This is a genomic window from Shewanella donghaensis, from assembly GCF_007567505.1.
GTDB lineage: Bacteria > Pseudomonadota > Gammaproteobacteria > Enterobacterales > Shewanellaceae > Shewanella > Shewanella donghaensis.
Genome location: NZ_CP041783.1, coordinates 2,249,187 through 2,306,857, shown reverse-complemented (window position 1 = coordinate 2,306,857; position 57,671 = coordinate 2,249,187). Strand labels below are relative to the sequence as shown.

General features: G+C 40.2%; 49 protein-coding genes and 1 tRNA gene (2 of these 50 cut by a window edge). 31 read left to right on the top strand and 19 right to left on the bottom strand.

What is annotated here, in order from left to right; all coding sequences use genetic code 11:
- The 5 genes from FPK91_RS09800 to nqrF all read left to right on the top strand — a co-directional run.
- Positions 1–931, top strand: the 3' portion of a protein-coding gene (locus FPK91_RS09800; RefSeq protein WP_144210905.1) for an NADH:ubiquinone reductase (Na(+)-transporting) subunit B. It extends 287 nt beyond the left edge of the window; the window shows 931 of its 1,218 coding nt (coding positions 288–1,218); the start codon falls outside the window, past its left edge; the stop codon is at positions 929–931.
- Complete coding sequence (locus tag FPK91_RS09795) at positions 921–1,691, top strand: Na(+)-translocating NADH-quinone reductase subunit C (RefSeq protein ID WP_144210903.1); 771 nt, start codon at positions 921–923, stop codon at positions 1,689–1,691. Before FPK91_RS09800 ends, FPK91_RS09795 begins: the two co-directional genes overlap by 11 nt.
- A complete protein-coding gene (locus tag FPK91_RS09790; RefSeq protein ID WP_144210901.1) occupies positions 1,691–2,311 on the top strand; it encodes an NADH:ubiquinone reductase (Na(+)-transporting) subunit D in 621 nt (206 codons plus the stop codon). Before FPK91_RS09795 ends, FPK91_RS09790 begins: the two co-directional genes overlap by 1 nt.
- Positions 2,312–2,316: 5 nt before the next feature.
- Positions 2,317–2,925 (top strand): NADH:ubiquinone reductase (Na(+)-transporting) subunit E, encoded by a 609-nt coding sequence (gene nqrE / locus FPK91_RS09785; protein ID WP_144210899.1) that lies wholly within the window; start codon positions 2,317–2,319, stop codon positions 2,923–2,925.
- A gap of 125 nt (positions 2,926–3,050) precedes the next feature.
- Entirely contained in the window at positions 3,051–4,268 is a 1,218-nt protein-coding gene (nqrF, locus tag FPK91_RS09780) for an NADH:ubiquinone reductase (Na(+)-transporting) subunit F (RefSeq protein ID WP_144210897.1), read from the top strand.
- Between the two features lie 460 nt (positions 4,269–4,728).
- On the opposite strand, the gene FPK91_RS09775 is transcribed toward nqrF, so the two are convergent.
- The 7 genes from FPK91_RS09775 to yjjX form a co-directional block, all read right to left on the bottom strand.
- Complete coding sequence (locus tag FPK91_RS09775; protein WP_144210895.1) at positions 4,729–5,919, bottom strand: hypothetical protein; 1,191 nt, start codon at positions 5,917–5,919, stop codon at positions 4,729–4,731.
- A 32-nt stretch (positions 5,920–5,951) separates the two neighbouring features.
- Positions 5,952–6,866, bottom strand: a complete 915-nt coding sequence (locus FPK91_RS09770) for an FAD:protein FMN transferase (RefSeq protein WP_158638077.1) — start codon at positions 6,864–6,866, stop codon at positions 5,952–5,954.
- 590 nt (positions 6,867–7,456) lie between these two features.
- Positions 7,457–8,638, bottom strand: a complete 1,182-nt coding sequence (locus tag FPK91_RS09765; protein WP_144210891.1) for a membrane dipeptidase — start codon at positions 8,636–8,638, stop codon at positions 7,457–7,459.
- 34 nt (positions 8,639–8,672) lie between these two features.
- On the bottom strand, positions 8,673–9,143 hold the full coding sequence (locus FPK91_RS09760; protein ID WP_144210889.1) for a SufE family protein: 471 nt from the start codon (positions 9,141–9,143) through the stop codon (positions 8,673–8,675).
- A 79-nt stretch (positions 9,144–9,222) separates the two neighbouring features.
- Positions 9,223–10,473 (bottom strand): cysteine desulfurase, encoded by a 1,251-nt coding sequence (locus FPK91_RS09755; RefSeq protein ID WP_144210887.1) that lies wholly within the window; start codon positions 10,471–10,473, stop codon positions 9,223–9,225.
- Positions 10,474–10,696: 223 nt separating this feature from the next.
- Positions 10,697–11,737: an NADP(H)-dependent aldo-keto reductase gene (locus FPK91_RS09750; protein ID WP_144210885.1), complete on the bottom strand. Its 1,041-nt coding sequence runs from the start codon at positions 11,735–11,737 to the stop codon at positions 10,697–10,699.
- An 81-nt stretch (positions 11,738–11,818) separates the two neighbouring features.
- On the bottom strand, positions 11,819–12,376 hold the full coding sequence (gene yjjX / locus FPK91_RS09745; RefSeq protein WP_144210883.1) for an inosine/xanthosine triphosphatase: 558 nt from the start codon (positions 12,374–12,376) through the stop codon (positions 11,819–11,821).
- Positions 12,377–12,477: 101 nt separating this feature from the next.
- On the opposite strand from yjjX, the gene FPK91_RS09740 reads away from it, so the two are divergent.
- The 4 genes from FPK91_RS09740 to FPK91_RS09725 all read left to right on the top strand — a co-directional run bounded on the left by FPK91_RS09740 (position 12,478) and on the right by FPK91_RS09725 (position 17,347).
- Positions 12,478–13,254, top strand: a complete 777-nt coding sequence (locus FPK91_RS09740) for a ribonuclease H family protein (RefSeq protein ID WP_144210881.1) — start codon at positions 12,478–12,480, stop codon at positions 13,252–13,254.
- 208 nt (positions 13,255–13,462) lie between these two features.
- The gene (locus FPK91_RS09735; protein WP_144210879.1) at positions 13,463–14,197 is read left to right on the top strand and encodes an energy transducer TonB; all 735 of its coding nucleotides are present in this window, start codon (positions 13,463–13,465) and stop codon (positions 14,195–14,197) included.
- Between the two features lie 337 nt (positions 14,198–14,534).
- Entirely contained in the window at positions 14,535–15,827 is a 1,293-nt protein-coding gene (locus FPK91_RS09730) for a serine/threonine transporter (protein ID WP_144210877.1), read from the top strand.
- A 152-nt stretch (positions 15,828–15,979) separates the two neighbouring features.
- Positions 15,980–17,347, top strand: coding sequence for an L-serine ammonia-lyase (locus tag FPK91_RS09725; protein ID WP_144210875.1), 1,368 nt, complete (start codon positions 15,980–15,982; stop codon positions 17,345–17,347).
- A 109-nt stretch (positions 17,348–17,456) separates the two neighbouring features.
- Here FPK91_RS09725 and FPK91_RS09720 read toward each other — a convergent pair whose 3' ends face one another.
- Positions 17,457–17,924 (bottom strand): GNAT family N-acetyltransferase, encoded by a 468-nt coding sequence (locus tag FPK91_RS09720; protein WP_144210873.1) that lies wholly within the window; start codon positions 17,922–17,924, stop codon positions 17,457–17,459.
- Positions 17,925–18,033: 109 nt separating this feature from the next.
- Between FPK91_RS09720 and FPK91_RS21265 the strand changes: the two genes are divergently transcribed.
- On the top strand, positions 18,034–18,429 hold the full coding sequence (locus tag FPK91_RS21265) for a hypothetical protein (RefSeq protein WP_405127348.1): 396 nt from the start codon (positions 18,034–18,036) through the stop codon (positions 18,427–18,429).
- A gap of 292 nt (positions 18,430–18,721) precedes the next feature.
- On the top strand, positions 18,722–20,062 hold the full coding sequence (locus FPK91_RS09710) for a dicarboxylate/amino acid:cation symporter (RefSeq protein WP_144210871.1): 1,341 nt from the start codon (positions 18,722–18,724) through the stop codon (positions 20,060–20,062).
- Positions 20,063–20,158: 96 nt separating this feature from the next.
- Here FPK91_RS09710 and FPK91_RS09705 read toward each other — a convergent pair whose 3' ends face one another.
- Positions 20,159–20,572, bottom strand: a complete 414-nt coding sequence (locus FPK91_RS09705; protein WP_144210869.1) for an META domain-containing protein — start codon at positions 20,570–20,572, stop codon at positions 20,159–20,161.
- A 195-nt stretch (positions 20,573–20,767) separates the two neighbouring features.
- On the opposite strand from FPK91_RS09705, the gene FPK91_RS09700 reads away from it, so the two are divergent.
- From FPK91_RS09700 to FPK91_RS09690, 3 genes are all read left to right on the top strand, one after another.
- Complete coding sequence (locus FPK91_RS09700) at positions 20,768–20,995, top strand: hypothetical protein (protein ID WP_144210867.1); 228 nt, start codon at positions 20,768–20,770, stop codon at positions 20,993–20,995.
- Positions 20,992–21,534: a GNAT family N-acetyltransferase gene (locus FPK91_RS09695; protein WP_144210865.1), complete on the top strand. Its 543-nt coding sequence runs from the start codon at positions 20,992–20,994 to the stop codon at positions 21,532–21,534. The genes FPK91_RS09700 and FPK91_RS09695 overlap by 4 nt, the downstream gene beginning before the upstream one ends.
- Positions 21,535–21,617: 83 nt before the next feature.
- Positions 21,618–21,983 (top strand): hypothetical protein, encoded by a 366-nt coding sequence (locus tag FPK91_RS09690; protein ID WP_144210863.1) that lies wholly within the window; start codon positions 21,618–21,620, stop codon positions 21,981–21,983.
- Positions 21,984–22,037: 54 nt separating this feature from the next.
- On the opposite strand, the gene FPK91_RS09685 is transcribed toward FPK91_RS09690, so the two are convergent.
- Positions 22,038–22,634, bottom strand: a complete 597-nt coding sequence (locus FPK91_RS09685) for a GNAT family N-acetyltransferase (RefSeq protein WP_144210861.1) — start codon at positions 22,632–22,634, stop codon at positions 22,038–22,040.
- Between the two features lie 317 nt (positions 22,635–22,951).
- On the opposite strand from FPK91_RS09685, the gene FPK91_RS09680 reads away from it, so the two are divergent.
- Positions 22,952–23,554, top strand: coding sequence for a flavin reductase family protein (locus tag FPK91_RS09680; protein WP_144210859.1), 603 nt, complete (start codon positions 22,952–22,954; stop codon positions 23,552–23,554).
- A 157-nt stretch (positions 23,555–23,711) separates the two neighbouring features.
- Here FPK91_RS09680 and metK read toward each other — a convergent pair whose 3' ends face one another.
- Complete coding sequence (gene metK, locus FPK91_RS09675; protein WP_144214300.1) at positions 23,712–24,863, bottom strand: methionine adenosyltransferase; 1,152 nt, start codon at positions 24,861–24,863, stop codon at positions 23,712–23,714.
- A gap of 577 nt (positions 24,864–25,440) precedes the next feature.
- Between metK and tkt the strand changes: the two genes are divergently transcribed.
- The 9 genes from tkt to FPK91_RS09630 all read left to right on the top strand — a co-directional run bounded on the left by tkt (position 25,441) and on the right by FPK91_RS09630 (position 37,023).
- Positions 25,441–27,435, top strand: coding sequence for a transketolase (tkt, locus tag FPK91_RS09670; RefSeq protein WP_144214298.1), 1,995 nt, complete (start codon positions 25,441–25,443; stop codon positions 27,433–27,435).
- Between the two features lie 175 nt (positions 27,436–27,610).
- Positions 27,611–28,633 (top strand): erythrose-4-phosphate dehydrogenase, encoded by a 1,023-nt coding sequence (gene epd, locus FPK91_RS09665; protein WP_144210857.1) that lies wholly within the window; start codon positions 27,611–27,613, stop codon positions 28,631–28,633.
- A gap of 86 nt (positions 28,634–28,719) precedes the next feature.
- Complete coding sequence (locus tag FPK91_RS09660; RefSeq protein WP_144210855.1) at positions 28,720–29,895, top strand: phosphoglycerate kinase; 1,176 nt, start codon at positions 28,720–28,722, stop codon at positions 29,893–29,895.
- A 246-nt stretch (positions 29,896–30,141) separates the two neighbouring features.
- Complete coding sequence (gene fba, locus FPK91_RS09655; RefSeq protein ID WP_102531936.1) at positions 30,142–31,206, top strand: class II fructose-bisphosphate aldolase; 1,065 nt, start codon at positions 30,142–30,144, stop codon at positions 31,204–31,206.
- 328 nt (positions 31,207–31,534) lie between these two features.
- Positions 31,535–32,878, top strand: coding sequence for an MATE family efflux transporter (locus FPK91_RS09650; RefSeq protein WP_144210853.1), 1,344 nt, complete (start codon positions 31,535–31,537; stop codon positions 32,876–32,878).
- A 288-nt stretch (positions 32,879–33,166) separates the two neighbouring features.
- Positions 33,167–33,907: a DUF481 domain-containing protein gene (locus FPK91_RS09645; RefSeq protein ID WP_144214296.1), complete on the top strand. Its 741-nt coding sequence runs from the start codon at positions 33,167–33,169 to the stop codon at positions 33,905–33,907.
- A 344-nt stretch (positions 33,908–34,251) separates the two neighbouring features.
- Positions 34,252–34,998 carry a helix-turn-helix domain-containing protein gene (locus tag FPK91_RS09640; RefSeq protein ID WP_144210851.1) on the top strand — a complete coding sequence of 249 codons (747 nt, stop codon included), beginning with the start codon at positions 34,252–34,254 and terminating at the stop codon, positions 34,996–34,998.
- The gene (locus FPK91_RS09635) at positions 34,991–35,545 is read left to right on the top strand and encodes a hypothetical protein (protein WP_144210849.1); all 555 of its coding nucleotides are present in this window, start codon (positions 34,991–34,993) and stop codon (positions 35,543–35,545) included. The genes FPK91_RS09640 and FPK91_RS09635 overlap by 8 nt, the downstream gene beginning before the upstream one ends.
- 86 nt (positions 35,546–35,631) lie before the next feature.
- Positions 35,632–37,023, top strand: a complete 1,392-nt coding sequence (locus FPK91_RS09630) for a hypothetical protein (protein ID WP_144210847.1) — start codon at positions 35,632–35,634, stop codon at positions 37,021–37,023.
- Positions 37,024–37,063: 40 nt separating this feature from the next.
- Here FPK91_RS09630 and FPK91_RS09625 read toward each other — a convergent pair whose 3' ends face one another.
- The 6 genes from FPK91_RS09625 to FPK91_RS09600 all read right to left on the bottom strand — a co-directional run bounded on the left by FPK91_RS09625 (position 37,064) and on the right by FPK91_RS09600 (position 47,158).
- Positions 37,064–39,301: a PAS domain-containing protein gene (locus FPK91_RS09625; RefSeq protein ID WP_144210845.1), complete on the bottom strand. Its 2,238-nt coding sequence runs from the start codon at positions 39,299–39,301 to the stop codon at positions 37,064–37,066.
- A 192-nt stretch (positions 39,302–39,493) separates the two neighbouring features.
- Positions 39,494–40,195, bottom strand: a complete 702-nt coding sequence (locus FPK91_RS09620) for a TatD family nuclease-associated radical SAM protein (protein ID WP_144210843.1) — start codon at positions 40,193–40,195, stop codon at positions 39,494–39,496.
- A 184-nt stretch (positions 40,196–40,379) separates the two neighbouring features.
- Positions 40,380–43,589 (bottom strand): efflux RND transporter permease subunit, encoded by a 3,210-nt coding sequence (locus tag FPK91_RS09615; RefSeq protein ID WP_144210841.1) that lies wholly within the window; start codon positions 43,587–43,589, stop codon positions 40,380–40,382.
- A complete protein-coding gene (locus tag FPK91_RS09610) occupies positions 43,589–44,803 on the bottom strand; it encodes an efflux RND transporter periplasmic adaptor subunit (RefSeq protein WP_144210839.1) in 1,215 nt (404 codons plus the stop codon). The genes FPK91_RS09615 and FPK91_RS09610 overlap by 1 nt, the downstream gene beginning before the upstream one ends.
- Before the next feature lie 256 nt (positions 44,804–45,059).
- Positions 45,060–46,286, bottom strand: coding sequence for an ATP-dependent RNA helicase SrmB (gene srmB, locus FPK91_RS09605; protein WP_144210837.1), 1,227 nt, complete (start codon positions 46,284–46,286; stop codon positions 45,060–45,062).
- Between the two features lie 92 nt (positions 46,287–46,378).
- Complete coding sequence (locus tag FPK91_RS09600; RefSeq protein ID WP_144210835.1) at positions 46,379–47,158, bottom strand: tRNA1(Val) (adenine(37)-N6)-methyltransferase; 780 nt, start codon at positions 47,156–47,158, stop codon at positions 46,379–46,381.
- A 448-nt stretch (positions 47,159–47,606) separates the two neighbouring features.
- Here FPK91_RS09600 and brnQ point away from each other — a divergent pair, with 448 nt between their 5' ends.
- From brnQ to recJ, 4 genes are all read left to right on the top strand, one after another.
- Entirely contained in the window at positions 47,607–48,950 is a 1,344-nt protein-coding gene (gene brnQ / locus FPK91_RS09595) for a branched-chain amino acid transport system II carrier protein (RefSeq protein WP_168926917.1), read from the top strand.
- Between the two features lie 85 nt (positions 48,951–49,035).
- Positions 49,036–49,938: a site-specific tyrosine recombinase XerD gene (gene xerD, locus FPK91_RS09590; protein ID WP_144210831.1), complete on the top strand. Its 903-nt coding sequence runs from the start codon at positions 49,036–49,038 to the stop codon at positions 49,936–49,938.
- Positions 49,939–50,080: 142 nt separating this feature from the next.
- The gene (dsbC, locus tag FPK91_RS09585; protein ID WP_144210829.1) at positions 50,081–50,809 is read left to right on the top strand and encodes a bifunctional protein-disulfide isomerase/oxidoreductase DsbC; all 729 of its coding nucleotides are present in this window, start codon (positions 50,081–50,083) and stop codon (positions 50,807–50,809) included.
- Between the two features lie 216 nt (positions 50,810–51,025).
- Positions 51,026–52,750 carry a single-stranded-DNA-specific exonuclease RecJ gene (gene recJ / locus FPK91_RS09580; protein ID WP_144210827.1) on the top strand — a complete coding sequence of 575 codons (1,725 nt, stop codon included), beginning with the start codon at positions 51,026–51,028 and terminating at the stop codon, positions 52,748–52,750.
- A gap of 216 nt (positions 52,751–52,966) precedes the next feature.
- On the opposite strand, the gene FPK91_RS09575 is transcribed toward recJ, so the two are convergent.
- A tRNA-Phe gene (locus FPK91_RS09575) sits at positions 52,967–53,042 on the bottom strand.
- Positions 53,043–53,302: 260 nt separating this feature from the next.
- On the opposite strand from FPK91_RS09575, the gene FPK91_RS09570 reads away from it, so the two are divergent.
- From FPK91_RS09570 to FPK91_RS09560, 3 genes are read left to right on the top strand one after another with little or no spacing between them, the layout of a single operon-like run.
- A complete protein-coding gene (locus FPK91_RS09570) occupies positions 53,303–55,564 on the top strand; it encodes an efflux RND transporter permease subunit (protein WP_144210825.1) in 2,262 nt (753 codons plus the stop codon).
- Entirely contained in the window at positions 55,564–56,283 is a 720-nt protein-coding gene (locus tag FPK91_RS09565) for a hypothetical protein (protein ID WP_144210823.1), read from the top strand. The genes FPK91_RS09570 and FPK91_RS09565 overlap by 1 nt, the downstream gene beginning before the upstream one ends.
- A complete protein-coding gene (locus tag FPK91_RS09560; protein WP_144210821.1) occupies positions 56,274–57,335 on the top strand; it encodes a 3-oxoacyl-ACP synthase III family protein in 1,062 nt (353 codons plus the stop codon). The genes FPK91_RS09565 and FPK91_RS09560 overlap by 10 nt, the downstream gene beginning before the upstream one ends.
- A 68-nt stretch (positions 57,336–57,403) precedes the next feature.
- On the opposite strand, the gene FPK91_RS09555 is transcribed toward FPK91_RS09560, so the two are convergent.
- Positions 57,404–57,671 carry the final stretch of an outer membrane protein assembly factor BamD gene (locus tag FPK91_RS09555; RefSeq protein ID WP_144210820.1) on the bottom strand. 497 nt of this gene lie beyond the right edge of the window, so the window shows 268 of its 765 coding nt (coding positions 498–765); its start codon lies off the right edge, out of view; the stop codon is at positions 57,404–57,406.

Genomic DNA, 57,671 nt, shown 5'->3' with positions numbered 1-57,671 from the left:
ATTTGGTCAGCTAACTGAGCAGTCAGGCTTTTTCAGCTTATTTGCTTATGGCGCCAGCTATTACGTGCCTATATATCTTGCTACTTTGTTTGTGTGTCTGCTGTGGGAAGTGGTATTTGCCAAAGTTCGCAAGCAAGAATTACACGAAGGTTTCTTTATCACCGCATTACTGTTCTCTATTATCGTGCCTGTTTCTACGCCGTTATGGATTATCGCTGTAGGGGTGAGTTTTGGCGTCATTGTTGCCAAAGAGATGTTTGGTGGCATGGGATATAACTTCTTAAATCCAGCGTTAGCGGGTTATGCCTTTATCTACTTTGCTTATCCAACAGAAGTTGCCGCATTAAGTCAGTTTGTTGCTGCGGATGGCTTCTCTGGTGCAACGACATTGACGCAAGCTGCTGCAAGTCGAGCGAATATGTTTGCTGATGTGAGCTGGATTAGCGCGTTATCAGATCCTGCATGGATGAACGCCTTTTTGGGCTTCACTCCAGGTTCAATTGGTGAAACTAGCACAGTCGCTATCTTGATTGGTGGTGGCGTAATGTTGCTAACCAGAGTGGCTGATTGGCGAGTGGTTGCTGGTGTCATGCTTGGTATGGTGGCTACCGCTATCTTGTTTAATCTGGTTGGCCCGGAAAAAAGCTCTATGGCCTCTATGCCGTGGACATGGCATTTAGTCACCGGTGGTTTTGCTCTGGGTATGATGTTTATGGCAACCGATCCTGTGACCGCTTCATACACCCGTAACGCTAAGTATGCCTACGGTGCATTAATTGGCTTTATGACCATACTCATTCGAGTGTTGAATGTGAAGTTGCCTGAAGGGATCATGTTGGCGATTTTATTCGCTAATTTATGGGCGCCATTATTCGATTATTTGGTGGCTCAAGCCAACATAAAACGGAGACTAAAACGTCATGGCCTTTAAAAAAGATACCGTTGCAGGCACGATGATATTTATCATCAGCCTGAGTTTAGTCTGTTCATTTATGATCACCGGTACCGCTGAAATTCTTAAAGAACGTAAGCTGGTTAAAAAGCGTGATGAAGTGCAGCAGTTTGTTTTACGTGCTGCCAACGTTGATATTAGTGGTGGTGATTTCAGAGAGTTATTTGAGCAAAGAGTGACGCCTAAATTGGTAAATCTTGATTCAGGTGAATTTGTTGAACAAGACAACTTGCTCGATTTTGATGAACGTATGGCTGCCATTAATCCTGATACCTCATCTAAACCTAAGAAAGATACTGCCAAAATCAGAAGCCGTGCTGATAATATTCGCGTGTTTGAAGTACGTAATGCTGATGGTCAGTTATCGAGTCTGGTTATGCCTATTTATGGTAAAGGACTATGGTCGATGATTTACGGTTATTTAGCCGTTAAGCCTGACATGAATACCATCGAGAACATTATTTTCTATGAACATGGTGAAACGCCAGGTATTGCCGATTTTGTGACTGATTCCGAGTGGACTAACTTATGGAAAGGGAAACAGCTATTTGATGAAAATGGCAAAATCTCTATTAAGGTTATCAAAGGCGGCGCTAAAGAAGGTGATGTTCATGGTGTTGATGGCGTCAGTGGTGCAACCCGAACCGGTGTAGGTATTCAGCGCGCTGTTGAGTTTTGGTTTGGTGTTGAAGGTTATCAAAATTTCCTTAACAGCTTTTCTGCTGCGGAGGCTAAATAATGAGTAGTACAATCTCTACAAAGCAAATTCTGACCTCACCTATTTTTGCCAACAACCCTGTTGCCATGCAAGTTTTAGGTGTGTGTTCAGCGTTGGCCGTTAGTAACTCAATGCAAACCGCATTGGTTATGACACTGGCGGTGACGTTTGTATTAGTGTGTTCTAACGTCATCATTTCCAGTATTCGTAGCTTTATTCCAAATAGTGTACGAATTATTGCGCAAATGACCGTGATTGCTTCTTTGGTCATCATCGTTGATATGGTGCTGCAGGATGTCGCTTATGAATTATCAAAGCAGCTGTCTGTATTTGTGAGCTTGATTATCACCAACTGTATCATCATGGGTCGAGCGGAAGCATTTGCTATGAAACACCCACCGCATCTAGCCTTGGTTGATGCGTTAGGTAATGCCATGGGTTATGGCGTCATCTTATTAGGTGTGGCATTTGTGCGTGAGCTGTTAGGACGCGGAACCTTGTTTGGTCAAGAAATCTTCACTACCATCGAGAATGGCGGTTGGTACTTGGCTAATGAAATGTTCACCTTGCCACCCAGCGCATTCTTCTTGATCGGTGTGATGATTTGGGCGATCAATGTTGTGCAGCGTAAGAGAGGATAATGGCGATGGAACATTATATAAATTTATTTATTCAAGCAGCTTTCATCGACAATATGGCGCTGTCATTTTTCCTCGGCATGTGTACGTTTTTAGCTGTATCTAAAAAGGTATCAACATCATTTGGTCTCGGTATTGCCGTGATTGTGGTAATGGTTTTAGCGGTGCCCTTAAATCAGCTTATTTATGTCAATGTACTGGCTCCTGGTGCACTTGCATGGGCGGGTTTACCTGAACTCAACTTAAGTTACTTACAGCTCATTACCTTTATTGGTGTGATTGCCGCTTTAGTGCAAATTCTGGAAATGTTTTTAGAAAGATATATTCCAACCTTGTACCAATCGTTGGGTATTTTCTTACCACTGCTAACCGTTAACTGCGCCATTTTTGCAGGGGTTATCTTTATGGCTAACCGCGATTACAATCTTGGCGAGTCAGTGGTGTTTGCTGCAGGCAGCGCCGTAGGTTGGGCAATGGCGATTGTGCTATTAGCCGGGCTTCGTGAACGAATGAAATTCCATGCCATCCCACAAGGGTTACAAGGCATTGGCATTACCTTTATTACCACTGGTTTAATGGCGTTAGGTTTTATGTCATTTGCTGGCATTAGTTTGTAAGGGGTGAAAATGCTAACTAATTTGAACTCGCTTATAGATGGCTCGCTTATGTTTGAAACACAGATTCTAGCAATAGTGAGTCATGACACTGTTTGTCATCAGCAACTGTTGAGAAGGTGCATTTAATGGAAATGGCAATTGGCATAGGCATGTTTACCATAGTGGTAAGTTTGCTGGTATTGGTAATTTTATTCGCCAAAAGTAAATTGGTGAATACCGGTGATGTGACTATTGGTATCAATGGTGACGCTGAGAAGAACGTACGCACACCTGCTGGTGATAAGCTATTAGGTGCGCTTGCTGGGAATAGCATTTTTATTCCTTCAGCATGTGGTGGTGGTGGAACCTGTGGCCAATGCCGCGTTACCGTGAAATCCGGTGGCGGCGATATTTTGGCAACAGAACTTGATCACATCACTAAGAAAGAAGCGAAAGAAGGTTGTCGATTAGCCTGTCAGGTTGCTGTGCGAACTGACATGGAATTAGAAGTTGATGAAGAAATCTTCGGGGTAAAGAAGTGGCAGTGTGAGGTTATTTCTAATAATAACCAAGCAACGTTTATTAAAGAGTTGCTACTTAAAGTACCTGAAGGTGAAGAAGTTCATTTCAAAGCCGGTGGTTATATTCAAATTGAAGCCCCTGCCCATGTGGTTAAGTATGCTGATTTTGATATTCCGACTCAATACCGTGACGACTGGGATAAATATGATTTATTCAGTTTAGTATCAACTGTTGATGAAGATGTATTACGTGCTTATTCAATGGCAAATTACCCTGATGAAAAAGGTACAATCATGTTGAACGTGCGTATTGCTACGCCGCCAAAGAATGATTTACCGCCAGGGCAAATGTCATCGTATATCTTCAACTTAAAAGCTGGTGACAAGGTAACTATTTCGGGCCCATTTGGTGAGTTTTTTGTCAAAGAAACTGATGCGGAAATGGTTTTCGTGGGTGGTGGTGCTGGTATGGCGCCGATGCGTTCGCATATTTTTGATCAACTTAAAAGTAAGCGCACTAGCCGCAAGATGTCATTTTGGTATGGCGCTCGTTCAGCAAGAGAGATCTTTTATAAAGAAGATTTTGATATGTTAGCTGCCGAAAATGAGAATTTTGTTTGGCATGTGGCCTTATCTGATCCATTACCTGAAGATAATTGGACAGGTTATACTGGCTTTATCCACACGGTATTATTAGAAAACTACCTTAAAGATCATAAAGCTCCGGAAGATTGTGAGTTCTACATGTGTGGCCCTCCAATCATGAACTCTTCGGTAATCAACATGCTAGAAAGCTTAGGCGTTGAAGAAGAGAACATCCTGTTAGATGACTTTGGTGACTAGCACTTAACACCTAGCTCCTAGTATCTAACTGAATCGATATTGATTTTGATAGTAGTTGAGTGATTAATGATGAAAAGCTGAAACGATGGTTTCAGCTTTTTTTTGCTTAAAATTAATCAAAACAGCAGATTTTCATGGAGAAAGTGACTTAAGATAAGCGATAAGTGTTAATGGCGCAGGTTAAGTTTCAACAGTCGGTATAAGGGTGGTTAAAGGAGTTGGTTAAAGGCGTTGTTTAAAGCACTGAGAAAAAGGACTAAGTGTAATGGCTAACTTTGGGGCTAAGGCTCTTTCAGCTGCAATATAAGCTTCTCTAGGCACTACTGGTATGTCTTGTCCTCACCATTTATCACGCCGCTCATAGCTGTTAAATTTCAGCTAATAAAAAGGCTTATGTCATGACAACATAAGCCTTTTTCAATTCAGGTAACTCTATAGGTTACCTGTACGAGTTAATTGATTATCCTAATGGGATAATGCCATCAACTTTAATCACTAATGAACAAGCTCCAACGGCTGTCCAATCAACATCTGAAGGAGTGAAAGTTTCCCCTGCACCCAGACCAGGAACTTCAGTAACCCAATCTGATTTTTTCAATGCCGTACGAGTGAAGTCAACAGTACCTAAAATACGTGCACCCATGTTACGTTCAAACTTAGCTGAAAGCATTGGAGAGTATTCATAGTAAGATAAACGTGCTTCGCCATCATTAATGACATTGTAGCAAGTGTTGTTTTTACCAATGCTCATAGAAACATAGTAATTACCGTCATCTTCAAGTTTCATGCCGTAACCAAAGATGGCAATATTCGGAGTTTCTACTTCTTCAGCTGTTTCATCATCAGTAAACTTATTTACCGTAGAAACAAGTTTAGCGCCCATTTGGTTTGAAATTGCGCTGAGTTGGTACTCTTTGCCATCAGCTGGGAACATATCCGCCATGTATTCACGATTTTGAAGACCACATGCTGTTTTTAGTGTTTTAGCACCGCTACCGTCAGAAACTTCTTTCCACTCATAATTGTAGATGCTGCCATTCAAACGCTGAGCTAAGTAGTCAGCATTTAAGAAAGAGCCTGCGTTGTAATAGAAAGCACCAGAAGCACCTGTCTTGCCATCAACTTTAGAGTCATCACCCTCAGGTTGTGGGAATGTTGGCTCTTGTGGATTACCTGGATCAACTGGTGGAGTTTCATCGTGCGGGCTTTCGTGACAGTTACTACATACGCCATAGTCACCATGAGGAACGTTTGCTGGATCACTACCTTCGTAGTTATGACAGCTCATACAGTCTTCAGAGGCCATAGCTGAAGCGAATGTCGCAACTTGTGGCGTTTCTTCTGCTGGTGCATTGGGATCGATATAATCAAAAATGGCACCTTCTTCAGCACACTGAGCGCTAAAAGTAGAGATGTAACTAACCGCTTTCTCTTGAAGTTTATCTGTTTGAGTGACCAAGCTGGCGTTATCAGCAACTAATGATTCATTAGTCGATGAAAGAGTCTCGTTTGTGGTATTTAACTCAGCATTTTGCTCTTCAAGTTGCTTGATTTGTGTTTCAAGACCTGATGTATCAGTGTCATCATCACTACAGGCTGTTAGGCCTAATACAGCAATACAAAGTACGCTAAGTTTAAATTTATTTTTCATTGTTACCCCTTTGATATAGTTTTTATTAACTATTATTTTATGAACTTCTTAAAACTGTCAGAATAATATGTTTTCAATCGACCAAAGTTATCTTCGATAATCATGATGGCAATATTATTCTTATTCGCTATTTCAATTGACTCTGCTCTTGGTAATACCATAAATGCAGTTGCTAAGGCGTCAGCCGTCATGGATGTTTTTTCAATTACGGTTGCAGAGACAATATTGTGAGTGACTGGTTTACCTGAACGAGGGTCTATTAAATGTGAGTAATGTTGGCCATTTTTCTCAAAGTACTTTCTATAATCCCCTGATGTTGCAACAGCTGAGTCACCTGGTGTAATGATTTCTATTTGACCAGATGAATATGCAAACGGTTTATCAATACCCACTTTCCATAACTCTTTATTGGCATTGACTCCTTTGATTCTTAATTCACCACCAATATCAACTAAGAAATTATGAATATTATTACGCTCTAGTACTTCTGCAATTACATCAACGCCAAAGCCTTTGGCAATGGATGATAGGTCTATTTGGAGTCCATCGGTATTTTTAGAAATATGGTGGTCATTAATAACAATATGGTGAACGCCAATTTTAGCTTTTGCATTTGCAATATCTTGATCGCTCGGAAGACTCTCAATGAGACCATTAGGTCCAAAGCCCCATAAATCAACTAAAGGGCCAACGGTAATATCGAGACTGCCACGCGTTAACTCATGAATTGAAATAGCTTCATTAATGACTCTTTCTAAATCTCTACTTATTTTTACTGAAGTATTTTTCGAAATATTATTGATCGCAGTGATTTCGGAATCATCACGCCAGTTAGACATTGAATTATTTACATCTTCTAAACGTTGATTTAATTCATCTCGGATCGCTGCCATTCTTTCTGCAGTTATTTTCGACTCTGTCCATGTCACTTTATAGTTATTCCCCATAGTCTCCCCGTACAAGCTTCTAATGTCTTGTGCTAGAGAATAAGGGGTGTAAATGCTACAAAAAATTAGCATCGTAATAATATTTAAAAGTGTTCTTCTCATTATTAAATAATCTTAATGTTGTATTATTTAAGATTATCCTTGAGCCATTTTTATGTAAATTTAGAAATATAAAATAGTATTAAATTCTATTTAAACTGAGGGAGATGTCATTATTGGCAAAGGTTTTGTGAAGAAGATCTTATTTGGGCAATGATTATTTAGTGTTAATGAATGTATTAGGAAAACTTATTATTTATATGTTTTATTAAAAATTAGAGGGGTATATTGATATATAAAATCGTCATTAATAATTTTTTTTTGTGATTCAGCTTTTAAATTTGATATGACAAAAATTGAAAGTATCATTTTGGTGAAATTTACATTGAACATTTGAAAATTCTATATTTTAGAATTCAATTTTTTAAAATATAGAATTTACAGTAATTTATTGATGTTAAATGCATCGATTCACCATTTTATAGCGTATAAATATATAAAATGGTGACAAAAATAGGGTCTTTAGTAAAAGTAATTAAAGGTATGTAAATTTACACTAAAACTTGATTTAACACTCTTTGCCAGTTGCCACCGAGGAAACGATCTCTGTCACTCGACTTGTAACGTGCTTTGGCCAGTGCATCGTCAATGCGGCTCATTCTATCGATATGGTTTAACTCAGGGATAACGACATGCTCTGGTGTGTGGTCAAATCCCAATACATTCTTATCTGCTAGGCTTTGCCACCAACCAAGGTATTGTTTTACGCCTTCGGCATTATCATTATCTAACGCTAATAAGTTTTCTTGGCCTCTTAGCGGGTAATCGTTTGCAATGGCTACTGCGTTCATACCACCAATTCTGGCCACTCTATCGAGCTGACGAATATAATCATCAATTGTGGGAACGGGATCGTTGGTCAACCAAAAACTCATCATGAAAATACCAAAAACGCCGCCTGTATCTGCAATCGCGCGAATAACTTCATCTGGCGAACAACGGGCATTATTCACGATTGAACGAACTGCGCCATGGCTTTGTACAATAGGCTTATTGGTTATCTTAGCGGTATCGAGTGCTGTTTGAGGACTTGAGTGGCTGACATCAATCAAAATATTTCGTTTGTTTAACTCCGCAATGAGCATTTTTCCATCTTCGGTTAAGGGTTTATCCAAGCCTTGGAAGCCGTCATTGTCCAGTGCGCCGCCAGCAAAGCGGTTGCCATAATGATGAGTTAGTTGTAATACCCGCAGTCCATGCTGATGGAGTTCAGTTAATTGAGGCCAATGATTATCTTCACTGCTTCCTTTGTCTGCATCGGCATCAACACAATCAGCACCTTGGATCTGAAAATACACCGCAGTGCGTTGTTCGTTTTGTGCTTTTGATATGTCGCTACCTGTTAATCCCTGCAATAAAATTTTTGGATTCTCAGCGACAATTTTTTCGGCTTTTTTGATGCTTTCAATACAGGCTTTGTAGGTGCGCTTGTAATTGGTCGTACCGTCAGCTTGTTTAATGGGTTCTATTGCTGAAATATCACAAACATAAGCATCGAGTTTTGATGCTGCTACATCGGCAAGGTTTTCGGGAAGAAATGATAATCCATCAATATAAAGGCGCTTTTTAGGATTGGCGAAAACAGAAGAGCTATAAAGAGGGCAAAGCAATGTCGTTGCAGCAATACCTTTAAGTAATGTTCTTCTGCTTTGATTACAAGCGCTTTCAGTCATATATTTTCCTTTTGACGCTAGTAATCCAATTTGATTAGTTTGCGGCGAATTGCTTAATTGCATTAGCTAATGCGGTTAACCCATTGGTACGTGACGGGCTTAACTGGCCGCTGAGCCCGAGTTGTTCAAAGAACATATTTAAATCAAATGATTTGATTTCAGCTGTCGTTTTAGAATGTGTGGCATGTAGCAGTATAGCAATAAGACCCTTAACTATACGTGAATCACTGTCAGCACAAAAATAATGTTGTCCATCAATGACTTTATGATACAGCCAAGCTTGGCTTTCACAGCCTTTAACTTGGGCATGTTCCTGTTTAAACACATCATAAAGCTTTGGTAACGCCTTGCCCACCAGCATAATCTGACGGTACTTATCTTGCCAGTTTTTGGCAGTTTGTATTGCATCGACAGCTTGAGCCACTTTGCTATCTAATGGGCTAAAGCATTGTGCTTCTGGCTGTGATTCTACTTGTGCAGCTAGTGGTATTAATGGGCTATTCATGTCGTTATCTTTACTATTATTATGTCGATGTGGAAATTTGGGGCGTTTTCTGAATCTAGAACTAGCTCTGAGCCTGAAACTAGAGCAGCAGTTCTTTTACACTACGAAGTGCTTTGATAAATAGGTCAATGTCTTGTTTATTAGTATAAACCCCTAATGATGCTCGACAGCAGCCTTTAATGTTTAATATTTGCATTAATGGCATTGCGCAGTGATGTCCGCAGCGAACTGCGATACCTTGTTGATCTAGCAATATACCTACATCTTGATGATGCTCTTGTGCAAGGTTAAACGCAACCACACCGATATTATGCTTAGATGCGCCAATAAGCTCAATATCACCTAAATTTTGTAATTCCTTCTGTAGGTAAACCAATAAGTTTTGCTCATAAGCTATTAATGCTGTTTTTGGCAATTCATTGATAAAGTTAATTGCCGCCCCTAAGCCGATGACTGCCGATATAGCAGGAGTACCAGCTTCTAATTTATTGGGTAATGAGCCAAACGTGGTGGCTTCAAAGCTTACGGACTTAATCATTTCACCACCGGTGAGTAGTGGTTCAAGCTTATCTAATTCAACATAACGACCATATAAGATCCCAACGCCAGTGGGGCCATACATTTTATGGGCTGAAAACACATAAAAGTCACAGTTTATTTGTTGTACATCAACCTCAATATGGGCAACAGCTTGTGCGCCATCCACTAAGGTTAGGGCGCCTGATTTATTGGCCATTTCAACTAATTGACAGACGTCATTTACTGAACCTACAGCATTTGTCACATGGCTAATTGCCACCAGCTTAGGTTTAAGCGCTAACAGTGCATCATAAGCTGTTATATCGATAGATAACTGTTGGTTCAGTGGAATAGCTTTAACAATGGCGCCCGTCTTTTTCGCTAATTGCTGCCACGGAACCAAGTTAGCGTGATGTGCGGCGCTATCAACCAGAATAATATCCTCAGGTTTTAACTGCTCGGTTAAACCTGCCGCGACCATATTAATGGACTCTGTGGTGCCGTGAGTAAAGATGACTTCTTCAGTTTGAGCTGCATTAATAAATTGCTGAACCTGGCTGCGCACATGCTCATAATTGATAGTCGCTCTTGCCGATAGCTGATGGGCAGCGCGATGCACATTGGCATTATCTTGCTGGTAATATTCCATCATCGCATTGATAACGCGAGTCGGTTTTTGGCTAGTGGCTGCAGTATCTAAATAACACAGTGGATTATCATCAAACTTTTGATCCAGTATCGGAAACTGAGATCGAATCGCTTGATGATCAAAGGCATCATTATTTAACACAGTATCCACAGGCACAGTCATTGAGAGCTCTTTAGTTACAAAACAGATTGATTAGTTATTGGGGTAAGTCATTACAGAATAAGAAAAGCGCTATGATCTTCATAGATCATAGCGCTTATTGCAAGTATCAATATACCGCTGTAAGTAAATGTCATTAACGACGTTTGATGTTAATCATGATGCTTACCCATGGTTCTTACTCATGACGCTTACCAATGTTAGTCGCTATGGGCAATGTTAGTCGCTATGGGCAAGGTAAGCGATACAGGTTAGAGAGTTCATTAATACGGCCAATCAAGTCTGCAGATAGGCTGACATCAATACTGTCGATATTTTCCTTTAGCTGTTCAAGGTTAGTCGCGCCAATAATATTGGACGCCACAAAACGTCTCGAATTCACAAAAGCTAACGCCATTTGAGCTGGCGATAAACCAAATTCACGGGCTAAATCCACATAAGCTTGCGTTGCTTCAATTGCCATTGGTGTACTGTTATAACGGGCAAAGCGCTTAAATAAGGTTAATCGCGCTTTTTCAGGCCACTGATTATTTTCATATTTACCTGTTAACGCGCCAAAAGCTAATGGCGAATAAGCCAGTAAAGGCAGTTCTTCACGGTGGCTGATTTCAGACATACCCACTTCAAAGCTGCGATTCAGTAAGCTGTATGGATTTTGTACACTGACGATTCGGGGTAAGCCGTGTTTTTCTGCTAATCGTAGGTACTGCATTAAACCCCATGGTGTCTCATTCGATACTCCGATGTAACGAACCTTACCTTGGCGGATGACTTCAACTAATGCTTCTAAAGTTTCTAAAATAGGGGTTTGATGTTCATCATCAAGCTGATCGTAAAGTAGCTCACCAAAGTAATTACAATTTCTATCAGGCCAATGCAGCTGATATAAATCAATGGTATCAACTTGCAGTCGCTCTAAAGATGCATCAACTGCTTGATGAATGTTGACCCAGTCTAATGCCATATTGGGTCTGACAAAGTCACTTTTAGGGCCAGCGGCTGATACTTTTGATGCTATGACTAAACTATCGCGATTACCTCTTTGTTTAAGGTAATTTCCGATAATTCTCTCTGTTTCTCCCTGGGTTTCAGCGTTAGGAGGAACAGGATACATTTCGGCTGTATCAATAAAGTTAACACCGCGGCCAATGGCATAATCCATTTGTTCGAAGGCTTGGGCTTGGGTGTTTTGTTCGCCCCATGTCATGCTACCAAGACAAATCTTGCTAACATCAAGGCTAGAGTGCGCTATTCGTTGATATTCCATTTAATTCTCCTATGGAATGCAGTTACTTTGAAGTTAACAATCTTTATCCATAAAACAAAGTAACTTATTCCCATGTTCAAACTAATTGTTGAATATTTCAGCATTCATAAAGGGCGCCATCGCCAGAATGATGGCTTGGGTATAAATGCTTTCACGGGTTGCTAAACCGTGAGTGAGTAATCCAATAGCGCCGCCTTTTTGTTTGATGTTGTGGGTCTTAAATAATCTATCCATCACGTGTCCGAGTTCTTCGCCCTGTTCTAATGCTTGATATACTTTTGCGGGTAAAGGTAGCAGGGCGCTGCGGCCAACTGATAGTTGTTGGTTATGAATGATGGCCATATAAGCAAATGTGGCAGGGCCATGTTCAAAATTATCGACACCGCCTTCCATTGCGATAAAAAAGTCTGCGGTTTGATTATGTTGAATATATTGAGACTGACAGAACTCAGCGCGATTAATCGCCCCTAATTTGGTTTCTTCATCTGTCATAGGTTGATCTGCCACTAATGAAGGCGCATGCATCCCAGTGCATATGATGCTGTGCTCAGGGAAGTATTGCCCAATCGCCACTTTTGCAGCGTTGATTTTTACTGGGTTGTTGGAGCCGACAATAATGGTTAATTCTGCTTGAGACATAAACTAAGTATCCGAATTTTACTGAACTGTTGGTGATTTCTATACGCCATAAGCTAAACTGATGCGCATAAGTATCTTACGCTATTTTATAGAGAGTCATCATGGCAAAGAAGTTTTATGTAGTTTGGTCAGGACGTGAGACGGGTATTTTTACCAGTTGGGATTATACCAAGAAGCAAGTGGATAAATTTCCGCAGGCGAAATACAAATCTTTCCCAACGGAAGCGGAAGCTAAAGCGGCCTTTGGTGCATCACCTGCCAAAAGCATCGGGACAGCTTCAAGCAGTAATGTTAAATCTGGTTCAGGTGTTAAGTCTAAAACTAAGTCGGCGTCAAAAGCAGCTATTGATTTATCCAGTCACGAGGTGATGATATTTACTGATGGTGGCTGTGAGCCAAATCCTGGTAAAGCGGGCTCTGGCATGGCTATTTACCGTAAAGGCGATTTAGCTGAACTGTGGTTTGGCATATTTAACCCTAATGGCACCAATAATAGCGCCGAATTGAATGCCCTTTATCAAGCCATATTAGTGGCAGAAAAAGCCATTAAAGCAAATCAAACCGTTAAAATTCTTAGTGACTCCCAATATTCGATTAATTGCATTACCAATTGGGCTTATGGCTGGAAAACCAAAGGCTGGAAACGAAAGACTGCTGGTTATATTGCTAACCTTGAAGTCATTAAACAAGCGCATGAACTTTATGAAGCGATTAAGGACAATGTTGTCATTGAACATGTCGCAGCGCATATTGGTATTGAAGGTAATGAACTGGCCGATCGTATGTCTATTTATGCCATTGACCAAAAAAATACTGATTTTGTAAAATATGAAAAAGCACTCGATTTAGCGGCAATTTTAAGTTTGCGAACTGGCTAATATTTAGACGCTTTAAACTGATGAGAGGATTAGTTTTGTTGAGCTTACTAATCGTCTCAATCAGCTAGGATGTAAATGGCTTGTTTTGTTTGGGTTAATTAATTGTGGTTAAATAAGCTGATTTGAAAATATGTAACAAAATATTTGGCAATAAATAGAATGCTTTACTAGGAGTTAAAAGGCACCTCAATTAAATAAAGGATTGTCTATGACTCAAGATAGCTTGCTTAATGGAAATAGCTTTGGCAATAACAGTACCAATCACTTTGACAATAACTTTGGCAATAACAGCGAAGGTAGTTTTATTGCTTTTGCTAATCAAAAAGGATTTAGTGTTACTGCAGTTGTGCAGAAAATGAGTATTTTAACCTTTGGCGCAGCAATGACTTTCGGCTTGTTTGCTTTTATGGCGCTGTTAGTTAGCAATGATCAAGTCTTTATCGATGAACCCAGTGCAATACCGGTTATTCAACTGGCCTTTAATACGCCAGAGCCCACAGTGAATAAGAAAATAATTCGCTTAAAACCCACTCCACCGGTTATTAAACCTCAAGTCACGAGTATTCCAACATCAACAAAAACTACGGGCGTAGGTATTCCTGTCGATATGACAGCGCCTCAATTACCGGCCACCAAAGAAGTTTACAATCAAGGCATGGGCACAAGTGATGCTATGCCAGTTGTGCAAGTGTCACCACAATATCCAATGGTGGCAGCGCGGGACGGACGTGAAGGTTTTGTTATTGTAGAATTTGATATTAATACTGTTGGAACGGTGATTAATGCCAGAGTATTGCAGGCTGAACCTAAAAGAGTATTTGATCGTTCGGCTATTCAAGCAATCAAAGGTTGGAAATACAAACCTAAAGTTGAACAAGGCATGCCAGTCATACAATCTAATCAACGTGTGAGGTTGGACTTTACCCTAGATAAAGTTCAGTAAATCGACAGAACACACTTCTATATAAGCTAGCAAGCAGTAAAGATAAATGACTGCTTGCTCGCTTTTTTCTAATCAAAATCTTTATTTTTGCAGGTTTAATTCCATACTAGATGTGACATTAAATAATATTAGCTGTTGCTTTATTAGTGCTGCTGTTAAACCACTGCGGCGGATTTGTTAATGTGGTGATCGACCCTAATTGCGACCGAGCAGATCCCGATCTCAATATATCGTGATTATTAAATAGTCGGGCTCAAAAATGATCTAGATCATTTTTCTCTAACAAGAATTCTATATTCTTCGCGGTGAAATCAGTTACCTCATTAAGGTCATTTTTATGCAAAGAGAAACTACCAGTGCGCAGGACGTTACTGTTGACGCTCAAGAAGAGCAAACTCAAGTAAAAGGCTGGACTCGCCAAGATACTACCTGGATGCTAAGCCTATTTGGTACCGCAGTGGGTGCCGGTATTTTGTTCTTACCTATTAATGCAGGAATGGGAGGATTTTGGCCCTTAGTTATGATGGCCGTTATCATTGGCCCAATGACATATCTTGCTCATCGCGGCTTATCTCGTTTCGTTTGTTCTTCTAAAAATCCTGGCAGTGACATTACCGAAGTTGTTGAAGAGCATTTTGGTGTGAGCGCGGGTAAAGCGATTACTGTTTTATATTTCTTTGCTATTTTCCCTATTGTACTCATCTATGGCGTTGGTATTACTAACACCGTTGATAGTTTCATTGTCAATCAGCTTGGCTTTACTTCCCCTCCACGTATTATTTTATCTGCAGTGCTGATTATAGGCATGATGTCAGTAATGGTTGCGGGTGAGAAATTCATGTTGAAAGTGACTCAATTCTTAGTTTATCCATTAGTGGCTATTCTCGCATTTATGTCTTTCTATCTGATCCCTGACTGGAAGATGGATGCATTAAACGTTGTGCCATCAACAGGTGAGTTCCTTGGTACTGTTTGGTTGACTATTCCTGTATTGGTATTCGCTTTTAACCATTCGCCAGCTATTTCACAGTTCTCTGTGTCACTTAAGCGTGAGCATAGTAATAACGCTTCTAAAAAAGCTGATGTGATTCTTCGTAACACTTCAATGATGCTTGTTGGCTTCGTGATGCTGTTTGTTTTCTCATGTGTTTTATCGTTAAGCCCAGCGCAACTTGCTGAAGCTAAAGATCAAAACTTAGCGATTCTGTCTTACCTTGCTAATGTGCACTCAAGTGGTTTTGTTAGCTACTTCGGTCCAATCATTGCGTTTATTGCCATTATCTCTTCTTTCTTTGGTCACTACCTAGGTGCCACTGAAGGCTTGAAAGGTATGATTACTAAGCAGTTACGTACTAGCAAAAAAGAAGTGTCAGATGCCAAAATCAACAAATTCATCCTTGGCTTTATGTTCTTTAGTATCTGGATTGTTGCGGTTATTAACCCAAGTATCCTAGGTATGATTGAAGCGTTAGGCGGTCCAATTATTGCTGCGATTCTTTACCTTATGCCTATGTATGCAGTGTATAAAGTACCGGCGTTAAAAGCGTATCGTGGTCGTATCAGCAATGTGTTCGTCGTTATCGCAGGTTTACTTGCTATGACAGCGATTCTATTTGGCCTAATGAGCTAAATCGATTTAAACGTATTGAGCATGGGGAGTATCAATGATGCTCCTCTTTTTCATTGTTAACGTGTTTTCTCGTTGAAATGCTTCAAATCATCGTAGGGATTTGAGCTTTCGGAGCGACAAGTTACTTAAGTAATAAGTGTTGAGGTTTATCTATGTTTAGTGCATTTGAAATCTTTAAAATTGGTATTGGTCCATCAAGTTCTCATACCGTTGGTCCAATGAAAGCAGCTAATCGTTTTATTGATGATTTAATCAAAAAAAGTCAGCTTACACAGATTACTAAGTTTACCGTGGACGTTTATGGTTCACTGTCGCTAACTGGAAAAGGTCACCATACCGATATTGCTATTATCATGGGCTTAGCAGGCAATGATCCTGAAACTGTTGATATAGACAGTATTGAGCCTTTCATCGCACAAGTTGAGAAAACCCAAGAGATAATCATTGGTGATGCTATTCATCATGTTGACTTTCCTACAGATGCTTTGGTATTTCATTCTGAAACATTACCACTGCATGAAAATGCCATGAAGCTGCACGCTTGGATAGGCGATGACTGTGTATACAGTAATACCTACTATTCCATTGGTGGCGGATTTATTGTTGATGAAGCTGAATTCAATCAGACTCATAGCAACGGCGTTAAAGTGCCATATCACTTCAATTATGCTGATGAACTTATGGCTCACTGTAAAGAGTCTGGTTTAAGTATCAGTGGCTTAATGAAGCAAAATGAATTGTGCTTTCGCAGCGAAGAAGAAATGTATACCGGCTTTAATCTGGTATGGAAAACCATGCAGGCAGCTATTGAAAAAGGCTGTAACACTGAAGGTGTTTTAGCTGGACCGTTAAAGGTATCTCGCCGTGCACCAGCATTGCATCGTGAATTAATGCGTTGTGAGCGCCTAAGCAATGACCCAATGGAGATTATTGATTGGGTTAACTTGTTTGCGTTGGCAGTCAGTGAAGAAAATGCTGCTGGTGGTCGAGTGGTGACTTCACCGACCAATGGCGCGGCAGGGATTATCCCTGCTGTATTGGCATATTATGATAAATTTATTCAAAAAGTTGGCCCTAAAGAATGCAGTCGCTTCTTTTTAGCTGCGGCGGCTGTGGGTTCGCTTTATAAGCGTAACGCTTCTATTTCAGGTGCTGAAGTTGGCTGCCAAGGTGAGGTGGGTGTCGCGTGTTCAATGGCAGCTGCTGGTCTAGCTGAGTTAATGGGTGGTTCTCCGACTCAAGTGTGTATTGCTGCTGAAATTGGCATGGAACATAATTTGGGTTTAACGTGTGATCCTGTAGCTGGCCAAGTTCAGGTGCCTTGTATTGAGCGTAATGCGATAGCGTCAGTTAAAGCGATTAACTCATCACGTATGGCGATTCGTCGTAACTCTGAGCCACGGGTTAGCTTAGATAAAGTGATTGCGACAATGTATGAAACAGGCAAAGACATGAATGCTAAATATCGTGAAACCAGTCAAGGCGGGTTAGCGATTAAAGTGACTAATTTATGTGCCTAAACGTATGCAGTTTACTGTATAAAAACGGCTTAATAATATGTTGCTGATAATCTCGAATCTCAGTTGAATTCGAATTAAAAGGCTTTCAGTTGAAAGCCTTTTTTATGGCTTATTCAGCTGAAGCATCGCCTTCTGCTAATTCTTCAAACATCAAATAATGGCTTTGTTCCATGCCTAATGCTTTATAGGTTTGTTGTGCTCTAAGATTATCGTGCTCAACATATAATCTGAAACTGGCTGCGCCGCCCATTTCTTCTGCCATGGCTTTTACTTGCTGATAAAGCTTGGCGTAAATACCTTGGCGACGATTTTGCGGGAGAATATAAACGCTTTGGATCCAGCAATAGTTAGTAGCACGCCAATCGCTCCATTCAAGCGTCACCATTAAAGAACCCGCAATTTCACCATCAATTTCAGCGACTAAGTAAAAGCCTTTTTCAGGGCTGTTAAGCATAGTGTTAACACCCTTGGTGAGCGTGTCATTGTCTAAAATGATATTTTCAGTTTCTAATGCCATTGCTTGGTTAAATGCAACTAATGCTGCTAAGTCAGTATCTTGGCCTTTTCTAATTTGCATTGCGCTTCCTTGTTTAGTTATTCTTATTTAAAAAATAGGCAATTTTTTATTCGACTAAAGTCTAAGCTGCTAAGCTTATTAATAATCAACTTTTTACTTTGAGGTGGTTATGACTAAGTCAATTTCACAACCCAAATCGGTTACTCAGCCGGTTTCTAATCAGGGTATTTCAATGAGGTCATCTTCTCGTCGTTATCAATATCGAGTGATACGTTATAAATCACACCCAAATAGAATCTATTTAGATCATGCTACTACAGTAAAACCGCTTTCACAGCCTTCGATTAATCATTTACTGCATTTTGTATTAACGCTGCTGACTTTCGGCTGTTGGGGAGTAGTTTGGTGGTGGTTAATTCTTAAATCTCGCGGTGAGCAGAATAATTTTCTTGCGGGTTTTGATGACGACTATTGGAGCTATTTAATCGAAAGAGAACGTCCGCCTGCAGCACTGTATCCCTTGAAGATCGGTGAGGTTAATAACGAGAGTATTTTCGAAGCTTAGATGTTAACTAAATAGGACGATGAGTTAAACAAAATGGTGGAAAACTCTAGCCGAGAAGCGAGTTTAATCACCTTGAATATATTATAGGGTAGAGACTTGGTTAAAATGACCTAGATCATCTTATTCAGCATATTAGTCATGCTAGTATGCGTCGCTGTTTTTATTGCGATTTTCTTACATTTTTTCTTTGTGGAATATGTAAAATAACACCGAATATGAATAAATTCGTAGATGAATAACTGCAGCGAATGTCATTACTCAACCCTATAATATAATTCAAAAGGTTTCCTACATGTCAAAACATGCTCCTTCACTTCTCGGTCGAGGCTGGTCTCGCTGGATGTCAGTCCCTTTGTGGTTACAGATCCTCATAGGTATGGTGCTAGGTATTATCGCTGGTGTTAGCCTAGGTCAAGATGCGAGCTATTTGAAACCTATTGGAACTTTGTTTGTAAATACCATCAAAATGTTAATCGTTCCTTTAGTTTTTTGCTCGTTAATTGTCGGTGTTACTTCGATGCAAGACACGGCAAAAATGGGACGTATCGGTTTTAAATCTTTTGCTTTTTATCTTGGTACAACCTCTATCGCGATTAGTATTGGTTTATTGGTTGGTCACATTATGCAACCAGGTGCAGGTCTAGGGCTTAAAGGCGCTGAAGTGGCCAGTGATGTTGTTGAAGCCCCAACCTTGATGGACACCTTAATCAATATCATCCCGACTAACCCTGTGGCGGCATTAGCTAATGGCCAGATACTGCAGGTGATTGTTTTTGCTGTGGCATTAGGTATTTCGTTAGTGTTGATTGGCGAGCGCGGTAAGCCAGCCATTCGCCTTTTTGAAAGTCTAGCTGAAGCGATGTTTAAACTGACTGACATGGTTATGAAATTAGCACCTTATGGCGTGTTTGGCTTAATGGCGTGGGTTGCTGGTGAGTATGGCTTAGACATGTTAATGCCATTGATTAAGGTGATCATCGCGGTTTACTTGGGTTGTGCATTACATGTATTAGGTTTTTACAGCATAGTGTTAACTGTGTTTGGTAAGTTAAACCCAATACAGTTCTTTAAAGGTATTGGTAACGCAGTGGCTGTGGCTTTTACCACTTCAAGTTCTGCTGGAACCTTACCAGCGAGTATGAAGTGTGCCAGTGAAAACTTAGGCGTTAATAAGAAAATTTCAAGCTTTGTGCTGCCTTTGGGTACCACCATCAATATGGATGGTACAGCACTTTACCAAGGGGTAACGGCATTGTTTGTTGCTCAAGCTTTTGGAATTGATTTAACCTGGGTTGAATATATTACCATTATCCTCACAGCAACCTTAGCGTCAATTGGTACTGCAGGTGTGCCAGGTGCCGGTCTTGTGATGCTGACTTTAGTACTTACCACCGTAGGACTTCCGTTAGAAGGCGTAGCAATCATTGCAGGTATTGACAGAGTGTTAGATATGGCACGTACTGTGGTCAACGTTTCAGGTGATTTAGTGGCGACGACTATTATTGCACGTTCTGAAAATGAATTAGATATTGAACATTATAATGCCGATATGGAGCAGTCTGAGATTATTGTCCAACATGCAGAAGCAGATTTACACCAGAAAGTGGCTGATAACGTAAAATCATCGAGTTAATCTAAACGATAAATGTTATCGAAAAAAAAAGAGTGAAGCTAATGCTTCACTCTTTTTTTATATAATTTCAATACGTCAGCAAAATAGATTTCTAGATTACTTTTTAGTGAGAACCAATAATGTCGCACCATCTTCAGATTTTAGTAGCAACTTACCGGATTTAGATTGGGTCATTTTCACTACTAACGGCATCGCTTTCATGATGCTTTGTTCTTGCTGCATCAATACATCTACGCAGGCCATTCTGGTTGCGCCAGCAGAAGACAAGCTAAGCTGGTTTTGCTGTTGAGAATAATCACCAAAGAATTGATTGCAACTGTTGTTACCTGTTAGCTTTCCATCTTCTGCAAAATTCATTTGAGCTGGGCTGTGATCAATGACAGCGTTAGATAAGACAGTCTCAATATGCCAGTCGCCAATTAGATTAATTTCTTCTGCTTGTTGTGTTGTGCTTTGGCAAGCACCAAGAGTGAAAATAACTAAGCAGGCAGTGAAGAGTGGTTTGATCATGGTACGAATATTCCAATGTGGTCATTATTAGGCATAGTATATACTGACTTCAGCGGTTATTTTATAACTTATAGATGATTTAATGAGAAATTATCTGCTTTGTCATGGTAACTTTTTGCTATTTTGTTTCAAATGAGAATGTCTTATAGACATAAGACGATATAATTGTTTTTTAACTCAACAAGAGTTGTGCTGATGAGTAAATTTTTTAAAATAATGCATATGGTTGGTTTATTATTTGTAGGCGTTGGTGCAGGTTTATATCTATTGACTGATGTAGCAAATGAAGTCTCCGGAATGCTTACAATAGCCAGTTTGATTGGGTTGGGCTTCGTCATTATGGCTCCATATCCGGTGGTACTGATTTTTGAATGGTCTCAAAAACAGCAACTCAATTCAAATGAGGATGATGCAAACAAATGACAGTGAGTTACCGGTTAGCAAGGTTAAATGATGCAAAAGAAATTGCCCATCTTGAGTTAACGCACATGAATGATGAACTTGCGCCAGGTGCGCAAGCAATGTCAGGTCAACATTTTACTGAACAACAATTATCAGTCTTAATTAATCAAGGTTGGATCATGTTGGCCATCGTTGATCATGCCATTATTGGATATGTTATTGCGGGCCCATGGTCAATTTTTAAATCATGGCCTATTTATCAACATATTTTGAAGCGTTTACCCAGTATCGAAATAGGCTTTAGCACGCTTTCTGAAAAAAATAGTTGTCAATATGGCCCTATTTGGATTGATTCACGTCATCGTGGTCAAGGAATTTTTGAAGTTTTAGTCAGTAAGCTAAAGCGTGATGTTGGGCAAAAATATACCTATATGGTGACCTTTATTGCTGAAGATAATGCATTATCATTAGCCGCCCATACCCGTAAAGCATCCATGGAAGTGGTAGATTACTTTGGCTTTCAACAACGTGATTATTATTTATTATTGCTAGCAAATTAGCTGTCTAATGCTAATGGTTAAAGGTTGTGCTAATCGCTAATCGCTAATCGCTAATAGATCAAGATGAGGTTTAAGAGATCACTATGGAACAAAATACAACTCAGCTATTTGATGAATTATTTACACCCTATTTATCGTTAAGGTTATCAGCATTCGAAAATTTAAAGATTGTCGTGGGTGTGCTTGCTGCCAATGATTTAGCTTGTGAAGCATTTGAGCTTAATAAGCTGCCGATAACCAGCGGGAATGCTCAGTCAGTATATGCAGTGAAGTGGCAGAATCAATGGGTTTTATGCGGTCGTTCAAATGGTTATCAAGAACAGATAGCACTCAGTACCGACAATAATTTACTGGATACAGATAATGGCCGGTTGATGAATGTGCCAGTTTTATCATTACAGCAGATTTCCTTTATGTGTGTCGAAACCGCACATTTTGATCATTGCTAATAAGGCTGTTGTTACGAGACCGTTTAAACTCGATTTTTTACGAGATTGTTTTAACTAGATGGTTTTACGCGATTGCAACTGCATTAGCACCAATGGTTTTTGTGGTGAATGATGTTTTAGATAAAGTTGTTGGATATCATTTGTCGCAAGTTTTACCTCATTAAAGCCATGCTCTTTATAAAGTTGGGTTAAATGGGGGAGGGCAAAGACAAAACATTGCTCGCATTTTAGTTTTTCAGCAATGAATGCTAGCAATCTATGGGCAAGTCCACCACCTCTATACTCACTAGCAACAACAAGGCCGGTTACCAACTGATATTGGCCAATGGGTTTTATTCTTACTACCGCAATAATGTTATTTTCAGGATGATTGCGACTCTTTCCATTATCAATAGCTGCACTAGAAACTGTATTAATAGTTTCATCAATTCCAGCATCAATTGCAGAATAAATAGTCGACTGCTGTAAATTGATATTTTTAGCCATGATAACCGCTATATCTTCTTTTATTGTTGGCTTTGAATAGGGCATCTGTTGTTTGTAAAACTGTTTTAGCATTGACCAGCACTTCTGTTGCACGGATGTCATCGCTGGTGTTATTGCCGTTTTGGGTTGAGTGGCATCATCAAATAACCATTGGGTTTTACGCATTGAATTTCTTACCTATTAGAATGCTGAGTTATAAAATTCTGAAAGATGACAGCTTATTCTATTGTTATTGGTTGGCACAATTTTAATGTTTAATTGGTGGCTTAGATAGAAAAGACTCGCTTCATTACTCCCTAGTTGGAATTGAACGATTTTCATTCTGAACAGTGATTTGATATCTTGAAAAGCAGTTTCATCTTCAACCGATCAAAATGTGTTGAGTTAACGTATTTCTCTAAATCCAAATAGCGTATATATCTGACACCGTTTTATTCAAGCTGAATGTGATTTACCCTATTAAGAATATTTGCGAGAGCCTAATGTTATTGTCGCCAGAACAGTTAAGTAAGCAACAAATATATAAGTTATTGATTGGTGGAGTAACGCCTAGACCCATCGCATGGGTTTCCACTATTTCTGTTGATGGGGTGGCCAATTTAGCGCCATTTTCATTTTTTACTGTGGCCAGCGCTAACCCGCCAGTGCTGTGTTTTAACCCTATGGGCATGGATGATGGTCAGGAAAAGGACACGTTAGCTAATATTCGCCAACAGGGTGAATTTGTCATCAATACAGTGAGCTATCCTGATTTAGCGGTGATGAATGAAACTTGCCATCAAATTCCTGCCGATATAGATGAGTTTGAATATGCCAACATTGAAAAAGCCCCTGCGTCTATAGTGAAGCCAAGTCTCGTTAAGCAAGCGCTAGTTAGCTTTGAGTGCCAGCTTAATCAGATTATTGATTTGGGCCATGAAGAGTTATCAGGGCACCTAGTATTAGGTAATGTCGTCGCTATTCATGTTCAAGATGACATCATTGAGGATTTTAGAATCGATAGTGACAAATTAGATGCCATAGGAAGAATGGCCGGCAGTGATTACAGCTTAACCAGAGAGAAGGTTCAGCTTACTCGTAAGTAGTGGCTGTCTATGTGTTCTGCAGAAGCATAGCAAATGTAAACCATGGCGAATTTAAACCATAGCAAAATAGCCAAAGTGAATTAATCAGCAAATGATAGATATAAAAAAACCGTCAATTGACGGTTTTTTTAGTTTTACATATTGTTGCTATGGCTAATTATAGGCCGGCATCAGCACGTAAAATTTCAGCTTTATCTGTTGCTTCCCAAGGGAACTCGTTACGACCAAAATGGCCATAAGCAGCTGTGCTTTGGTAGATTGGGCGAGCCAAATCTAACATTGCTGTTAATCCATATGGACGCAATTCAAAATGTTGGCGAACCAATTTGATTAATACGTCTTCAGATACTTTACCTGTACCGAATGTTTCGATGCTGATCGATGTAGGCTCTGCAACACCAATAGCGTAAGACACTTGAATCTCACAACGTTCAGCAAGACCTGCAGCAACAATATTCTTTGCAACATAACGTGCAGCGTATGCCGCACTACGGTCAACTTTTGATGGGTCTTTACCTGAGAAAGCACCACCACCGTGACGAGCCATACCACCGTAGGTATCAACGATAATTTTACGGCCAGTTAAACCACAATCGCCTACTGGGCCACCGATAACAAAACGGCCAGTTGGGTTAATGAAGTACTTAGTCTCTTTATTTAACCACTTTGAAGGTAATACTGGCTTGATGATTGTTTCCATCACACCTTCGATTAAGTCTTCTTGGCTGACATCTTCACGATGCTGAGTTGATAATACGATAGCATCGATACCAACAATTTTACCTTCATCATAAGCAAAGGTGACTTGGCTTTTTGCATCAGGGCGAAGCCAAGGTAAAGTGCCATCTTTACGTACTTCAGACTGACGCTTCACTAATTTGTGTGCGTAAGTAATCGGTGCTGGCATTAGTACGTCAGTTTCGTTACTTGCGTAACCAAACATTAGGCCTTGGTCGCCAGCGCCTTGCTCTGCAGGGTCTGTGCGGTCAACACCTTGATTAATATCAGGTGACTGTTTACCAATGGCGTTTAAAATCGCACAAGAATCAGCATCAAAACCCATATCTGAATGGGTGTAACCAATTTCACGGACAGTTTTACGGGTGATTTCTTCGATATCGACCCATGCTGAAGTGGTGACTTCACCGCCGACTAATACCATGCCGGTTTTAACGTAAGTCTCACAAGCAACGCGAGCTTTAGGATCTTGCTCTAAAATTGCGTCTAATACTGCATCAGAAATCTGATCAGCGATTTTATCTGGATGACCTTCTGAGACCGACTCAGAGGTGAACAAGTGGTTTGCCATAGTTGGTAAATCTCGTCTTTTTGAATTTGAACGTGTAGAAGCATCTACATCTAGACGTCTATAATAATTCAATTTGGGTTTGATGACACCCCTTAGAACTAATATATGTTAAAAATTGTGCAATCATTCAAATATTTAGAAAAATCCACTTTTGACTGTTTTAGATATCAATAAATTAATCTTATGAAATTTATGCAGTTATTTAACTTTTTAGCTCCAACCTTATGGTTTAAATGGGCGGAAATAGAACAATTATTTTAGTTGAATATTATTAATTTTGACTGTTTTAAAACGTTTTTGGCAATAAATATTCACATCGTTTAATACGCAGAACGGTGATTTTGGATCAGGCATTCTTTCTTGAATGTTAAGTAAGGGTGTAAAAAGTTATATAAGTGTTAGCGCTAACATGGTATAAATTTGAGCCGTTTACTATCTTGTTTAGCTGGGACTTGGTCGTCAGATGCAAAAAATTGCGACTTATATCTAATAATAATTTGCGTCCCATCGCTGAGTAGGGGAAAATATGTCCCCACAATTGCCCGCTAGACCTCATCATCAACAAGCAGGAGAGAGCATGTCATCTCGTAAAGAACTCGCCAACGCAATTCGTGCGTTAAGTATGGATGCCGTTCAAAAAGCAAATTCTGGACACCCAGGCGCACCAATGGGTATGGCAGATATTGCTGAAGTGTTATGGAATGATTTTTTAAAGCATAACCCAACCAACCCAAACTGGGCTGATCGCGACCGTTTCGTATTATCAAATGGTCATGGTTCAATGCTTATCTACTCTTTACTGCATTTATCGGGTTACGAACTTCCGATTGAAGAACTAAAACAGTTCCGTCAGCTACATTCTAAAACGCCGGGTCATCCAGAATTTGGTTACACACCGGGTGTTGAAACTACTACTGGTCCTTTAGGCGCTGGTATCAGTAATGCTGTTGGTATGGCGATTGCTGAAAAAACATTGGCTGCCCAATTTAACCGTCCAGGTCACGAGATTGTCGATCACAACACTTATTGTTTCTTAGGTGATGGTTGTTTAATGGAAGGTATCTCCCATGAGGCATGTTCATTAGCGGGAACTTTAGGTCTTGGTAAGCTAGTTGCATTCTGGGATGACAATGGTATTTCTATCGATGGTCACGTAGAAGGCTGGTTCACTGACGATACCCCTAAGCGTTTTGAGTCATACGGCTGGCATGTTATTGCTGGTGTTGATGGCCACGACAGTGACGCTATTCGAGCAGCAATCGCAGAAGCTAAATCAGTAACAGACAAGCCAACAATGATTTGTTGTAAAACTGTCATTGGTTTTGGTTCGCCAAACAAGTCTGGTAGTCATGATTGTCACGGCGCACCACTGGGTGATGCAGAGATTGCAGCTGCACGTGAATTCCTTGGTTGGCCACATGCCCCATTTGAAATTCCTGCTGATGTTTATCAAGGTTGGGATGCTAAAGAAGTTGGTGTTGCTAACGAAAAAGCATGGGATGAAAAATTTGCAGCTTATAAAGCAGCAGAGCCAACGCTTGCTGCTGAATTTGAGCGTCGTGTATTAAACGGTGACTTACCTGCAGATTTCGAAGCAAAAGCACAAGCCTTTATCCAAGAGTCTCAAGATAAAGCTGAAGGTATTGCCAGTCGTAAAGCATCACAGAATTCAATTGGTTTCTTCGGTGAAATGTTACCTGAACTTCTAGGCGGCAGTGCTGACTTAGCGGGTTCAAACCTAACACTTTGGTCTGGTTCTAAAGGTATTCAAGACGATCCAGCTGGTAACTACATCTATTACGGTGTACGTGAATTTGGTATGAGCGGCATCATGAATGGTGCATCGCTTCATGGCGGTTTCATCAATTATGGCGCAACTTTCATGATGTTCATGGAATATGCACGTAATGCAGTGCGTATGTCTGCACTTATGGGTATTCAAAACATCTTCGTTTATACCCATGATTCAATTGGTCAAGGTGAAGATGGTCCTACTCATCAACCTGTTGAGCAATTAGCTAACTTACGCATGACACCAAACATGACAGTATGGCGTCCATGTGATGCTGCTGAAACTGCAGTATCTTGGAAATCTGCGATTGAAACCCGCAAGTCTCCAACGTCATTAATCTTTAGCCGCCAAGGCCTAAAAGCTCAAGCGCGCACAGCTGAGCAGTTAGTCAATGTCGCTAAAGGTGGTTACGTACTTTCTGATTGTGAAGGTACTGCTGACGTTATCTTGATTGCGACGGGTAGTGAAGTTCAACTTGCCATGGATTCTGCAGCTGCATTGACTGAAAAAGGTCAAAAGGTTCGCGTTGTGTCTATGCCATCTACTAACGTATTTGATAAGCAAGATGCAGCCTATAAAGAGTCTGTATTACCAGCTTCTGTACTAAAGCGTGTAGCCATTGAAGCAGCACATGTAGATTTCTGGCATAAATATGTTGGTTTCAGCGGCGCTATTGTTGGTATGTCTACTTTCGGTGAATCAGCGCCTGGTGCTGACTTACTTAAGCACTTCGGCTTTACTGTTGATAATGTGGTTAATACTGTTAACTCATTAAGTTAATCAATAAGCGACTAAATTAAAGGGTAAACTTTTGACCTTTTAATCTGTATAATGACGGCCTGCAATCACTTGCAGGCCGTTTTTTTATCTGAATTCTGCAGATTACTGTTAATATAAGTACTGTTAATATAAGTGCTGTTAATATGAGTACTGTTAAGAGGAAGCTTAACCCTCAATGATCCGAGTTGCTATTAATGGTTATGGCCGAATAGGCCGTTCAATCTTGCGTGCCTTATATGAATCAGGTAAACGTCAACAGATCCAGATCGTGGCAATTAATGAACTTGCCAAACCAGCTGCTATTAGTCATTTAACCCAATATGACACTACCCATGGCCGCTTTCAAAATACCGTAAAACTGCATGAAGACCAATTACATATTGGCGATGATGTCATCCAACTATTTCATCAACCAGACGCCAGCAAGCTACCTTGGGCTGAGTTAGGTATTGATATTGTTTACGAATGTACGGGTAGTTTGATTGAGCGAAAAGCTTGTGAAGCCCATCTTGTCGCTGGCGCAAAGCAAGTGTTGATCAGTCATCCATCTTCTGCCGATGTTGATGGTACTATTGTGTTTGGGGTTAATGATCACTTACTGCAAGCACATCATACTGTGGTATCCAATGCATCTTGTACGACTAACTGTATTGTTCCTGTCATCGATGTACTTGATAATCACTTTGGGGTTAAAAGCGGCGCGATTACCACGATTCATTCGGCAATGAATGATCAGCAAGTGATCGATGCTTACCATGATGATTTACGGAGAACACGGGCAGCGGGCCAGTCTATTATTCCTGTCGACACCAAACTTGCCCGGGGTATAGAGCGAATACTGCCGCATATGAAAGATAAGTTTGAAGCGATTTCTGTGCGGGTTCCAACCATTAATGTTACCGCCATTGATTTATCAGTCACGCTTGATAAACCGGTCGATATTGCACAAATAAATAATGTATTAGAGCATGCAGCTAGTGGGCAGTTTAATGCCATTCTAGGTTATACCGATGAGCCTTTAGTATCGTGTGACTTTAACCACGATCCACGCTCAAGCATCGTTGATGGCACTCAAACCAGAGTGAGTGCAGGCCATTTGGTGAAGCTGTTACTTTGGTGTGATAACGAGTGGGGCTTTGCCAATCGAATGCTCGATACCAGTCTAGCAATGATTAACGCTAAAAATACTGGCAACTAATTTATGTCTAATGAGCGCTTTATCTACCCAGGTAAAGCGCTCATTAGTAACAACAGTTTTATTTTTAAATTATAAGGAAAGTCTCAATGGCTATTATCAATATGAGTGAATTGGATTTAAACAATAAGCGTGTGCTTATTCGTGAAGATCTTAATGTTCCAGTCAGTGATGGTGTTGTTACCAGTGATGCCCGTTTACGCGCAGCTTTACCAACGATTAAGTTAGCACTTGAAAAAGGCGCTGCAGTGATGGTGATGTCTCACCTTGGCCGCCCAACAGAAGGCGAGTTTAATGCTGAGTTTTCTATGCAGCCAGTGGTTAACTACTTGCAAGATGCACTTGATTGCCCTGTGACGTTAGCTGCTGATTACCTTGAAGGTGTTGCTGCAAACGTGGGCGAAGTCGTTGTCTTTGAAAACGTGCGCTTTAATATTGGCGAAAAGAAAAATGATGAAGTATTAGCTAAAAAGCTTGCTGAATTATGTGATGTTTATGTCATGGACGCCTTTGGTACTGCGCATCGTGCTCAAGCTTCTACTCACGGTGTTGGCTTACATGCTCCTATTGCTTGTGCTGGTCCATTACTTGCTGGTGAACTTGAAGCTTTAGGTAAAGCATTAGATAACCCAGCACGCCCAATGGTGGCTATTGTGGGTGGTTCGAAAGTATCAACTAAGTTAACTGTACTTGAAAGTTTATCAACCAAGGTTGATCAGTTAGTTGTTGGCGGTGGTATTGCTAATACCTTCGTTGCAGCAGCAGGCCATGAAGTCGGCAAGTCATTATTTGAAGCTGATTTAGTCGATGAAGCTAAGCGCTTAGTGGCGAATGCTCAAAGCCGTGGTGGTGATATCCCTGTCCCTACAGATGTCGTTGTTGCGAGTGAGTTTAGCCCGACTGCAACAGCAACATTAAAGTCTGTTGCAGATGTCTCAGATACCGACATGATTTTTGATATCGGCCCAGACAGCGCTGAAGCGTTAGCAAAAATTATTGAAGCTGCGGGTACGGTTGTTTGGAATGGCCCTGTGGGCGTATTTGAGTTTGATCAATTTGGTGCGGGCACAAAACGTATTGCACAAGCGATTGCCGATTCAAATGCATTCTCTATTGCGGGTGGTGGCGATACATTAGCTGCTGTCGATAAATACGATATTGCTGATAAAGTGTCTTACATTTCTACTGGTGGCGGCGCGTTCTTGGAATTCCTTGAAGGCAAAGAATTACCAGCAGTTGCGATGCTTGAAAAACGCGGTTCATAAATTAAGTAAACATACTTTTAGCTGGTATTCATTATTAACCTTGTAAGCCAAAGAGTGAGCAAGGTTATTAATGGGCTAAAAGTAATAAGATTGTTGTTCGAAAATTATAATTATTAGAAAAAAACCGCTCTTATTATTTATTGGCTATGTGATTCGTTCGCAATGTTTATAGATCTATAAGGGTATAAAAATCAATCCAAGCGATAGCGACCTAGGTGAGTAATCACCCTATTTTTGGAGTTAAAAATGGCCTTAATATCTCTACGACAAATGTTAGATCATGCAGCAGAACACGGTTATGGTGTTCCAGCATTCAACGTAAACAACCTTGAGCAAATGCGTGCAATTATGCAAGCTGCTGAAGCGACTGACAGTCCTGTCATCGTCCAAGCATCTGCTGGTGCTCGTAAGTATGCTCGTCCACAGTTTCTTAAATATTTGATGGCTGCAGCACTTGAGCAGTATCCAGATATTCCAGTATGTATTCATCAAGATCACGGTACTGATCCTGATATTTGTCAGCGTTCAATCCAGTTAGGTATGTCATCAGTGATGATGGACGGTTCTTTGATGGCAGATGGTAAAACACCTGCATCATACGATTACAATGTTGATGTGACTCGTCGTACCGTTGCTTTCGCACATGCTTGTGGTGTGTCAGTTGAAGGTGAAATCGGTTGTTTAGGCAGTTTAGAAACTGGCGAAGCAGGCGAAGAAGATGGTATCGGTGCTGCTGGTATCCTAACGATGGATCAAATGCTAACTACGCCTGAAGAAGCAGCTCGTTTTGTTTCTGACACTCATGTAGATGCACTTGCGATTGCGATTGGTACTAGTCATGGTGCTTATAAGTTCAGCCAACGCCCAACGGGTGATGTGCTGCGTATTGATCGTATCAAAGAGATCCACGCCCGTATTCCTAACACTCACTTAGTTATGCACGGTTCATCTTCAGTACCACAAGAGTGGCTGCAGATCATTAACCAGTACGGCGGTGAAATCCCAGAAACTTACGGTGTACCTTTAGAGGAAATCGTTGAAGGGATTAAGCATGGTGTTCGTAAAGTGAATATCGATACTGATTTACGTTTAGCATCAACAGGTGCAGTACGTAAGTTCTTAGCTGAAAACCCTGCTGAATTTGATCCGCGTAAATTCTTGAAAGCGTCAATGGAAGCAATGGCTGACATTTGTACTACACGTTATGAAGCATTTGGTTGTGCTGGCATGGGTTCTAAAATTAAGCCTAAGTCACTACAAGCAATGTACAAAGCTTATCAATCAGGTGAGTTAGATCCTCAAATTAACTAATTTGGTTATTTGCTATTAACGATCAATTACCAAGGATTAATTATCAAGGGAACTAAAATGAAGTTTCATTAGGTTTTTTATGGTAACTGATTGATTAATAATAGTACTAAAAGCTCAGCGTTTTTCGCTGGGCTTTTTTATTGGATTTTTATTGGTTGCATATTAGTTTTTAATTGAAAATAGCTTGTGTCATTAGGGCTTATAGCGCATTATCCCCGCCCTTAAAAATGGACTTGAAATTGAATCAATACGAAACGAAAGCGTCATGAACACTCGTTATGCTAACCAAAGGATTGTACTTACCATTATCCATTATTGAAGTATTACTATGCACGCTAAACCCAATGCCCCGTTATCGCTTTTCTCCCTGACTTGGCCATTATTTTTTGATTTTGCGCTGCACTTTTTGACCGCAGCTTTAAATACATTAATGATCAGCCGAGTGTCTTATCAAGGGGTTGCCGCACTGTCAGTGGGCAACATGGTATTTGAACTCTCGATAACGCTGTTTAGCTTCGTTAGTATTGGCGCCAGTGTGGTGATCACTCAATATCTTGGAGCCAATAATAGGGCAACGGCTAGAGACGTTGTATACTCGTCGATAGGGTTTAATTTATTAGTGGGTGTGGTTGCGGCGTTAGGGGTATTTAGTGGTGCAGGATTAATTCTACATCTAATGAATTTACCTGCTGAATTGATACCTGATGGCAAACTCTATCTAAAGATTGTGGGCATATGCTTAATACCTGAAGCGATGGCAATGTGTCTTGCTGCAGGGATGCGAGCCCATGGCTTTACCCAACAAGCTATGTGGGTCACTTTACTGATGAATGTGATTACCTTTTGCGGCAACTTGCTGTTACTTTACGGCTGGTTTGGTTTGCCGCAAATGGGCGTGGCTGGTGTGGCTATTAGTACGGTTGTAGGGCGCTTAGTGGGCATGATATTAATGGCTTACTTATTTGTTAAGTACACCAAAATCCCACTTAAACTGCTTGAAATTATCAAACCTAAAAAGCAGCTTCTTAATAAAGTTTTTCATATCGGACTGCCTGCAGCCGGAGAAAATATTTCTTGGATGCTGCAATTTATGGTGGTGACGGCCTTTGTGGGATTAATGGGCGATAAAGCCCTCGCCGCACAAGCTTTGTACTTCCAAATTTGTATGTTTATCTTGTTGTTCGGCTTATCTATTGGCATTGGTAATGAGATTATTATTGGTCATATGATAGGCGCCAAACAATATCAAGCTGCTGAAGCACAAATGTATAAAGCACTCAAGATAGGGCTAATCGTCACCACCATAGTGGCAGCATTAGCTGCTGCGTTTGGCGAGCATTTAGTGGCCTTTTTTACTGACGATGCAGATATTCTCACTATGGTGGGGCAATTGTTTATCTTGACGTTATTAATGGAACCAGGTCGGACATTTAACCTGGTAGTCATTAATGCCTTAAGAGCCAGTGGCGATGCACGCTTCCCATTTTTTATCGGCCTTATCTCTATGTGGTGTATTGCTGTGCCTGGGGCATACTTTTTAGGGGTACATTTAGATTTAGGCTTAGTAGGTATTTGGTGTGCTTTAGCTGTGGACGAGTGGGTTAGAGGCTTATTGATGCTATGGCGTTGGCGCAGTGGTCGATGGCGTAAAAAGAGCTTAATCCTTGCATAGGCTAAATCTTAACACTCTATTTTAGTGCTTAGTCTAAGAACTCAATCTAAAAGCTGAGTCTTAGTACTAAGTTAATTAGCTCTATTTATTCACTCAGTTAAAGTGCCTGTTAAAGTATCGGATTGAAGTAAGGGTTTAAGTCAAGCGGTTAGGTTTAGCTTGGATGAATTAATTTGTGTCAAGTTGTTCATATGTTCAGATGTTTTTCAATTTTGCTGCCAAAGTGTTAGTATGCCGTTCGGTTTTTGGGGTGAATTTGAAATAATTGTAATGAAAGGATTTGATGACATGAATAAATTGCTACTCGCTGCCGCTGTATCTTTAGCAATGCCATTTGCAGCCCATGCTGGCGCAGACTTTGTTGAAGGCGATAAGACCTTTGCTGGTGAAGCTGAATTAGGTGCAACACTCACCACTGGTAATACCGATACTGCTTCTGTTAAAGCGCGTTTAGGCTTAAAGCAAGAGTTAGGGAATTGGGAAAATGCGTACCTACTAGAAGGTTTGTATAACGAAGATTCAGGTGAAAATACTGCTAAACGTTATTATGCTGGTGCTCAAGGTGATTATATCTTTGACGACAAGAATTACTTGTTCGTTACAGCAAATTATGAAGCCGATCCATTCACTGGTTTTGACTACAAAATGATTGCTTCTAGTGGTTATGGTCATAAATTTATTGATACAGCAGATGTATTCTTAAGCGCTGAAATTGGTCCTGGTTATATCTATAAAAAATTGGACGATGAGCAATCTGCCGCGCTAGGTTATGATTCTGAAGACAGTATAGTAGCCCATGGTGCACTTAACTTTTCTTATGCCATCACTGAGACATCTAAATTCACTCAGTTATTTGTTGCTGATTATGGTGATAATTTAGAAGGTCGTTCTGAGTCAGCTTTAACGGCTAACATTGTTGGCGCGCTAGCGATGAAGTTTGCTGTTATTGTTCGTTATAACAGTGAGCCTTTAGATAACAAGAAAAGTACTGATACTGAAACTAACATGACATTACTTTACGCTTTTTAAAGTTAATATCATGCTTAAAAAGCCGAGCCTAGCTCGGCTTTTTTGTGTCTATTGTTTCAGTGTAAATGTTACATCTCTATTGGCTATAATTAACTAACTTTTCCTTGTAAAGGTGGTGATTTTCTAATAGGTAATAGGCGATAAACTGACTTAAAGTCAATGTCGCTTAACATTTAGCTATAGCTGTTAACAGGTGTGTATTCTGTGGGCAGGCGGAATAGAAATTACGGGGGCTAGTTCACGGTTTTTAGTCTTGATGAATTATCAGCTGCTTCGATCACAATTTCACAATATTCTCTGGCGTATAATCATACTCCATATTGGAAACGTGAGATTTATTACACATGCAGATCGGTTGTTGTTGGTTTGATGATGAGCGTCAAGAGCTTATTAATCAATCTAATGCTACTACATGGCAACTCAATAAAAATGAATACTGGGTGTTGAGCTTATTAGCTAAACACCGAGGGCAAGTTGTGCCTGTCGAACTGCTTTCTTTTCCAAATGATGAGAGTTATCAGCAACGAATATCAGATGTCGACCTAGAAGAGATCGTTAAGAATCTTAGAGATTATCTCGGACGATCCCATCGTAGTTTAATTGAGCTGATTCCATCTCAAGGGATTATTCTTTATAACAAAACGATTGCTAGTCGCAACAGTTTGTTTGACTCACCCAACAAAGCAATTTCTTATGCCCAATATATTCTCATTATTTTAATGACTTTGATTGCTTCTTTTTTTGTTTATTCGAACCTTAATGGTCCTGATTACATTACCCCTGATGCCAGCCGTCAGTTTACGACCCAAGATGGCAATGTGGCTAATCTGTATTTGTACCGCTCCTTGTCAAGTGACCTTAATATGGATTCTTTGGCAAATGAAATGGCCGACTATCTTAAAGTGTGCAAAGTCATGCCTTGGGATGCAATTTCAGCAACCATGTCAAAAGACAACTACGCAATAAGTATTGTCATGAAGAAACGCTTAGCAACTGAATGGCGCTTTCATAATATTAAAGTAACCCGAGATCAGCTTCAGTATGATTTTGTTACACCAGAGTGGCTAGAAAAGGTAAATATTTGTGGTTAAAAAGTTAGCCGATTTTCTGATGTCTAAGCTTGGGCGAGTTGTTTTCTTAGTTGCCAGTTTAATAATATTTTTTAGTTCAATATTTTTGCTAGAATATTTTGCTGACTCTCGAGATATTTGGACTTTCGATTGTCATAGCGACATGTACGAATTTAGTACAGAACAAGATACCGTCGTAGAACATGAGCAAGGGCTATTATATTTGTCTTTGTCGATGAACAAGAAGCAAATTAGTTTAGATTATTATAATTCTAAAGGCTCAAAAGACCATGAATACGCTTCTTTTGAGGGCGAATTGACAGAGCTTGAAGTGGGTGATGTTATCTACGAGCTTGCACTTGAGTTAAAGGACTTTCAATTTCAAGAACATAATCCGTTTCTTCATGATTACCTCTTAAGAGAGCTTCATATTTCAGATGAACAATTAGCGCTGCACAATAAGATAACCGTTGCAGTGCAAGTTATTGAGATGGATATAAAGAAGAAGTACATTTTGATCAAGTTTAAGCCTTATAACATGCTGTGGGCCTGCCTACTGCACGAATAATGGTGTTGTTTTAATGATTTACATATCACTTCCCTAATGAAATTAGTTATAGTAAAGCTAATTCCTGTTATTGAAATGCGTCTAACGTGGCTAAAGTTAAAGTAAAAAAAGAAGAATCTCTTTCGATTAAGTTCAGCCACCAAATGGAGGTTGGGCATCAGCGTAGTATCGATTTATTTTTTTTCCTTCCTACAGAAATGGGCATTGGTGAGAAAACCTTAGATGAAGAAGAGTATTACCATAGTGCTATGGTAGGTCGACGTTCTTATTATTCTAAAGGTCTGCATTTACCCTTAGTTCAAAACCGTTTTGCCAGCATTAACAAACGCACGAAAGAAGAATTCCGCCTCTATCTTAATTTATTCGCCTACCAATTTGCTGTCGCGATTGAAACTGATGCCAAAGAACTACTTCAACTCACTGAGCCTGAAGAGTTTTATCCTGCATTAATGGAACTCGGTGAGTCAGTAAAACAATTGCTGAAGAAATTTCGTCGTAACGAACCTAGCGATGAAAAGTTAAAGTCCTATTTTGGTAATGCTGACAATTACTTATCCTGGTTTTGTGAACAACAGCTATTAAAAACCATTGCTCATCGACCAAGAAGCGCCGAGTTTAGCTATGTGAAAGATCAAATCGTGGCACTTTGTCGCGCTGAAAACCACTACCGCGAAGAAGAGAAAAAGTATAATTCAAAAGGCACTAAGCAAGACGCCAATCGCATTTCAAATAAAATGCTGTTATTGCGGCGCCTAATCCAACAAGGGGTGGTATTAAAAGAAGAGCTTAAACCACTGGGTGTAGGTTTAAAGAAGTTTGTCACTGGGCTTGCAACAGCATTAGTGATGATTGTTGTGTCTGCGCTTATCATTAAGGCGCAAGGTGTGTTTAGCGGCTTAACCATGAGCTTAGTGTTGACGCTGGCGGTCATTTACGGTTTTCGTGAAATATTTAAAGAAGATGTAAGGGTTGCGATGTGGCGCTATATTCAGCGGGGACGGCCGCGCTGGAGTCGAATTCTGCGGGATACTGGCAGTAAAATAGTCATCGCAAAACAGTTGGTTTGGCTCGACTTTATGCGCAGCCAGGATATCCCTGCAGCTGTTGCTGATATTATGAAGCAGCGACATAGCCAGAATAAAGTCGATGCAGAAGTTTTACGTTATCGTATATCCACCAAGGTCACCAATAAAGAGTTTGATGCAGGCTATTCTCAAATTCAAGAACAGGTGAATTTCAGCTTAGTGCCTTTTGCGCGTCATTTAGACCGGGGTAAAGCCAAAATTTATAAAGAGGTGGATGGCAAGGTCAGTAATGAGTCTGTTGAAAGACGTTATCAGGTCAATCTCGTTGCGGTATTACAAGAGGGTAAAGGTCCACTTGAATATGCCCGTTATAAAGTGACGATGAGCCGCTCCAATATTATTGAAATTACTCAAAGTAAATTACCGGCAGGTCTGTTAGAAATTGGGGAATAGTCGCATTCCCCAATCTAGATTTCTGGCTGTCAGCTGAGCATTAAACTTGTGGTCTGCGAGTAAATGCTTGGCAGATATTTTGATTGCCTGTTTGTTTTGCTCGCTTAACGGCGACTTCCGCATTATTGAGATATTGTTCAAAAGAGTGTTGTTCTAAGTATCCTGAAATACCAATATTAACCCCTTCTTGAAGCTCTTTTTGCTCTAATCTATCCATAATACTCATCGCGTACTTATGTGCTTGGATTGAGTCACTTAATGGCAACAGAATCACCAATGACCCAAGACGCCAATGAGCTATCTGAAAGCCTGTGGGTAGGTCGATAAGCAGTTGCATTTCAATATCACGTTGACGTTGCTCAAGATGGTCAATATCACTGATATGGCTGATGACGCCTTCAGGGTTAATATCCATGATCAACAAGCAAGTCTGCTCGCGACTAGACTCTGTTAATGTGCAAAAGTGTAATTCTAATTCTGATAGCTGCAACACCATAGAACTGAGGGGCACCTGCTGGTTTGGCAGCTGTTTTAGTGCACTTGGTGGTAATAAATTTTCTAAGGTACAAATAAAGTATTCATGTTCTCCATCCGGAGATTGCTCTGCCCGAATGTTAGCCTTTAAACTGGTATTGAAAGGCGTATCATTACTGGCATTTATCTGTCCTTTCCATTTACCGTGCAAGCTGATCCGGCTATTAATATCTGCCCATTGTAAATCGATGTCGTCACCAAATAAATTAAGGATATTATTATCACTTTGGTCAGTGAGTGCCATGAGCTTTTTGAATTTAAGATTGTATTTGAGTAATTGGCCGGTTGAATCCGTCAATGCTGTAGCGACTGAACTTTCAGATAATAACTGATAGCGATAGGCTTGTTCTTTTGTTTTGGTTAATTCGCTAATATTTTCAAAGGTGACAATCCAATAACCTTCATTTTTTGAACCTTTATGTCCAGGTTGGCAGCATACTGACAGAGTACAATGCTTATCGTTTAAATTGACACAGCCTTTCCAGCTTAGATTGTTATTCATAGCACTAACTAATTGCTTATATTGAGCATCCTCTAATTCTAATACTCGCTGTAAACTCCGCTCAAAGAGTTCGTCTATCGCTATTAATAAGGTATTAGCAGCATGTTCATTAGCCTTAATTATTCTGCCTGTATTATTCACAATTAAGCAGTTTTGATTCATATTAAACAGTGAACTCGCCAGACTTATGCTGTTAGTGTTGGCATGTTCCTCAAGCGAAAATCGATGTCTTAATATTAATAAACTAGAGGCTAGACCAGCCACAACAAATGAGAAAAATATCAAAATATAGCGCCATTTCTCGAATTTGGCGGCAATATCTGCATGGCGAATATAAGACAGTAAATAGTACTCCCTCACACCGGCATCTTCCGGTGCTATTTCTACCTTCAAAAATACATAAGTCGCATTGGTACTATGAAATTGCCCAAAATGGGTACTGGACATTTGCTGCCATAATTCGGGGTATGTTTGTATCATGCTACTGCCTAAGGTATTAGGCATTTTTTTCATTGGATAATGCTGATTTGCACCTGAGTTAAGCGTCCCATTAGCACCAATTAATAGTAACGGAGAGTTATGATCGAAAAAGGCTGTTTTAATTGACTGCAAAATTTCTGTCACTGAGTTATAGGTGACTAAATAACCACGAATACTTTGATCTGGGTTTTCTATCCAAGCTAATTGATAGACATAGGGAACTGTTTTTCCGTCAATGGTGGCAAACTGTATCTCTGAATAGTAGGTATCATTGCCGCCCATAGTTTTATCTGAATTAAGAATGAACTCAGGTATTTTAATATTACTAAATACTTCTGTGGTGGTGATACGTTGGTTGCCTTGGGGATCAAATAAGGTTAAGCCCATTAACTCGGGAATATGGTTTAATAACGTGGCCCAATTAGCTTCTAATTTTTCACGTCTTTCTGCTGTAGGACTAGACAGATACTGTTTCATTAATTCAGCTTTAGCGAAAGCTTGGGTTCGGAATTGAAGAAAGTTAACTTTATCGGAAGCGAGTGTCCCTACTGTTTGTAATTCGCTGTAACGCTTATCAGCCCAATCTTCTTGTAAGCGCCTTTCTCCTAGATTTAGGATTAAGGTTGTGAGGATGATGATACTGAGCAGCATCAATATTAGTTGACTGGATAAAGCCAATAGATGAGCTCGAGTCCAGTGAATATTTTGGGTGGAAATAAGAACAAACTTAGAGACGTTTTTATTCGCGTATCGTTTAAACATTAACTTACTTATTTTTAACAGTCCCGGTATGTGAATGTTAGCACGATTGGTTTATAAGGTTGAGCTTGAGCGGCGTTTTTTAACTAATTTGACTCAAAACGGGCTATTTCTAAATGTTAAATCGATCCCTAAGAGTAAATCCTATGACATTCATGTATTAACCACGGATATGTGTTTATCTTCAACGTATCATTAACCAACAATATCGAGTTGACGACATTTAAAGTGAGCACCACGTTGTTCAACTATTTTTTGGCAGCTTTCAATATCCACGCCTTCAAGCCCATTAATCGCAGAAACTTGTACATCGTCGAAAAAGTGTGGCGCCATTTCAATAAAGCTCAGTACCGCTTGATATGCATTTTTCAATTTAGGTTGGCAATGTTCTATATATAGCGCTTCAGTATTGGCATTGAGCGATATTGAGAGGCTATCAATACATGACGCGAGTTCAGGTAGGATATTTCTTCGATGAAACAGATTACCTAGGCCATCAGTATTCAAGCGTACTTTACCGCCAGCTTTTTTAATATGGTCTGCAACGACAAGTAGTGTATCGAGGTTTAATGTTGGCTCGCCATAACCACAGAATACATATTCATCAAAATCCTTAATATTGCCTAGCAGGGGAATGATGTCTGCAGGTTTAACTTGTTTGTCCAGTGATAACTCATACTGATGAACTTGCTTTGAGCCATTATGTTTTGGGCAAAATTGGCAGCGTAAGGTGCATCTACCAGTAATATTCAGGTAACGGCTGTTGCGTATATCGTAAACTAAAGTTGAGTTTTGGGGTGAGGCTGCTTTATTCGCAGTTTCAATTTTTACGTCCACAGCTTCAATCTCAGTGGTTTGAGTAGCTGTATTGATGATCTTGTTATCGTGTTTAGTCATTTCGAGAGTATCAGAGTGTTATCTTTTAATAATATTAACGCAGTTAAGTTTCGATAACTGTTCGCTTTCTCTCATTATTAATGACTATTTTTGACTGCTAGTCAGTGATGTTATGACAATATGGCAGCCAAAAATAAAGAGAGCCTGAGCTCTCTTTACTGTAATTGATGAGTAATGTTAACCGTTATAAATAAGCTTTTTCATCATCTTTTTTTGGTTGCCACCACCAATTAAACATCTTTCTAAATAACTTCTTCATGTCATCTAAAATAATGTACAGCACTGGTACAAGAATGAGCGTAACCACAGTAGAAAATAGGATACCGAATGCCAATGAGGTTGCCATTGGGATCACGATTTTGGCCTGTAGGCTTTTTTCTAACAATATCGGTACCAGGCCAACAAAGGTGGTCATAGAGGTTAAGATAATCGCTCTAAAACGATAGCAACCAGAGTCGATGGCTGATTCTAGTAACGAGAAACCTTCGCTGCGGGCTCGGTTAACAAAATCGACTAATATCAGTGAGTCATTAACGACAACGCCTGCTAATGCGACAATACCGCATAGACTCAATACACTCATTGAAATACCAAGAATGAAGTGACCTACCAAGGCGCCAATCATGCCAAATGGAATAACTGACATGATAATCAATGGCTGACTGTATGATTTTAGTGGAATGGCCATCAAGGCATAGATGGTAAACATAGCAAAGAAGAAGCCTTGCAATAAGCCAAGCATGGCATCTTGTTCATCTTGGCTGCCACCATCTAAAGAAGCGCTTACATCTCGGTATTTTTCGCTGAGTCGAGGGATAAATTCCTCCTGGATTTCACCGACAATTTTTGATGGCTCTACGCTGTTTTTATTGACGTTAGCGGTAATGGTAATGGCTCGACGTCCATCAACCCGAGTAATAGAAGCAAATGATTCACCTAGCTCAATATCAGCAACGGTAGAAAAGGGCACGGCGACACCTTGAGGGGTACGTATTAGCATATTCTCAAGATGGCCAATGGTGCGGCGCTGTTCTAATGGGTAGCGCACCATCACTTTGACTTCTTCTTTATTACGAAGAATTCGCTGTGCTTCATAGCCATAAAATCCATAGCGTACTTGCCTAGCAAGATCTGACAGGGTTAGCCCCAATGCTTCAGCTTCTGGGCGAATGTTTAATCTGATTTCTTGACTGCCTGAAGAAAAATTATCAGAAATGTCATAGACACCTTCATAAGTCGCTAGCTTTTCCTTTAACTCTTTAGAAGCTTGAGATAGCTGTTCTAAATTACTTGAGGTTAATCGGAATGAAATATCACCACCTGCATCATTGGTGCTGGCAGTAATATTGAGCGATTTCACTGAGAGTAGTTCAGGTAACTGCTTACGCCACTCTTCAGCAATCGTGACACCATCGATTAGACGGTCTTCACCCTTTGATAGTTCAGCAAAAATAAAGCCAGAACTACTTGAGTTCATTGCAATAAAGCTATGTTTTAGTACGTCAGAACCAGTATCTTCAAGAAACTTATCATTCATAGCGTACAGGGCTTCTTCAACTTGCTGCACTACATATAGGGTATTGAGTTCAGAGCTGCCTTCTTCCATTTCAAGGTTAACTTGAATAAAGTCAGAAGGAATATCAGGGAAAAATACCCAACGGACTTTGCCACTGGCAACCAAAGCTATGGATAAAATGAGTACCCCAACAAAAACGGCAACAACGTTGTAACGGTGTTTAATACAGCTGCCTAAAAAATGACGATATTTGTGTTGGATAAAGTACTGTAATTTGTCATTCAGCCATACTTTGAATTTTGAAAATACATTGGTTGGTGAACGTTTCTTTTTCACTTTCATATGGGCTAAATGCGCTGGTAAAATCAACTTTGATTCAACCAAAGAAAAAGCTAACGCTAGGATCACCACCATGCCGATGGATTTCCAAATAATCCCCATCGGCCCAGAAACCATGATCATGGGTATAAACGCCGCAATCGTGGTTAATACTCCGAACGTGGCCGGCATAGCCACTTTTTGCACCCCTTTGATCACATTTTCTAAGGAGTGACCATTTTTCTCGACTTCGGTATAGGCACTTTCGCCGATGACAATGGCGTCATCCACCACTATCCCTAACACCAGAATAAACGCAAACAGCGTTAGCATGTTGATTGACATGTTAAAGGGTTCCAGTGGCATCAATAATAACGTTCCAAGGAAACAAACAGGTAATCCGACCATGACCCAAAAGGCCAGTTTAAGATCGAGGAATAACGCTAAGATAATAAAGACTAATAATGCGCCGTAAAACATGTTGGATAACATCATGTTCAAGCGGCCTTCAAGGTAGTGAGTTAAGTCTCCCCAAGTATCGAGCTCTACATTGGCCGGTAGAGTCTCTTTTTTCAATGCAATATAGTCTTTAACTTGCTCTGAAATCGTTAATGCATTTTGATCGTCAATACTGGTTATTTCAATAATGGCTGCAGGTTTACCATTAAAGCGGGTGTATTCAATACGCTCTTCAAAACCATCTTTGATAGTAGCAACATCGGGCAGCATAACTCGGCTGCCATCAGGGCGTGTCGTTACCACTATTTTAGCGAAGTCTTCACCTGTATAAGCTTGGCCCTTGGTGCGCAGTAAAATGTCACCATCTTGCGCTCTAATAGAACCACCGGGTAAATCTATCGATGAGTTTTGTACCGCTTGAGCAACTTGGGTGAAGGTTAAATCATATTCACGTAACTTGTCTTCTGATAGCTCAATGCCTATTTCGTAATCTCGCACTCCATTGACTTGGGCGCGGGTAACCGCTGGTAAATCAGTAATTTCATCTCGAATGGTTTTAGCCATTTCTTTCATGTCATGGAGACTTAAGTCGCCATAAACCGATACCCAAATGACATTGTTTTCAGGTTTTATTTGATAGATATTGGGTTTTTCGATGTTATCTGGAAAGGTTGAGATAGCATCAATACGAAGTTTGGCTTCATCTAACACTTGTTGAACATCGTAGCCATCTTCTACTTCAATCGTGACAGAACCCACACTATCACTGGCAACCGAGGTGACTTTTTTTATGCCATTAATATCTTGAATGGCTTCTTCAATTTTTATATTAATCCCTTCCTCAATTTCTTGAGGCGCAGCGCCAGGATAAGCGACTGAAATGGTCAATAAGTTAAGCTCAAAAGTAGGGAAAACTTCTTTATTTATTAATTTCGCTGAGAATAAACCACCAATAAGCAGTGCTGCCATCAATAAGTTTGCCGCAACACTATTACGCGCAAACCAAGCTATGATGCCTTTATTGTACTGGCTATCATTGTTGACAATCGACTTGGCGTTCTCGTCTGAATTAGCACCAGGTTTAGAATTTGATTCGTCCATTACTGATCACCTGCTACGGTGATTTCATCTTTATTTTCCGGTGCTGATTCTAATTCCTGCTCTGGTTCTTCAGACTCTTCGCCTAATAACTTAACTTTTTGACCTGCTACCATGTTGTTCATATCAGTAATCGAAACACGTTCACCATCTTTCAAACTGTCTTTGATATAAACGCTATCTACATCAGTGCGGACAATGTTGACGCTTCTAATTTCGATGGTGTTGTCATCTTTAACGATAGCAACTTGGTCTTGTCTTACAACGTAACGGGGTAATTTTACAATGCCTTCTACGGTGCGACCTTTGATAACTGCGGTAACAAAGCTGCCGTATTTAAGCGGTAATTCATTTTCGCCTCGTTGCTGTCTAAGGTAGGGGTCTTTGACTTCAGCAACCAGATAAACCATGCGGTTTTGTTCATCAATGACGTTTTCACTGCGGACAATATTGCCGTGCCAAGTGAATGACTTACCAGCCAGAGATGCACTTAATGTCACTGAAGTATCTGGGTTATCTACCGATTCTAAATAGGCGAGGTCGTTGTTTGATAGTGGTAAGCGAATTTCAGCAAAACTGATATCGTACAATTCACCTAAGTTGGTACCTAAAGAAACATATTGGCCTAAATCGACAATTCTGGCTTTAATGATGCCATCAAAAGGGGCTCTGATGACGGTACGCTCTAGATTACGTTGAGCTCTAGCAAGCGCAGCTTGAGCATATTTTACGTTGGCTTGTTCTTTCTTCAATTGTGGGATCCGCAGTCCCAGTTCTGGCGGTAAGCCGTTATCAAAATCTTTAAATTCAATTTTAGCCACTTCACCGCGGGCCACTTCTTCATTTAGTGCTGCGGTTGCTTGGGCAAGGCTTGCTTCAGCTTGAATAAAATCAGCTTCATAATCAGAAGGTTCTATTTGTGCGAGTGCTTGCCCTTGTTTCACTATTCCGCCTGCAACAAAACTAGGGTCTAGGCTGATAAGTCTCCCTTGTACTTCTGTGACTAGCTGAGTTTTATATTTCGGACTGACTACACCGTAAGAAGGCAAGTTCAAAGACACGGTTTGTTGTTCAATATTAATAACATCAACAATCGGTATTTTCTCTTGTTGTTCTTTCTGTTCAGGTGCTTCTTGAGTACTTAGTAAAATGAATGCTAAACCTGCGAAGATAATCAGGATAAAAAACGGTGACAGGATTCTTAAAAATCTTTTCATTTATATGTGTATCCATACTTAAAATGATGACAATAGGGGGCTCTAGTTATTTATGGGTACTAGAGTTTTATAAGCCTAAATTATCAGAGTTCGTTAGCGAGCTAAAGTAATAGATGTAAATTAAATGTTTCATGAGGTTTTTATATCTATTTGGCAGTGTTTTACGCTATGAAACTGATTTTAGACCACAAAAAAGCCCTGTCTCAATAAATTGATTCAGGGCTCAAACAAACAATTAAGTCAGTATGTTAAGGCGTTACTTTTTCTTTTTCGCTTTTTTAGACTTTTTCTTCGCGGCAATTTTGACCTTGTCTTTTTTCTTACCTGGCACTTTAGCTTCTTTGTGCTTAGGTCTTAATCCATCGATGTAGCGACGTTTTAATGGTTGTTCAATGTAACGTTCAATTTTATTAACGATACGCATATCATGCGCTTCAATTAATGAAATTGCAGTGCCTTTTGCGCCTGCGCGAGCAGTACGTCCAATTCGGTGAACATAAGCATCTGCAGAACGAGGCATATCAAAGTTAATGACATGAGTAATGCCTTCGATATCAATACCACGACCAGCAACGTCAGTAGCGAGCAAAATGTTGACTTCGCCTTTACTAAACTTGCTAAGGGCTTGGAAACGTTTTTTCTGTTCCATGTCGCCGCGTAAGAAAGCACAAGGAATACCCGCTTTCAGTAATAAGCCTTCAAGACTTGCCACTATTTCGCGGGTTTTAACGAATACGATAGTACGCTTAACTGACTCTTGTTGGAGTATGTTACATAGCAAAGCAAATTTATGAGCTTGGTCATCAGCTAAATGCGCCCATTGATGTACCTTGGCTTTTTCACTGCGAGGTGAATCAACATCAATTGTTGCAGGATCATCCAGTAATACTTGAGCAAAACGTGCAACACCGCTGCCTTCAAGTGTCGCAGAAAATAACATGTTCTGTTTGCGACCTTGAGCTTCAATAGCTATAGTTTCTACTACTGACGAGAAACCCATATCTAACATGCGATCAGCTTCATCAATGATCAGTATTTCAACTTCAGTCGCTTCAAATTGACCTTTATCTAAGTATTCAATCAATCGACCAGGGGTAGCAATTAATAAGTCGACGTTTTCAGCAAGCTGCTCTTCTTGAGGACCGTAAGGGACACCACCAGTAATAATGGCAACATCCAACTCTAAACCGGTAGCAAGATGACAAGCATAACGATGAATTTGACTGGCAAGTTCCCGTGTTGGTGTAAGAATTAATACACGCGCTTGGCCATTGAATCGTCTTGGGAAATCAATCAAGTGTTGCAGTGCTGGCAGTAAAAAGCTGGCAGTCTTACCTGTACCTGTAGGCGCTTTAGCTAAAATGTCCCGTTGTTCCATTGCCATTGGCAATGTTTGTTGTTGAACGGTAGTCGGGGTTAAATGCCCCATCGCTTTTAATGAATCTAAAAGCATTGGATCTAAGTCAAAATCTTCAAATAGCATGCGCTGTAGGTCTCACTGATTGATAGCCGAACATTATAACCTAAGAAGCCCAACTCAGCGAGAGTGATATGTGTACAAACAGACGATAAAGCTTAAAGTTTTAAATAGAATGCTTTGCAAAGGTTTGCCATTTGAGCTGAGTATTGGCCATCTTGATTAGAAATGACAAAGTTACTCTGCTCTATAGTGCTGATTTGAGACTGGTGTTTTAATTCAATCAGTAAGCGTCGAGCGGGTTTATTGATGACTGTCGATACCGCTACTCGTTTTGACATCCCTAAACTTGTGTCGGCTAATGCAGTGGTAAAACGAGCCTCACTTTCTGTTGGTAATATTAAACTGGCGTAGCCATCTTCACTGAGTAAGTTTACGATTTGGTTTAGCAACTCGCTATAGCTTAAGCTATCGGTATGTCTAGCTGAAGCGCGTTCTTTATTTTCAGATTGTGGGCCATTGTCAAAAAAAGGCGGATTACAAATAATGCTATTAAAGAGTGGTAATGCTTGCTCTAGGTGCTGCGCAGCATAGTTTTGAATCGATGAATGATGAAACTCAATGCAAGATGCCCAAGGACTATTGAGGATATTCAACTGACAATCTTGCGCTGCTGAGTCATCAAGTTCTACTGCAACAATAACAGTATTGTCAGCCACTGTACTTTTTGATGACGGGTTAGTTTCTGATAAATCGGCCCCGATTTGAGCCTGTCTTTGTGCAACCATTAAGCTTAATAATCCACTGCCAGAACCGATATCCAATACTCGATGGCCATGTTCGATCTTTGCCCATGCGCCCAAAATGACACCGTCAGTACTTACTGGCATGCCGCAGTGACTATCATCGATATGAAATTGTTTAAAGGTAAATGACATAAAATAGCAATCGGATAAATGGCCCATTAGAGTAACTGTTTTTGGTGTTTTGCCCAAGATGAAATACATGTTGGGTAATTGTTGTTTTTTTTCTCCTGTGTCGGGGTTTGTGTTGCTACTGTAGTCAAGTTGTTTAACTGGTTTTAAGCTTGTTTTCAGATAAAGGTCATTTTTACTTTATGCTGGTTCTGCGCTTGTTTATCTTGGAGCTATTTGGTATTAGTTCTCACTCCTTTATTCACATTTAAACTGTGAAATGGGTAAGAAATGAATTTATGCTCACAAATAAAAATATCAAATAGTAAAATAGTACTTTTTATAACCATTTGTGAGTGGTTTTTAATAAACTTAAGTGTAATTTTTAATTTACAGATTTATAGGGTGATTTGATTAGCTATGGCTAATTAGGTGGTAATCCCTTAAGTTTGTTAAAAAACATAACAACAAGATGGGGCAATTTGTGCAAAACAGCAATATGAGTATTGGCGATACAGTAGGCTTAGGCTTTATGACATTCGCATTTTTCTTGGGTGCCGGTAACCTAATTTTTCCACCATTTGCAGGTATGTTAGCTGGTGAGAACATCACTCTTGCAATGTTAGGCTTCCTTATAACAGCTGTAGGTTTACCCCTTGCAGGACTGATTGCTGTTGCGAAAGCGAATGGTAAGGTCATGGCGATGTTGCCAGCTTTTGCCGCAACGGCTTTAGCTGTCTCAATTTATATTATCATTGGCCCAGCATTCGCCGCTCCTCGTACAGGGCTAGTCGCCTTTGAAATAGGTGCTCGACCATTTATTGAAAACACCGAAGCACTTATCCAATTCGGTGCATTATCGCTTAATAAGGCGCAGCTCTTTTATACTATTGGTTTCTTTTCTTTGGCGATGTTGTTGTCGCTATTCCCTGGGAAGTTACTTGATAGTGTCGGTAAAGTGTTAACGCCTATTCTTATTTTCTTATTAGTTGGTTTAGCGGCATCCGTTGTGTTTACGCCAAGTGCAGCTATTGGTGCTGCAAGTGGTGATTACATCACCAGCCCACTTTCTAAAGGTATATTGGAAGGCTATAACACCATGGATACACTGGCATCAGTTATCTTTGGTATGCTCATTATCGATATTTTACGCAAGAAAGGTATTACAGATTCTAAAGCGCAAACTCGTTACTTAGTTCGCGCCGCAATCATTGCAGCGTCTGGTTTAGCGTTTGTTTATATCTCACTATTTTACTTAGGTGCTACAGCGGGTGATATTGCTTTAGGTGCTGAGAATGGTGGGCAAATCCTGACAAATTATGTAACTCATGAGTTTGGTACTCTGGGTACGATTTTGTTGGCTGCAGTGGTCAGTATTGCTTGTTTAACAACTGCGGTTGGCTTGATTACAGCGTGTTCTGAATTCTTCAATGAATTGCTGCCTAAGATCTCTTATAAAGCCTTTGTTGTTTTCTTCAGTATTGTTTGTGCCACAGTAGCTAATGTGGGCCTGACGCAATTAATCAATATTAGTATTCCGGTATTAATGACGATTTATCCTGTGGCTATTTCTTTGGTTGCGATTACTTTCTTAACTGAACGCTTCCCACGCCCAGAGTTTTCACATCGTTTAGTATTATCGATTGCCTTGTTCTTCGGTATTTTTGATGGTCTTCAGGTTGCGGGTGTCGATACGAGCTTCTTAAACTTTATGCCGCTTCATGCTGAAGGTATGGCATGGTTATTACCAGTAGGTATTGCCATAGCTGTATGTCTATTTGTACCAGCAAAGAATCAATCAGTTGCTGCTAGCTAGGTTTACTTTGTCAAAGTAAACTAAGTTTAGTTACACTAACGGCGTTATTTCATATTGAAATAACGCCGTTTTTTTAGGAATCAATGTGACAGATAAGTATCAAGCCGATCCCATCATCGATATATTTTTAGATGACCTTTGGTCTACGAAAGGCTTGAGTGATAACACGCTTAGCTCCTATCGAACTGACCTACGTCACTTTGATTGCTTTGTGCTCGCTAAAAAACGCCAACTTATCGATGTCGACCAACTCATCATTCGAGATTATTTGGCTTTTAGAGTTGAAAAAGAATTTGCGAAGACCAGCACTGCGAGGTTATTGAGTAGTTTGCGACGCTTTTATGGTTATTTATTGGTAAAACAAACCATTGAAGTTGACCCAACAGCGTTAATTGAATCACCTAAATTAGTCAGACAGTTACCCGACGCCTTGAGTGAAGCACAGATAGACAGTTTGCTTGATGAGCCTAATGTGGAAGATGCTATTGAATGCCGTGATAAAGCAATGCTGGAATTACTCTATGCCACAGGACTTCGTGTTACGGAACTGGTGAGCTTAACTCTTGAGCAAATAAGCTTACGTCAAGGTTTAGTACGCATTGTGGGTAAAGGTGGTAAAGAGCGTTTAGTGCCACTAGGAGAGCTTGCTGTTACCGAAGTTGAACAATATTTAATGGCGGCAAGAGCTGAGCTATTGGGCAATAAGCAAAGTGATGTGTTATTTCCCTCAAAACGTGGACAAATGATGACGCGCCAGACTTTTTGGCATCGTATCAAGTTATATGCTCTGCGTGCTGGGATTAATAGCCATTTATCTCCACATACCTTGCGGCATGCATTTGCGACTCATTTATTGAACCATGGAGCCGACTTGCGTGTCGTACAGTTGTTATTGGGTCACAGTGATTTATCAACCACCCAAATTTATACCCATGTAGCCAAAGCGAGGCTACAGCAGTTACATAGTGAGCATCATCCAAGAGGCTAAAGTCAGCTAAATGTTTATCATTGCTTACACAATTTGAGTGCAGATCAGTTGCTTTAACAAAATATTGTCTGTAACTTTTGCTCCCATGATCGGGTCTATACATATCAATAGGCTAATACAGATTGACTAAATAGGATTTTAAATGAAGTTAACCAAAGCAATCTCTTTCGCGGTAACGCTCGCAATTACCCCTTTGTTGCATGCCGCTTCGGCCTCTGATATCCCTAATGAAGCAGAACTTATCAAACAAGTTTCAGACACATTAGGCGTCAATGTATCGAGTATTGAATCATCACCTATTGATGGTCTTTATCAGGCGTTAACGGATCGTGGCATTCTTTATGTATCACCTGATGGAAGTAAACTACTTCACGGTAATATGTATGATTTAAATAAAGGCATGCAAAACTTAACAGAAGCTGCATTGGCAGGACCTCGTATTGAGATGATGAAGCCATTTGAAAAAGACATGTTGGTCTACAAAGCGAAAAATGAAAAACACGTGGTGACTATTTTTACCGATGTTGATTGTGGCTATTGTCGTAAATTGCATAAGGAAATGGATGGCTACAATGATTTAGGTATCACTGTGAGATATTTAGCTTATCCGCGTGCTGGCATCCCATCTGCAAATGCTGATGAAATGGAAGCGGTTTGGTGTGCTAAAGATCCATTACAAGCAATGACAGATGCAAAAACTGGCGGTAATGTGAAAGCGGCTAAGTGTGATGCAAACATTGAAGAGCAGTATCGTTTAGGTGCCTCATTTGGAATTAATGGTACCCCAGCAATTGTGCTTGAAAATGGCATATTAGTGCCAGGTTACCAACCACCGGCAGCATTACTGAATACTATTAAAACCAATCTTTAATATAAATATCAGTTCAGTATTTAGTTTTGTACTTAGCTTAGATAATACGAGTTTTAATGAGTCGTTTATGACTTAATCGTGATATTCAAATACAATTATTTGCAAGAAAGGTGAGCAATGTGCTCGCCTTTTTTTTACAATCGAATTTGTTGTCGTCTACCAAGATGATTTTTATCTCCTATCCTATTCATTGCTTATATCCCCAAAGGTGTTTTCGTGGCCCATAAAATTTTACGCCGAACTAATGTTGACGATAGTCATTTACCGATAACAATTCCTCCAATTTTAAAGCAGTTGTATGCCCGCCGTGGCGCTGATCATTCAGGTTGTGAGCTGAGTTTATCTAAACTGTTACGCCCTGATGCCATGATGGGATTAACTGATGCGGCCAAAATTATTGCCGATGGGATCATGGCGAAAAAGTCGATATTGATCGTGGGTGATTTTGATGCTGACGGTGCAACCTCTACCAGTGTTTGTTTACTGGCGTTAAGAATGATGGGAGCACAAAAAATAGATTATTTAATCCCTAATCGTTTCGACTTTGGCTACGGCTTAAGCCCAGAGATTGTTGCTGTCGCGCAATCAAAAGGGGCTGAACTATTAATTACGGTAGATAATGGCATTTCATCGATTGAAGGCGTCGCTGCAGCAAAAGCGCTTGGTATGCAAGTGGTTGTTACTGACCACCATCTTCCTGGTAAAACGTTACCGGTTGCTGATGCTATTGTGAACCCCAATCAAGAAGGTTGTGAGTTTGCCAGCAAATCGATAGCAGGTGTGGGCGTGGCGTTTTATTTGATGTCAGCACTTCGCAGTGAGTTACGAGAACGAAACTGGTATCTGCTTAATCAGCTACCTGAACCAAATTTAGGCAGCTTGCTGGATATAGTGGCATTGGGCACTGTCGCGGATGTGGTGTCACTGGATAACAATAACCGTATTTTGGTTCAAGCTGGATTACAAAGAGTGAAAAGTGGTCGCTGTAGAGTGGGTATTACTGCGCTGCTGGAAGTGGCTAAACGCAATCCGCAACGAATAGTCGCATCAGATTTCGGTTTTGCCGTAGGCCCAAGACTAAATGCTGCTGGGCGCTTAGATGAAATGGCGTTAGGTGTCGAAACACTGCTATGTGAAGACATGATGCTAGCCAGAAGAATGGCTGGCGAATTAGATGGACTGAATGCAGAGCGCCGCGAACTCGAAACGGGTATGCAACAAGAAGCGCTAAAAAGCTTACAAAAACTCAGTTTAGATGAAACGAAACTTCCTTGGGGTTTAGCCATTTTTCAACAGGATTGGCATCAGGGCGTTATTGGTATTTTAGCGTCACGGATTAAAGATAAATATCATCGACCAGTAATCGCATTTGCCGATGCCGGCGAAGGCGAAATCAAAGGCTCTGCACGCTCTATTAAAGGTTTACACATGCGAGATGTGTTAGAGCTGATTAATAGCCGTCATCCTGGAATGATTATTAAGTTTGGTGGCCATGCCATGGCAGCAGGTCTTTCATTACGCGCTGATGCATTTGCGGAGTTTGAACAAGCTTATGATAAAGCGGTACGTGAAATATTAAAGCCTGAACAGTTAACGGGGGAAATATTATCTGATGGAGAGCTCCCTGTTGATTTGATGACCTTGGAAACCGCTTATTTGCTAAGAGATGCAGGCCCTTGGGGCCAGTCATTTGAAGAGCCATTATTTGATGGCCATTTTGGCGTGATCCAGCAACGTATTGTCGGTGAGAAGCATTTAAAGCTGGTGTTAGAGTCTGAGTGTGGGTCAGTGATGATGGATGCCATAGCCTTCAATGTTGATTTAGCCATTTGGCCAGATGCGACCATCAAACATGCCCGAGTCGCTTATAAGCTTGATGTGAATGAGTTTAGGGGCAACCAAACTGTGCAGATGTTGGTTGATTATATTGAGCCCGCTTAAGGGATTAATTTGATTTTTTCGGTATGCGGTTTAACGAGATGTTTGACATTATTCGTTGAGCCGCTTAAACAATAATTCTCAAAAGTGCTCACAAAACTATTCACGAAACTATTCAAAAAATCATTCACAAAAACAGCTACAGAATTCAGATACAAAAAAGCCTCGCAATGCGAGGCTTTTTTGTTATTTAGTCGCGATAGCCACCAAATCTAAATATGGTGCCCGAACCCGGAATCGAACCAGGGACACGAGGATTTTCAATCCTCTGCTCTACCGACTGAGCTATTCGGGCGACGGACGCTATTAAAAAGCTTTTACTCATTTGAGTCAACTGATTTTTGTGGTTTTCACAGAAAAACTGGCGACTGTGCTGAATAAATCGACGCTTCGATTAACTAATAAACACGTAAGATAAAAGACCAGAGCAATAGAAATATTGATAAATGTTGATTTCTTGTGAACAAACAATTCTAATTATCGGGTCTCATAGGTTCATGGCTACTACAATAAAGCCAAGCTTAATGTTAAATATCGATAATTTTTGAGGCTTACTTGCTATTTTTACTGCGTATTATTGAAAAAATTTCCCGACATCCGCTATTGCTTATTAGCAGCATATTAATTGCTGTTTGCCTGTCGAGTGTCGGAGCCTCTAAATTGTCGGGGCAAGTTGATTTTAATGACTACTTTGCCAAAGATGACCCTAAATTTTTAGCCTCCAAACAATTAGGTGAATTATATCGACAACAAGATCAGTTGTGGTTATTACTAGAAAGTTCTAAGCCATGGACATCAGATGAATTAAACGCCGCAGTGGTGATGTTTAAACAACAGTTATTAACTGAGGTTGATGTAACAGGGGTTTATGGTTACACCCAGCTACTAGATGACAGTGTGCAATTTCAGCTTCAATACAAGACTCATCCACGGCGAACCTCGTTAATATCAAGTGACAGTAAAGCCATATTATTGTCCATTGAATTACAACAACCAACCCATGCTAATACACAACCACGATGGTTAGAACAGCGTTTAACTCAGCTTTATAAAGAAACACAAGAGTATTGGCAACCTTGGCAAGTATCGAGTTACTTCACAGGTACTCAAGCATTAAATTGGCAATATGCTAAATCACTCAAGCATGACTTAATATGGTTTGCGCCTGGGGTGCTGTTGTTATTTGGTTTGATGAGTTTGCTGTTTATTCGTCATTGGCAATGGGTTGCAGCCATTGTGGTAAACAGTTTGATTACTTTGATATTGACAGTGGGACTTGCGGGCTGGCTACAATTAACCTTAGCGGCTATTTGTGCCTTTATTCCGGTGATTGTGATGACTCTATCATTCGCTTATACCGCCCACTTATACTTTGCCTGGCAACACAATTTATCGATTAATATCAATGTTTTTGAATCATTAAGGCTCAGCGTTTCAAGCAATATTGCGCCACTTACCTATGCCAGCTTAACAACGAGTATTGGTTTTTTATTGTTAATGATGAGTCCTTCGCCACCAATCAGTAGCTTTGGTTTACTGGTGGCATTTGCCGTCATGGTTAATTATGGTTTAGCGATGAGCTTATTACTGCTTATGGTCAGAAAAGCAAAAGGGCAGCAGCGGACTATTTTAAACTTCAAAGCCGTCCTTAATTGGGCTAAATGTGCCAGTAAATACCCTAAAGGATTATTATCTATTATTATCGTGGTATCAGTTGTTTGTTCATATTCAGTCAGTCAACTCACCATTAACGATAATCCTGTTGGATACTTTTCTAACAGCAGTGCATTTAGTCAATCTGAGCAAAAAATGACGCAATACTTTAATGGGATTAATACCTTTAAATACAATGTTAGCCAAACGAATAGTGAAGGTTTGAACACCAGTATTAATGGCAATACACTTTCTTTTCTTTATGCTTTTTCACGTTTTTTAAGGCAACAACCACAAGTAAATAGTGTGCAACATATTGGTGATTGGGTAAAAAGTGCAGGCTTAACTCAGTCACAGTTTGATCATTATATTAAACAAGAAAATACTTCTACGATACTGGCTAACGAGCTCAGTAATTCGCGGCAGCAAACGTTAATAAGTCTATTTTTAGTACCGATGTCGTCTAAGCAATTAATTGAGTTTGAAAAAACGGTAGCTGAATGGCTTGAAGCTAACTTATCCAATGATTCACCTAACCATTCCTTCAGTAACATACGCATCAGTGATGCTGTGAGTCCAAGCTTATTGTTCGCCCATTTGAGCGCTAATAATGCCCGAAGTATGTTGTGGTCATTTATTACGGCTCTAATTTTACTCACTTTTTTAATCGCTGGGGTTAAGCGCAGCTGGCAGTGCGGAGCCATTGCATTGCTACTTAACTTTTTACCTTTGTTATGGGTTTTTGGTATTTGGCAGTGGTTTGGAGGCTATATAAGTCTTGGCGGCACCATCGTGCTGTGCATGATGCTGGGTATTATTGTCGATGACACATTGCATTTATTACTGAAATTACCCGATCGAAATCAATCACTATCATCAACTGAATTAGTCGCAGAAATGTGGCTTAAACTTGAGCGCGTTGTGCCTGTTATCAGCTTTACGAGTTTAACGATTTTTATTGGCTTCTCTTTGGGCTTGTTATCAGGCTTTATGCCTATTTTGCAATTAAGTTTATTATCTGGATTAGTGATGATTTTTGCCTGGCTGTGTGATGTGTTTTTACTGCCCGTACTATATGCAACTTGGCTTAATTTAGCTTTGCCTCATTCAACTAAACTCAATTCAACTAAGCTCAATTCAACATTAGAGAGGAGTGATCGCTAATGTCAGTAAAGCCGCAGCGTTGTTTTGCATTACCGAGCCAACCTTTAGTGTCAAGGATGTTATCCCCTAATGGAAATCGAATTCAGCAATGGATTGTGGATCATGATAAACACAAGCCGCTATTTAATAATCAACAAGCTGAGTTAATGGCTAGTTTATTGCCATTATTACTGTGCGGAGAGCAATCTGCTCAATTGGTCTTTAATGGCGAAATTAGCCGACTTACAGGACTTGGGCAGCAACAACTATTATCAAGCCTTTTGGAAGTTGAAGCTGATGAACATCGTCATGATATCGCACTTCAATTAGCTGCTGATGAGGTTATTCATCAAGCTCAATTTGCCCAAGCACAGCGTAAAGCAAGGCGCTTTTATGCCAGTCTTGGCAGAGTGACTGATGTCAGTGAGCACTTTGTACAAATAGCGGTATTGGATACTTGTGTCACCCAAATAATGCATGCCTTTGAACACAGTAAATTAGGTTCACATCATAGGTTTTCAGTTCTTTGTGGACTAATAAAAAAAGACGAAGCTAAACATGTCTATGTGAGTCGTCAACATGCTGTTGATTTGGGCGCGACTGCTACAGAATTTGTGGAAACTCAGCGTAAGGTGGTGCAGCAATTATTTGGTTTATTGAATACTCAGCATCAAGCTTTCGAAAGTCTAGGCGTTTGCTTAGATGGTTTACAGAGAAAATTGGAGGATAAATGGCAGTAAAATTTGCGCAGCACTCATTAAAACTATTGGGGATCAACCACCAATTACCCCATGAGAATATTTCCTCAGGGAAATTGATAGATGCTTTAAGAACAAGGTGTGGTGTTATTACCGCCAAAAAAGCAGAAATTGTGGCGCGTAAATTGGGCATTAATGGTCGACATTTAGTGAGAGATTTAACCAAAGCCACCTGCTTACCTTCACCAAGCAGTATCGATTTAAGTATTTCAGCATTGAATGAAGCCTTGCTTCAAGCCAATTTAACCATGAATGATATTGATTATTTACTCAGTCATACTTGTACTCCTCACACCCAGGTACCGCCTAATGCTGCGTGGATAGCCGATAAACAAGGCTTTCAAGGCCCTTATCTAGAACTGCGTCAGGCATGTACGGGTTTTGCTAATGCACTGCAAATCGCTTCAGCTTTTTGTAAGGTGAATCAACAACCTTTAGCGGTTGTGGGTTGTGAAACGGGTTCCGTTTATTTTGATATGAGTCCAGATTTTATCGATAAAGCACAATTGGTTAATTTTGTGCAAATGGGGGACGGCGCTGCGGCTGTTATTTTAGGACCGAATACTGACGAATCTAGAGGTGGGTTTGGTGTAATTTCAGATATTTATTTAGGCCAAATTGGTGAGAATAAGCAACCTGGATTTCATCTTGATGGTGGCTCTGCTGATGTCGGTAATAAGGACATGGCGAGGTTTCATCATAATATTGCTGCGGTGCGTTCTCAAGGTAGTCAGTTGTTTGAGTTAGGGTTAGCGGCGCTTATGTCTCGAGGTCATCATATTGAGGATATGAAGTATATCTTACCCCATCAAGCTAACGGACATATTGATAAACTGCTTGCTGAAGCATTAAATATTGATAGTGGCCGAATTATTAACGATGCTCAATTTCTTGGTAATTTAGGTTCTGCAGCGATATGGGTGAGTTTGTCACGACTGATCCATTCAGGAAAATTAATCAAAGGCGATAAAGTGATGGTGTTAGGCGCAGAAGCGACTAAATATCTCTATGGCGGCTTTATCTATAAGCATTGATTTTTATGGATAAAAAAAATGACCTCAAAAGAGGCCATTTAAATCATGTTAACGAACATCACTGATGATTAGTTCGTTAATAATTCATTGTTAGGGTAGTTTGCTGCCATAACGGCTGAAACGTTTTGCAATAATTCATCTTGTCCAAGCTTATCGTAAGCTGTAGCCATAATCTCAAGTGCACGCTCTGTTGCAGGTGTACCTGGGAATTGCTCCATTACAGTTTGTGCTCTTACTGCTGCTGCACTCCAAGCTTCCATTTTAATGTAGTACTCAGCAACTTTAATTGAGTACAGCGCTAAACGGTTTTTAAGGTACTGCATACGATGTTGTGCA

What these genes read in the sequence shown, in the direction of transcription:
- FPK91_RS09660 (WP_144210855.1), top strand. Translation starts at nt 28,720, where the DNA reads ATGGCTATTATCAATATGAGTGAATTGGATTTAAACAATAAGCGTGTG.
- nqrE (WP_144210899.1), top strand. Translation starts at nt 2,317, where the DNA reads ATGGAACATTATATAAATTTATTTATTCAAGCAGCTTTCATCGACAAT.
- FPK91_RS09640 (WP_144210851.1), top strand. Translation starts at nt 34,252, where the DNA reads ATGCAGATCGGTTGTTGTTGGTTTGATGATGAGCGTCAAGAGCTTATT.
- FPK91_RS09730 (WP_144210877.1), top strand. Translation starts at nt 14,535, where the DNA reads ATGCAAAGAGAAACTACCAGTGCGCAGGACGTTACTGTTGACGCTCAA.
- srmB (WP_144210837.1), bottom strand. Translation starts at nt 46,286, where the DNA reads ATGCTATTTGAAGATTTTGACTTAGATCCAATGCTTTTAGATTCATTA.
- FPK91_RS09695 (WP_144210865.1), top strand. Translation starts at nt 20,992, where the DNA reads ATGACAGTGAGTTACCGGTTAGCAAGGTTAAATGATGCAAAAGAAATT.
- FPK91_RS09775 (WP_144210895.1), bottom strand. Translation starts at nt 5,919, where the DNA reads ATGAAAAATAAATTTAAACTTAGCGTACTTTGTATTGCTGTATTAGGC.
- FPK91_RS09615 (WP_144210841.1), bottom strand. Translation starts at nt 43,589, where the DNA reads ATGGACGAATCAAATTCTAAACCTGGTGCTAATTCAGACGAGAACGCC.
- FPK91_RS09765 (WP_144210891.1), bottom strand. Translation starts at nt 8,638, where the DNA reads ATGACTGAAAGCGCTTGTAATCAAAGCAGAAGAACATTACTTAAAGGT.
- FPK91_RS09720 (WP_144210873.1), bottom strand. Translation starts at nt 17,924, where the DNA reads ATGCAAATTAGAAAAGGCCAAGATACTGACTTAGCAGCATTAGTTGCA.
- FPK91_RS09700 (WP_144210867.1), top strand. Translation starts at nt 20,768, where the DNA reads ATGAGTAAATTTTTTAAAATAATGCATATGGTTGGTTTATTATTTGTA.
- FPK91_RS09795 (WP_144210903.1), top strand. Translation starts at nt 921, where the DNA reads ATGGCCTTTAAAAAAGATACCGTTGCAGGCACGATGATATTTATCATC.
- FPK91_RS09650 (WP_144210853.1), top strand. Translation starts at nt 31,535, where the DNA reads ATGCACGCTAAACCCAATGCCCCGTTATCGCTTTTCTCCCTGACTTGG.
- FPK91_RS09645 (WP_144214296.1), top strand. Translation starts at nt 33,167, where the DNA reads ATGAATAAATTGCTACTCGCTGCCGCTGTATCTTTAGCAATGCCATTT.
- FPK91_RS09760 (WP_144210889.1), bottom strand. Translation starts at nt 9,143, where the DNA reads ATGAATAGCCCATTAATACCACTAGCTGCACAAGTAGAATCACAGCCA.
- brnQ (WP_168926917.1), top strand. Translation starts at nt 47,607, where the DNA reads ATGGGGCAATTTGTGCAAAACAGCAATATGAGTATTGGCGATACAGTA.
- FPK91_RS09755 (WP_144210887.1), bottom strand. Translation starts at nt 10,473, where the DNA reads ATGACTGTGCCTGTGGATACTGTGTTAAATAATGATGCCTTTGATCAT.
- FPK91_RS09735 (WP_144210879.1), top strand. Translation starts at nt 13,463, where the DNA reads ATGACTCAAGATAGCTTGCTTAATGGAAATAGCTTTGGCAATAACAGT.
- FPK91_RS09705 (WP_144210869.1), bottom strand. Translation starts at nt 20,572, where the DNA reads ATGATCAAACCACTCTTCACTGCCTGCTTAGTTATTTTCACTCTTGGT.
- FPK91_RS09565 (WP_144210823.1), top strand. Translation starts at nt 55,564, where the DNA reads ATGTCAGTAAAGCCGCAGCGTTGTTTTGCATTACCGAGCCAACCTTTA.
- FPK91_RS09625 (WP_144210845.1), bottom strand. Translation starts at nt 39,301, where the DNA reads ATGTTTAAACGATACGCGAATAAAAACGTCTCTAAGTTTGTTCTTATT.
- tkt (WP_144214298.1), top strand. Translation starts at nt 25,441, where the DNA reads ATGTCATCTCGTAAAGAACTCGCCAACGCAATTCGTGCGTTAAGTATG.
- FPK91_RS09685 (WP_144210861.1), bottom strand. Translation starts at nt 22,634, where the DNA reads ATGCGTAAAACCCAATGGTTATTTGATGATGCCACTCAACCCAAAACG.
- FPK91_RS09610 (WP_144210839.1), bottom strand. Translation starts at nt 44,803, where the DNA reads ATGAAAAGATTTTTAAGAATCCTGTCACCGTTTTTTATCCTGATTATC.
- FPK91_RS09620 (WP_144210843.1), bottom strand. Translation starts at nt 40,195, where the DNA reads ATGACTAAACACGATAACAAGATCATCAATACAGCTACTCAAACCACT.
- nqrF (WP_144210897.1), top strand. Translation starts at nt 3,051, where the DNA reads ATGGAAATGGCAATTGGCATAGGCATGTTTACCATAGTGGTAAGTTTG.
- metK (WP_144214300.1), bottom strand. Translation starts at nt 24,863, where the DNA reads ATGGCAAACCACTTGTTCACCTCTGAGTCGGTCTCAGAAGGTCATCCA.
- epd (WP_144210857.1), top strand. Translation starts at nt 27,611, where the DNA reads ATGATCCGAGTTGCTATTAATGGTTATGGCCGAATAGGCCGTTCAATC.
- FPK91_RS09725 (WP_144210875.1), top strand. Translation starts at nt 15,980, where the DNA reads ATGTTTAGTGCATTTGAAATCTTTAAAATTGGTATTGGTCCATCAAGT.
- FPK91_RS09690 (WP_144210863.1), top strand. Translation starts at nt 21,618, where the DNA reads ATGGAACAAAATACAACTCAGCTATTTGATGAATTATTTACACCCTAT.
- FPK91_RS09600 (WP_144210835.1), bottom strand. Translation starts at nt 47,158, where the DNA reads ATGTCATTTACCTTTAAACAATTTCATATCGATGATAGTCACTGCGGC.
- FPK91_RS09560 (WP_144210821.1), top strand. Translation starts at nt 56,274, where the DNA reads ATGGCAGTAAAATTTGCGCAGCACTCATTAAAACTATTGGGGATCAAC.
- FPK91_RS09710 (WP_144210871.1), top strand. Translation starts at nt 18,722, where the DNA reads ATGTCAAAACATGCTCCTTCACTTCTCGGTCGAGGCTGGTCTCGCTGG.
- FPK91_RS09740 (WP_144210881.1), top strand. Translation starts at nt 12,478, where the DNA reads ATGGCAAAGAAGTTTTATGTAGTTTGGTCAGGACGTGAGACGGGTATT.
- FPK91_RS21265 (WP_405127348.1), top strand. Translation starts at nt 18,034, where the DNA reads ATGACTAAGTCAATTTCACAACCCAAATCGGTTACTCAGCCGGTTTCT.
- yjjX (WP_144210883.1), bottom strand. Translation starts at nt 12,376, where the DNA reads ATGTCTCAAGCAGAATTAACCATTATTGTCGGCTCCAACAACCCAGTA.
- FPK91_RS09750 (WP_144210885.1), bottom strand. Translation starts at nt 11,737, where the DNA reads ATGGAATATCAACGAATAGCGCACTCTAGCCTTGATGTTAGCAAGATT.
- fba (WP_102531936.1), top strand. Translation starts at nt 30,142, where the DNA reads ATGGCCTTAATATCTCTACGACAAATGTTAGATCATGCAGCAGAACAC.
- FPK91_RS09790 (WP_144210901.1), top strand. Translation starts at nt 1,691, where the DNA reads ATGAGTAGTACAATCTCTACAAAGCAAATTCTGACCTCACCTATTTTT.
- FPK91_RS09770 (WP_158638077.1), bottom strand. Translation starts at nt 6,866, where the DNA reads ATGGGGAATAACTATAAAGTGACATGGACAGAGTCGAAAATAACTGCA.
- dsbC (WP_144210829.1), top strand. Translation starts at nt 50,081, where the DNA reads ATGAAGTTAACCAAAGCAATCTCTTTCGCGGTAACGCTCGCAATTACC.
- FPK91_RS09680 (WP_144210859.1), top strand. Translation starts at nt 22,952, where the DNA reads ATGTTATTGTCGCCAGAACAGTTAAGTAAGCAACAAATATATAAGTTA.